The sequence below is a fragment of the Tabrizicola sp. genome, assembly GCF_051645465.1.
In the GTDB taxonomy this organism is placed as follows: Bacteria; Pseudomonadota; Alphaproteobacteria; order Rhodobacterales; family Rhodobacteraceae; genus Tabrizicola.
In genome coordinates this window covers 1-53,020 of sequence record NZ_JBOFBI010000170.1, presented here as the reverse complement: position 1 = coordinate 53,020, position 53,020 = coordinate 1, and the positions used below count along the sequence as shown (strand labels likewise).

At 64.0% G+C, this 53,020-nt stretch carries 62 protein-coding genes (1 of these 62 cut by a window edge); 32 read left to right on the top strand and 30 right to left on the bottom strand.

Annotated elements, in window-relative coordinates:
• On the top strand, positions 1-1,490 hold the 3' portion of the coding sequence (locus ACRCSW_RS10995; RefSeq protein ID WP_438705021.1) for a heavy metal translocating P-type ATPase. It extends 709 nt beyond the left edge of the window; the window shows 1,490 of its 2,199 coding nt (coding positions 710-2,199); the start codon falls outside the window, past its left edge; it ends in the stop codon at positions 1,488-1,490.
• The gene (gene ccoS / locus ACRCSW_RS10990) at positions 1,491-1,649 is read left to right on the top strand and encodes a cbb3-type cytochrome oxidase assembly protein CcoS (RefSeq protein ID WP_438705019.1); all 159 of its coding nucleotides are present in this window, start codon (positions 1,491-1,493) and stop codon (positions 1,647-1,649) included.
• Positions 1,650-1,709: 60 nt separating this feature from the next.
• Here ccoS and ACRCSW_RS10985 read toward each other — a convergent pair whose 3' ends face one another.
• The 3 genes from ACRCSW_RS10985 to ACRCSW_RS10975 all read right to left on the bottom strand — a co-directional run bounded on the left by ACRCSW_RS10985 (position 1,710) and on the right by ACRCSW_RS10975 (position 5,286).
• Positions 1,710-2,387 (bottom strand): fumarylacetoacetate hydrolase family protein, encoded by a 678-nt coding sequence (locus ACRCSW_RS10985; protein ID WP_438705018.1) that lies wholly within the window; start codon positions 2,385-2,387, stop codon positions 1,710-1,712.
• A 3-nt stretch (positions 2,388-2,390) separates the two neighbouring features.
• On the bottom strand, positions 2,391-4,346 hold the full coding sequence (locus ACRCSW_RS10980; protein WP_438705054.1) for a D-alanyl-D-alanine carboxypeptidase family protein: 1,956 nt from the start codon (positions 4,344-4,346) through the stop codon (positions 2,391-2,393).
• 232 nt (positions 4,347-4,578) lie between these two features.
• Positions 4,579-5,286, bottom strand: a complete 708-nt coding sequence (locus tag ACRCSW_RS10975; RefSeq protein WP_438705016.1) for an HAD family hydrolase — start codon at positions 5,284-5,286, stop codon at positions 4,579-4,581.
• Between the two features lie 108 nt (positions 5,287-5,394).
• Between ACRCSW_RS10975 and clpS the strand changes: the two genes are divergently transcribed.
• From clpS to ACRCSW_RS10960, 3 genes are read left to right on the top strand one after another with little or no spacing between them, the layout of a single operon-like run.
• A complete protein-coding gene (clpS, locus tag ACRCSW_RS10970; RefSeq protein ID WP_438705052.1) occupies positions 5,395-5,715 on the top strand; it encodes an ATP-dependent Clp protease adapter ClpS in 321 nt (106 codons plus the stop codon).
• 46 nt (positions 5,716-5,761) lie between these two features.
• On the top strand, positions 5,762-6,742 hold the full coding sequence (locus tag ACRCSW_RS10965; protein WP_438705014.1) for a class I SAM-dependent methyltransferase: 981 nt from the start codon (positions 5,762-5,764) through the stop codon (positions 6,740-6,742).
• A 20-nt stretch (positions 6,743-6,762) separates the two neighbouring features.
• The gene (locus tag ACRCSW_RS10960; protein ID WP_438705012.1) at positions 6,763-7,575 is read left to right on the top strand and encodes an SDR family NAD(P)-dependent oxidoreductase; all 813 of its coding nucleotides are present in this window, start codon (positions 6,763-6,765) and stop codon (positions 7,573-7,575) included.
• Here ACRCSW_RS10960 and ACRCSW_RS10955 read toward each other — a convergent pair whose 3' ends face one another.
• Positions 7,576-7,968, bottom strand: a complete 393-nt coding sequence (locus ACRCSW_RS10955) for a hypothetical protein (RefSeq protein ID WP_438705011.1) — start codon at positions 7,966-7,968, stop codon at positions 7,576-7,578. It lies immediately after the preceding gene.
• Between the two features lie 75 nt (positions 7,969-8,043).
• Between ACRCSW_RS10955 and hemF the strand changes: the two genes are divergently transcribed.
• From hemF to ACRCSW_RS10940, 3 genes are read left to right on the top strand one after another with little or no spacing between them, the layout of a single operon-like run.
• Positions 8,044-8,904, top strand: a complete 861-nt coding sequence (hemF, locus tag ACRCSW_RS10950) for an oxygen-dependent coproporphyrinogen oxidase (protein WP_438705009.1) — start codon at positions 8,044-8,046, stop codon at positions 8,902-8,904.
• A 10-nt stretch (positions 8,905-8,914) separates the two neighbouring features.
• Positions 8,915-9,529: a LysE family translocator gene (locus ACRCSW_RS10945; protein WP_438705008.1), complete on the top strand. Its 615-nt coding sequence runs from the start codon at positions 8,915-8,917 to the stop codon at positions 9,527-9,529.
• Between the two features lie 6 nt (positions 9,530-9,535).
• Positions 9,536-9,889 carry a hypothetical protein gene (locus ACRCSW_RS10940; protein WP_438705006.1) on the top strand — a complete coding sequence of 118 codons (354 nt, stop codon included), beginning with the start codon at positions 9,536-9,538 and terminating at the stop codon, positions 9,887-9,889.
• Between the two features lie 63 nt (positions 9,890-9,952).
• Here ACRCSW_RS10940 and ACRCSW_RS10935 read toward each other — a convergent pair whose 3' ends face one another.
• From ACRCSW_RS10935 to ACRCSW_RS10910, 6 genes are read right to left on the bottom strand one after another with little or no spacing between them, the layout of a single operon-like run.
• Positions 9,953-10,231: a hypothetical protein gene (locus ACRCSW_RS10935; protein ID WP_438705005.1), complete on the bottom strand. Its 279-nt coding sequence runs from the start codon at positions 10,229-10,231 to the stop codon at positions 9,953-9,955.
• Positions 10,228-10,905, bottom strand: coding sequence for a hypothetical protein (locus tag ACRCSW_RS10930; protein WP_438705004.1), 678 nt, complete (start codon positions 10,903-10,905; stop codon positions 10,228-10,230). The genes ACRCSW_RS10935 and ACRCSW_RS10930 overlap by 4 nt, the downstream gene beginning before the upstream one ends.
• Before the next feature lie 37 nt (positions 10,906-10,942).
• Positions 10,943-12,379 (bottom strand): APC family permease, encoded by a 1,437-nt coding sequence (locus tag ACRCSW_RS10925; protein WP_438705003.1) that lies wholly within the window; start codon positions 12,377-12,379, stop codon positions 10,943-10,945.
• Between the two features lie 4 nt (positions 12,380-12,383).
• Positions 12,384-12,551, bottom strand: coding sequence for a hypothetical protein (locus tag ACRCSW_RS10920; RefSeq protein ID WP_438705002.1), 168 nt, complete (start codon positions 12,549-12,551; stop codon positions 12,384-12,386).
• Between the two features lie 9 nt (positions 12,552-12,560).
• Positions 12,561-12,941: a hypothetical protein gene (locus tag ACRCSW_RS10915; RefSeq protein WP_438705001.1), complete on the bottom strand. Its 381-nt coding sequence runs from the start codon at positions 12,939-12,941 to the stop codon at positions 12,561-12,563.
• Positions 12,942-12,943: 2 nt separating this feature from the next.
• Positions 12,944-13,198 carry a hypothetical protein gene (locus ACRCSW_RS10910; RefSeq protein WP_438705000.1) on the bottom strand — a complete coding sequence of 85 codons (255 nt, stop codon included), beginning with the start codon at positions 13,196-13,198 and terminating at the stop codon, positions 12,944-12,946.
• 270 nt (positions 13,199-13,468) lie between these two features.
• On the opposite strand from ACRCSW_RS10910, the gene ACRCSW_RS10905 reads away from it, so the two are divergent.
• From ACRCSW_RS10905 to ACRCSW_RS10880, 6 genes are all read left to right on the top strand, one after another.
• The gene (locus tag ACRCSW_RS10905) at positions 13,469-14,365 is read left to right on the top strand and encodes a class II glutamine amidotransferase (RefSeq protein ID WP_438704999.1); all 897 of its coding nucleotides are present in this window, start codon (positions 13,469-13,471) and stop codon (positions 14,363-14,365) included.
• On the top strand, positions 14,366-15,055 hold the full coding sequence (locus ACRCSW_RS10900; RefSeq protein WP_438704998.1) for a protein GlxC: 690 nt from the start codon (positions 14,366-14,368) through the stop codon (positions 15,053-15,055). It begins immediately after the preceding gene.
• A gap of 100 nt (positions 15,056-15,155) precedes the next feature.
• Entirely contained in the window at positions 15,156-16,484 is a 1,329-nt protein-coding gene (locus tag ACRCSW_RS10895; RefSeq protein ID WP_438704997.1) for an FMN-binding glutamate synthase family protein, read from the top strand.
• Between the two features lie 31 nt (positions 16,485-16,515).
• Complete coding sequence (gene glnT / locus ACRCSW_RS10890; RefSeq protein ID WP_438704996.1) at positions 16,516-17,823, top strand: type III glutamate--ammonia ligase; 1,308 nt, start codon at positions 16,516-16,518, stop codon at positions 17,821-17,823.
• A 577-nt stretch (positions 17,824-18,400) separates the two neighbouring features.
• Complete coding sequence (locus ACRCSW_RS10885; RefSeq protein ID WP_438704994.1) at positions 18,401-19,357, top strand: IS481 family transposase; 957 nt, start codon at positions 18,401-18,403, stop codon at positions 19,355-19,357.
• Positions 19,358-19,619: 262 nt separating this feature from the next.
• On the top strand, positions 19,620-21,353 hold the full coding sequence (locus ACRCSW_RS10880; protein WP_438704992.1) for a mucoidy inhibitor MuiA family protein: 1,734 nt from the start codon (positions 19,620-19,622) through the stop codon (positions 21,351-21,353).
• Between the two features lie 55 nt (positions 21,354-21,408).
• On the opposite strand, the gene ACRCSW_RS10875 is transcribed toward ACRCSW_RS10880, so the two are convergent.
• Both ACRCSW_RS10875 and ACRCSW_RS10870 read right to left on the bottom strand, forming a co-directional pair.
• Entirely contained in the window at positions 21,409-22,734 is a 1,326-nt protein-coding gene (locus ACRCSW_RS10875; RefSeq protein WP_438704990.1) for an alpha/beta hydrolase family protein, read from the bottom strand.
• Positions 22,735-22,918: 184 nt separating this feature from the next.
• Positions 22,919-23,335: a RidA family protein gene (locus ACRCSW_RS10870; RefSeq protein WP_438704989.1), complete on the bottom strand. Its 417-nt coding sequence runs from the start codon at positions 23,333-23,335 to the stop codon at positions 22,919-22,921.
• An 85-nt stretch (positions 23,336-23,420) separates the two neighbouring features.
• On the opposite strand from ACRCSW_RS10870, the gene ACRCSW_RS10865 reads away from it, so the two are divergent.
• A complete protein-coding gene (locus ACRCSW_RS10865) occupies positions 23,421-24,140 on the top strand; it encodes a helix-turn-helix transcriptional regulator (RefSeq protein ID WP_438705050.1) in 720 nt (239 codons plus the stop codon).
• Between the two features lie 2 nt (positions 24,141-24,142).
• Here ACRCSW_RS10865 and ACRCSW_RS10860 read toward each other — a convergent pair whose 3' ends face one another.
• Positions 24,143-24,505: a cupin domain-containing protein gene (locus ACRCSW_RS10860; RefSeq protein ID WP_438704987.1), complete on the bottom strand. Its 363-nt coding sequence runs from the start codon at positions 24,503-24,505 to the stop codon at positions 24,143-24,145.
• 110 nt (positions 24,506-24,615) lie between these two features.
• Here ACRCSW_RS10860 and ACRCSW_RS10855 point away from each other — a divergent pair, with 110 nt between their 5' ends.
• From ACRCSW_RS10855 to ACRCSW_RS10820, 8 genes are all read left to right on the top strand, one after another.
• Positions 24,616-25,029: a universal stress protein gene (locus ACRCSW_RS10855; protein WP_438704985.1), complete on the top strand. Its 414-nt coding sequence runs from the start codon at positions 24,616-24,618 to the stop codon at positions 25,027-25,029.
• A 181-nt stretch (positions 25,030-25,210) separates the two neighbouring features.
• Positions 25,211-26,554 (top strand): NAD(P)-binding domain-containing protein, encoded by a 1,344-nt coding sequence (locus ACRCSW_RS10850; protein ID WP_438704984.1) that lies wholly within the window; start codon positions 25,211-25,213, stop codon positions 26,552-26,554.
• A 339-nt stretch (positions 26,555-26,893) separates the two neighbouring features.
• Complete coding sequence (locus tag ACRCSW_RS10845; protein ID WP_438704982.1) at positions 26,894-28,726, top strand: APC family permease; 1,833 nt, start codon at positions 26,894-26,896, stop codon at positions 28,724-28,726.
• A gap of 156 nt (positions 28,727-28,882) precedes the next feature.
• Positions 28,883-30,022, top strand: coding sequence for an aminomethyltransferase family protein (locus ACRCSW_RS10840; RefSeq protein WP_438704980.1), 1,140 nt, complete (start codon positions 28,883-28,885; stop codon positions 30,020-30,022).
• Positions 30,023-30,052: 30 nt separating this feature from the next.
• Complete coding sequence (locus ACRCSW_RS10835) at positions 30,053-30,700, top strand: dimethylamine monooxygenase subunit DmmA family protein (protein WP_438704979.1); 648 nt, start codon at positions 30,053-30,055, stop codon at positions 30,698-30,700.
• A complete protein-coding gene (locus ACRCSW_RS10830; protein WP_438704978.1) occupies positions 30,697-31,656 on the top strand; it encodes a PDR/VanB family oxidoreductase in 960 nt (319 codons plus the stop codon). Before ACRCSW_RS10835 ends, ACRCSW_RS10830 begins: the two co-directional genes overlap by 4 nt.
• A gap of 10 nt (positions 31,657-31,666) precedes the next feature.
• Positions 31,667-32,737 carry a heme-dependent oxidative N-demethylase family protein gene (locus ACRCSW_RS10825; protein ID WP_438704976.1) on the top strand — a complete coding sequence of 357 codons (1,071 nt, stop codon included), beginning with the start codon at positions 31,667-31,669 and terminating at the stop codon, positions 32,735-32,737.
• Positions 32,738-32,746: 9 nt separating this feature from the next.
• A complete protein-coding gene (locus ACRCSW_RS10820) occupies positions 32,747-33,757 on the top strand; it encodes a GlxA family transcriptional regulator (protein WP_438704974.1) in 1,011 nt (336 codons plus the stop codon).
• A 1-nt stretch (position 33,758) separates the two neighbouring features.
• Here the strand turns inward: ACRCSW_RS10820 and ACRCSW_RS10815 are convergent, their stop codons facing one another.
• The gene (locus ACRCSW_RS10815; RefSeq protein ID WP_438704972.1) at positions 33,759-34,616 is read right to left on the bottom strand and encodes an EamA family transporter; all 858 of its coding nucleotides are present in this window, start codon (positions 34,614-34,616) and stop codon (positions 33,759-33,761) included.
• A 128-nt stretch (positions 34,617-34,744) separates the two neighbouring features.
• Here ACRCSW_RS10815 and ACRCSW_RS10810 point away from each other — a divergent pair, with 128 nt between their 5' ends.
• Both ACRCSW_RS10810 and ACRCSW_RS10805 read left to right on the top strand, forming a co-directional pair.
• Positions 34,745-37,123 (top strand): DUF1989 domain-containing protein, encoded by a 2,379-nt coding sequence (locus ACRCSW_RS10810; protein WP_438704970.1) that lies wholly within the window; start codon positions 34,745-34,747, stop codon positions 37,121-37,123.
• Between the two features lie 4 nt (positions 37,124-37,127).
• Positions 37,128-37,511 (top strand): group II truncated hemoglobin, encoded by a 384-nt coding sequence (locus tag ACRCSW_RS10805; protein WP_438704968.1) that lies wholly within the window; start codon positions 37,128-37,130, stop codon positions 37,509-37,511.
• A 135-nt stretch (positions 37,512-37,646) separates the two neighbouring features.
• On the opposite strand, the gene ACRCSW_RS10800 is transcribed toward ACRCSW_RS10805, so the two are convergent.
• The 3 genes from ACRCSW_RS10800 to cbiB are packed head-to-tail and all read right to left on the bottom strand — an operon-like array spanning position 37,647 to position 40,637.
• Positions 37,647-38,555 (bottom strand): glycosyltransferase family 2 protein, encoded by a 909-nt coding sequence (locus ACRCSW_RS10800; RefSeq protein WP_438704966.1) that lies wholly within the window; start codon positions 38,553-38,555, stop codon positions 37,647-37,649.
• Positions 38,555-39,712 carry a lytic murein transglycosylase gene (locus ACRCSW_RS10795; protein ID WP_438704965.1) on the bottom strand — a complete coding sequence of 386 codons (1,158 nt, stop codon included), beginning with the start codon at positions 39,710-39,712 and terminating at the stop codon, positions 38,555-38,557. Before ACRCSW_RS10795 ends, ACRCSW_RS10800 begins: the two co-directional genes overlap by 1 nt.
• A 25-nt stretch (positions 39,713-39,737) precedes the next feature.
• Positions 39,738-40,637: an adenosylcobinamide-phosphate synthase CbiB gene (cbiB, locus tag ACRCSW_RS10790; RefSeq protein WP_438704963.1), complete on the bottom strand. Its 900-nt coding sequence runs from the start codon at positions 40,635-40,637 to the stop codon at positions 39,738-39,740.
• Between the two features lie 225 nt (positions 40,638-40,862).
• On the opposite strand from cbiB, the gene ACRCSW_RS10785 reads away from it, so the two are divergent.
• Positions 40,863-41,216 (top strand): hypothetical protein, encoded by a 354-nt coding sequence (locus ACRCSW_RS10785; RefSeq protein ID WP_438704961.1) that lies wholly within the window; start codon positions 40,863-40,865, stop codon positions 41,214-41,216.
• A 44-nt stretch (positions 41,217-41,260) separates the two neighbouring features.
• Here the strand turns inward: ACRCSW_RS10785 and ACRCSW_RS10780 are convergent, their stop codons facing one another.
• Positions 41,261-41,800, bottom strand: a complete 540-nt coding sequence (locus ACRCSW_RS10780; RefSeq protein ID WP_438704959.1) for a L,D-transpeptidase family protein — start codon at positions 41,798-41,800, stop codon at positions 41,261-41,263.
• Positions 41,797-42,969 carry a MalY/PatB family protein gene (locus ACRCSW_RS10775; protein ID WP_438704957.1) on the bottom strand — a complete coding sequence of 391 codons (1,173 nt, stop codon included), beginning with the start codon at positions 42,967-42,969 and terminating at the stop codon, positions 41,797-41,799. Before ACRCSW_RS10775 ends, ACRCSW_RS10780 begins: the two co-directional genes overlap by 4 nt.
• A 195-nt stretch (positions 42,970-43,164) precedes the next feature.
• On the opposite strand from ACRCSW_RS10775, the gene def (ACRCSW_RS10770) reads away from it, so the two are divergent.
• Positions 43,165-43,680, top strand: coding sequence for a peptide deformylase (gene def / locus ACRCSW_RS10770; RefSeq protein WP_438704956.1), 516 nt, complete (start codon positions 43,165-43,167; stop codon positions 43,678-43,680).
• On the opposite strand, the gene ACRCSW_RS10765 is transcribed toward def (ACRCSW_RS10770), so the two are convergent.
• Positions 43,681-44,064 (bottom strand): hypothetical protein, encoded by a 384-nt coding sequence (locus ACRCSW_RS10765; protein WP_438704954.1) that lies wholly within the window; start codon positions 44,062-44,064, stop codon positions 43,681-43,683.
• Between the two features lie 69 nt (positions 44,065-44,133).
• Between ACRCSW_RS10765 and def (ACRCSW_RS10760) the strand changes: the two genes are divergently transcribed.
• The gene (gene def, locus ACRCSW_RS10760; protein ID WP_438704952.1) at positions 44,134-44,634 is read left to right on the top strand and encodes a peptide deformylase; all 501 of its coding nucleotides are present in this window, start codon (positions 44,134-44,136) and stop codon (positions 44,632-44,634) included.
• Complete coding sequence (gene fmt / locus ACRCSW_RS10755) at positions 44,631-45,527, top strand: methionyl-tRNA formyltransferase (RefSeq protein WP_438704951.1); 897 nt, start codon at positions 44,631-44,633, stop codon at positions 45,525-45,527. The genes def (ACRCSW_RS10760) and fmt overlap by 4 nt, the downstream gene beginning before the upstream one ends.
• Positions 45,528-45,530: 3 nt before the next feature.
• Here fmt and ACRCSW_RS10750 read toward each other — a convergent pair whose 3' ends face one another.
• The gene (locus tag ACRCSW_RS10750; protein WP_438704949.1) at positions 45,531-46,556 is read right to left on the bottom strand and encodes a phytase; all 1,026 of its coding nucleotides are present in this window, start codon (positions 46,554-46,556) and stop codon (positions 45,531-45,533) included.
• Entirely contained in the window at positions 46,540-47,160 is a 621-nt protein-coding gene (locus tag ACRCSW_RS10745) for a hypothetical protein (protein ID WP_438704947.1), read from the bottom strand. The genes ACRCSW_RS10750 and ACRCSW_RS10745 overlap by 17 nt, the downstream gene beginning before the upstream one ends.
• A gap of 129 nt (positions 47,161-47,289) precedes the next feature.
• Here ACRCSW_RS10745 and ACRCSW_RS10740 point away from each other — a divergent pair, with 129 nt between their 5' ends.
• Positions 47,290-47,523: a GlsB/YeaQ/YmgE family stress response membrane protein gene (locus tag ACRCSW_RS10740; protein WP_438704946.1), complete on the top strand. Its 234-nt coding sequence runs from the start codon at positions 47,290-47,292 to the stop codon at positions 47,521-47,523.
• Here ACRCSW_RS10740 and ACRCSW_RS10735 read toward each other — a convergent pair.
• The 8 genes from ACRCSW_RS10735 to ACRCSW_RS10700 form a co-directional block, all read right to left on the bottom strand.
• Positions 47,516-48,016, bottom strand: a complete 501-nt coding sequence (locus ACRCSW_RS10735) for a transcriptional regulator (protein ID WP_438704944.1) — start codon at positions 48,014-48,016, stop codon at positions 47,516-47,518. The two genes, ACRCSW_RS10740 and ACRCSW_RS10735, sit on opposite strands and share 8 nt — an antisense overlap.
• A 68-nt stretch (positions 48,017-48,084) precedes the next feature.
• Entirely contained in the window at positions 48,085-48,546 is a 462-nt protein-coding gene (rnhA, locus tag ACRCSW_RS10730) for a ribonuclease HI (protein WP_438704943.1), read from the bottom strand.
• A gap of 5 nt (positions 48,547-48,551) precedes the next feature.
• Positions 48,552-49,013: a DUF3429 domain-containing protein gene (locus ACRCSW_RS10725; RefSeq protein WP_438704941.1), complete on the bottom strand. Its 462-nt coding sequence runs from the start codon at positions 49,011-49,013 to the stop codon at positions 48,552-48,554.
• A gap of 44 nt (positions 49,014-49,057) precedes the next feature.
• The gene (locus ACRCSW_RS10720) at positions 49,058-49,543 is read right to left on the bottom strand and encodes a hypothetical protein (RefSeq protein ID WP_438704939.1); all 486 of its coding nucleotides are present in this window, start codon (positions 49,541-49,543) and stop codon (positions 49,058-49,060) included.
• Positions 49,540-49,989 (bottom strand): YdeI/OmpD-associated family protein, encoded by a 450-nt coding sequence (locus ACRCSW_RS10715; protein ID WP_438704938.1) that lies wholly within the window; start codon positions 49,987-49,989, stop codon positions 49,540-49,542. Before ACRCSW_RS10715 ends, ACRCSW_RS10720 begins: the two co-directional genes overlap by 4 nt.
• Entirely contained in the window at positions 49,986-50,939 is a 954-nt protein-coding gene (gene ispH / locus ACRCSW_RS10710) for a 4-hydroxy-3-methylbut-2-enyl diphosphate reductase (protein WP_438704936.1), read from the bottom strand. Before ispH ends, ACRCSW_RS10715 begins: the two co-directional genes overlap by 4 nt.
• A gap of 154 nt (positions 50,940-51,093) precedes the next feature.
• Positions 51,094-51,522 (bottom strand): YqaA family protein, encoded by a 429-nt coding sequence (locus ACRCSW_RS10705; protein WP_438704935.1) that lies wholly within the window; start codon positions 51,520-51,522, stop codon positions 51,094-51,096.
• A gap of 40 nt (positions 51,523-51,562) precedes the next feature.
• Entirely contained in the window at positions 51,563-52,138 is a 576-nt protein-coding gene (locus tag ACRCSW_RS10700) for a LabA-like NYN domain-containing protein (protein ID WP_438704933.1), read from the bottom strand.
• A 141-nt stretch (positions 52,139-52,279) separates the two neighbouring features.
• Between ACRCSW_RS10700 and folK the strand changes: the two genes are divergently transcribed.
• Both folK and rpoZ read left to right on the top strand, forming a co-directional pair.
• On the top strand, positions 52,280-52,852 hold the full coding sequence (gene folK / locus ACRCSW_RS10695; protein WP_438704932.1) for a 2-amino-4-hydroxy-6-hydroxymethyldihydropteridine diphosphokinase: 573 nt from the start codon (positions 52,280-52,282) through the stop codon (positions 52,850-52,852).
• Between the two features lie 84 nt (positions 52,853-52,936).
• Positions 52,937-53,020, top strand: an 84-nt coding sequence (gene rpoZ / locus ACRCSW_RS10690; RefSeq protein WP_438705049.1) for a DNA-directed RNA polymerase subunit omega, incomplete at its 3' end; no start/stop codon positions are given.

Here is a 53,020-nt window from a genome sequence, read left to right as displayed (position 1 = left end):
CCATTGCGCGGTCCGCCGCGGAGGAGCTGGCGGCGCTGGAAGTGCCCCGCGCGGTTGTTCTTGAGGATGGAGTGGAGGTCGAACGTGCGATCTCGACCGTCGCGCCGGGCGATACGGTCCTGGTCCGGCCCGGCGCGCGGATGCCGGTTGATGGGGTGGTGGTCAAGGGCGCGTCGGAGGTGGACCGGAGCCTTTTGACCGGGGAAAGCCTGCCGGTTCAGGCGGCTGAGGGCACTGTGGTCAGCGCGGGCGAGGTGAACCTGACCGGACCGCTGACAGTGCGCGTGACGGCGGCGGGGAAGGACAGCTCGCTGCACCGGATGGCGGACCTGGTGGCGGTGGCCGAGGGGGCGAAGACGCGGTACACGAGCCTCGCCGACCGGGCAGCGAAGCTGTACTCGCCGCTGGTGCACATCCTGTCGTTCAGCGCCTTTGGGTACTGGATGTGGGCGACCGGGGGGGGGGACGTTCGCTATGCCATCAACATATCGGCAGCGGTGCTGATCATCACCTGCCCGTGTGCGCTGGGGCTGGCGGTTCCGGCGGTGATCACTTCGGCCTCTGGGCGGTTGTTCCGGAAGGGACTCCTTATCAAGCACGGCACGGCGCTGGAGCGGCTGGCGGAGGTTGACACGGTTGTGTTCGACAAGACCGGGACGCTGACGCTGGGGGTGCCCGAACCCGTGGCTTTGGCTGAACAACCGCGCGAAGCGGTGGCGGTAGCGGCGGCACTTGCGGCGGGGTCGTCGCATCCGCTGGCGCGGGCTTTGGCCGAAGGTGCGCGGGCGGCGGGGATCGCTCCGGTGGCGGTGGAGGATATCCGCGAGGTTCCGGGGCACGGGGTCGAGGGCCGGTGGCGGGGCGGGCGGGTGCGGTTGGGCCGGGGCGACTGGTGCGGGGCTGACGCGCTGCCAGTCACCGCGACCTACCTGAGCCTGAACGGGGCCACCCATGCCTTCGTCTTTACCGACCGGCCCCGGCCTGGGGCGGCCGAGGCTGTCCGCGCGCTGCAGGCGGCGGGGCTGCGGGTGGAGCTTCTGTCCGGTGACACCGAGGCGCCGGTGCGCGAACTGGCTGAGAGGCTGGGGATCGCCGACTGGCGGGCGGGCGTTCTGCCCGAAGCCAAGGCCGCGCGGGTGGCGGCGCTGTCAGCCGAGGGGCGCAAGGTGCTGATGGTCGGCGACGGGTTGAACGATACGGCGGCGCTGGCGGCGGCGCATGTGTCGATCTCGCCCGCGACGGCGCTGGATGCAGCGCGGGTGGCGTCGGACATCGTGCTTCTCGGGCAGGACATGGCGCCGATTGCCGATGCGGTCCGGATCGGGCGGCAGTCGGCGCGCAGGATGGTGGAGAACTTCCTCATATCGGGGGGCTACAACGTAGTGGCCGTGCCTTTGGCGCTTGTGGGTATGGCGACACCCTTGGCTGCGGCTTTGGCGATGTCGCTGTCGTCGATTACGGTGTCTTTGAACGCGATGCGGTTGAAGTAGATGGAAATCCTGGCGATCCTGATCCCGGTGTCGTTGTTCCTGGGCGGGATCGGCCTCGCGGCCTTCTTCTGGGCGCTGCGCACGCGGCAGTTCGACGACCCGGAGGGCGATGCGAACCGGATCCTCACGAAGGACTGGGACGACCGGCCGAAGCCGTGACCAAATTCCTTAAGTAAGGAATTTGACAAGTTTCTTACTTAAGAAACTTGGGTCCCGGCCTCAAGCGATCATCACGGTTGCTGACTGCAGCCCCTCGATCTCGACCTTGCAGGTGTCGCCCCGGTTCAACGGGCCAACGCCTGCGGGCGTGCCGGTGAAGATCAGGTCGCCGGGTGACAGGCTGACCATCCGTGACAGGGCGGCGATGATCGACGCGGGCGTCCAGATCATGTCCGAGGTCCTGGCCTCTTGACGGGTCGCCCCGTTCACTGAGCAGCGCAAGGTCGCGTCCGGGAGAGGGCCGGGGCGGATTGCGCCGACGACGGCGGATTTGTCGAAACCCTTGGCCATGTCCCACGGACGGCGGGTGGCCTTGGCCTCGGCCTGGAGGTCGCGGCGGGTGAGGTCGTTGCCGGCGGCATGGCCCCAGATCATCGCTTCGGCATCGGACTCGGCAACCATCGCACCGCTTTTCCCGATCGCGACGACCAGTTCGCCTTCATAGTGCAAATTCGCCGTCGCCGTAGGATAGGGAATGCGGGTTCCGGATTCCACCACTGCGTCGGCCGGCTTGGTGAAGAAGAAGGGCGGTTCAGCCTCGTCGCCGCCTCCCATTTCCTTGGCGTGCTCGGCATAGTTCCGGCCGACGCAGAAGATGCGGCGGACCGGGAAGCGTTCGGGGCGGCCGGTGACGGCGAGCGTGACAGTCGGCAGAGCCGGGAAGACGAGCGCGACCATGGCTCAGCCCCCCACGGTTTCGCAGGGGATCGCGCGGGCGCTGAGGCGGCGGCAGGCGAGTTCGGCCTGTTCCTCGGTCAGCCCCATGAAGCTGGCGCGCCAGACGCCGCCCGACTGGGTGGTCCGGCGGTTTCCTTCGTTCAACGTGGCGCTTTCGGCCAGCGCGGTCTTGAGAAGCGCCCGTTCCGCCTCATAGCGCGAAGGGTATTCGCCGACGTTCACCCCGAAGTGCCGTCCGCCCGAGGTGGACATCACGACGACCACTTCTTCCTGGGCTTCCTCGACAGGGACCTCGACGGCCTCGACCGCGTCGAAAATCGGAGCTTGGCGCTTCGGGGTCTCGACCGCAGCTGCGGCCAGCTCGACCTCTGGTGGAGCGACGGTCGCGGCGCCCGCGACAGTTTCAACTTCGGTGACGTCGGCTAGAAGGGCGACGGGCTGATCGGCCTCGGCCACTTCGGTACCGGGGTCCGTGACCACCAGCTCGGGCTCCGGCGCGGCCTCTGCCACCACGACTTCTTCGACCGCCTGTTCCTCTACAGCGGGCGCCGCTGCCGTTTCCACCGGGACTTCGGCCGGGGCTTCGGCTGCGGCAACAACGGTTTCCGGAAGCGCTTCGGGCCGGGCCTTGGGCTTCATGTCGGCCAGGGCAGGGTCAATCTCGGGCGCGGGGGCCTCTTCAGGCGGCAAAGCTGCAATTTCGGTTTCGGCGGGTGCTGCACCGGTTGCGAGAGCCGCGGCCTGCGCGTCGAGTGTTCCGGGCGCCGCTTCGGGGGTCGCGGCAGCCGCGAGGGCTACCTCTTCCTCGACCACCGCTTCGGGCGCTTCGGCGGCGGCGATTTCTTCGTCGACCGTCGCTTCAGGGAGTGGCGTCTCGACCGGAGCTTCGCCTGCAGCCATCGCCTCGGCCTGGAATTCCAGTGTTCCTTCGGGTGCAGGTTCTGCGGTGGCCTCTGCAAGCGCGCCTTCGATGCCTTCGGCCATGGCAATCGCCACTTCGTCGGGAACTGTAGCTTGATCGGGTCGTGCCTTGGGCCTTGGAGACGTTTTCACGGCGCCTGACACCCGGACGATCTTGCCCGCGCCACCCTCGGCATCGATCTCGTCAATTCCGTTTTCGACCGAGGCTATCAGCGCATCGTCCACAGGTGCGGCCTCTGGTGGCTGTTCGGTCACGTTGTTCCGTGCCTTGCCAAAGCCGATGTCCATCAGCTCGGCCATCCGCGCGTTGCGGTTTGCGGTCGACGTGCCGCCAAAGACGGTTGCGATGATGTGCTTCTTGCCGCGATGCGCAGAGGCTGTCAGGTTGAAGCCGGCAGCTCCGGTGTAGCCGGTCTTGATCCCGTCAGCGCCTTCGTAGGCGTCCAGAAACCGCGAGTTGGTGTTCGTCACGGTCGCGATTCCGGCATCGGCCGTGCGGCGCGAGAAGATGTGGTAGTACTGCGGGAAGTCATAGAAGAGGTGGCGGCCGAGGATGTTCATGTCGTGGGCCGTCGAGAGATGCCCATCCGCGGTCAGGCCGTTCGCGTTCTTGAAGGTGGTGTCGTGCATCCCCAGCGAGCGCGCGGTCTTCGTCATCCGCTTGGCAAAGGCCGCGGCGTCGCCGCTGATGGCATCACCGATGGCTGAGGCCGCGTCGTTTGCCGATTTGATGGCCGCTGCACGGATCAGATAGCGGAGCGCGATCTTCTGGCCCGGTTTCAGGCCAAGCCGCGAGGGCGGCTGCGAGGCGGCGTATTTCGACACCGTCACCTTGGTGTCGAGCGTGATGTTCCCCGCCTCGATCTCCTGAAAGGCGATGTAAAGCGTCATCATCTTCGTGAGGGACGCGGGATGAAGCCGGGTATTGGCGTTCTTTTCGTAAAGAACCTCGCCCGTTCGTCCGTCCATCACGATGGCCGCGAAGGGTGCGGCTTGAAGGGGTGACGTCACCACAACAGTGCTGACGACAAATATCATAAGAATTGCGCGAAAAATCCGCTCGAGAAGCGATGCCACGTCGCCCACCTTTTGCCTGCTGGCCCGGATTTTCCGGTGCCGTTTTCTGCCTCGAGGTGAAGGCTAGCACAGAGAATGCGATCCGAAAACCTAAAAATTACAAAGGGTTTCAGGGCGCAGTTGAAGTAGTTGCAACGAAGCTGCACCCCGGTTTTCGGCCAGCAATATCTGGGGTATCCAGGGGCGTCCGCCCCTAGCTGTTGCGGCCGGGCTTCAGCCTGCCCACCAGGTCCGGCAATCCGCCGAGATCGGCGAGCACATGAAAGCGCCGGTGGCCCTCGGGCGGATCGGCGGCCTCAAGCGCCCAGGTCATGCCATGCGGGATGTGGACACCCCATGACCCTGCCTCCAGTGCCGGGATCACATCGGATTTCAATGAGTTACCGACCATCATCGCCTGATCGGCTCCAGTTCCGTGGCGGTCGAAAATGATGCGGTAGGCATCAGCGGTCTTGTGGCTGACGATCTCGACCCCGTGGAACAGGTCGCCCAGTCCGGACTGCGCGAGCTTGCGTTCCTGGTCCAGAAGGTCGCCCTTGGTGATCAGCACCACCCGGTATTCCGCCGCCAGGGACGTCACCGTTCGGCGCGCGTGGGGCAGAAGCTCGATCGGATGTTCCAGCATATCGCGGCCGGCGGCGATCAGTTCGGCGATGACGCTGGCAGAGACGCGGCCCTCCGTCACCTCGATGGCGGTTTCGATCATCGACAGCGTGAAACCCTTCACGCCAAACCCGTAATGACCCAGATTGCGCCGCTCTGCCGCCTCCAGCCGCTCCCTCAGATGGTCGGGTGCTGCATGGTCGGCAAGAAGCCGCACGAACTGGTCCTGGGTCAGGCGGAAGAAGCTCTCGTTCTGCCAGAGTGTGTCGTCCGCATCGAAGCCAATCGTCGTCAGCATGTCCGCCCCTTTTCGCCGGATCAAAAAAGGCTATATTTCGCATGTCAGATGCAACCCCCGAATCTCGTAGCCGGAGCCCGTAGACCCGTGTCCATCCGCCCATTGACCATGTCCGACAAGACGGATGGCCCGGGGAATGACACGTCGCTGCTGACCAAGACAAAGACCAAGACCGAGCGGCCGCCGCTTTACAAGATCCTGTTATTGAACGACGATTACACGCCGATGGAGTTTGTCGTCCATGTGCTGGAACGGTTCTTCGGCCTTAATCACGCGCAGGCGTTCGAGATCATGCTGACGGTCCACAAGAAGGGGCTGGCGGTGGTCGGGGTGTTTTCGTTCGAGGTGGCCGAGACGAAGGTTGCGCAGGTGATGGACTTCGCGCGGCGCCATCAGCACCCGCTGCAATGCACGATGGAAAAGGAATGATCGTGCAATCCTCTGGCAGAAGGGTCTAGGGGCTTCGTCCCCGCCCATGCGATCCGCCCGACTGTCCCTGGCGCTGCAAAGCGGTGCGTTGGAGCTTCCTTCTGGGGGAAAGATGGCGGTCTATCGCCCCCGGATCGGTGATGACCTGTCAGAGCTGCCCCGCGAAAGGGTGGTGGTGCTGACGGGCTTCAAGCCGGATCATGACCATTTCGCCGCAGGTTACTCTGTGACGCCTGAGCCGGACTATGCGGCAGCGATCGTCTGCCTGCCGCGTTCGCGCGAGGCAGCGCGCGCGCTGATCGCGCAGGCTGCGGCAGAGGTTCGTCCGGGCGGGTGGATTGCGGTCGACGGGCAGAAGACCGATGGGATCGATACCGCGCTGAAGGACCTTCGGGGCCGGGTGGAGTTGTCCGAGAGCCTTTCAAAGGCGCACGGCAAGCTGGCTTCGTTTGCGGCAGGGCCTGACCTGTCCGACTGGCGGGCCCAGCCGCATCTGGTGGACGGTTTCCAGACGCTGCCCGGCATATTCTCGGCTGATGGGCCTGACCCCGGTTCGCTGCTGCTGGCGACTGCGCTTCCCGCGAAGCTTTCCGGCAAGGTTGCTGACCTGGGCGCTGGCTGGGGTTACCTCGCCCGGGAAATCCTGACGCGCCCCGGCGTGAAGCAACTCGACCTGGTCGAGGCCGAGGCCGATGCACTGACCTGCGCGAAGGTCAACGTCACCGATCCCCGCACGCGGTTCCATTGGGCCGATGCCACCACCTTCCGGCCGGATACGCTGCTGGATGCTGTGGTGATGAACCCGCCCTTCCATTCCGGACGCGAGGCCGACCCGGCGCTTGGCGGCGCGTTCATCCGGGCCGCCCGGCGCATGCTTGCCCCTGACGGCAGCCTCTGGCTGGTTGCAAACCGGCACCTGCCCTATGACGTCGTGTTGGCGGACTGCTTCCTTGAGATCAAGGATGTGGTCAGCGACAGCGGCTTTCGCGTGATCCATGCCACAAAGCCCAAACGGGCCAAACCCTGACTGACCAAGAGGCCTGAACCATGTCTTTCTCCATCTCCGGCAAGACCGCCATCGTGACGGGCGCTGCATCGGGTATCGGCCTCGCCATCGCGCGGCACCTGGTCGACAAGGGGGCGAACGTGATGTTCGCCGATATGGACGAGGGCAAGCTTGAAGCCGAAGTGGGCGAAGAGGCACGGGCCGAGGGGCCGATCCGGATGTTCGCCGGGGACCTGACCGAGAAGCTTGCGATTGCCAATCTTCTGTCGGCCACCGTCGATTGCTTTGACCGCGTGGACATTCTTGTCAACGCCAACCGCAAGACCTTTGTCTCGGACATCCTGAATCCCGAAGCGGATGGGGTGGAAGAGCTTTGGCGGCATAACGTGCTGTCGGCGCTGCGGATTTCGCAGATGACGGCGAAGCGGATGATCCAGCACGCAGCCCGGGCGGAAGTGGAAGCCGGCACGATGCTCGGCTCGATCGTAAACCTTTCGTCGATCTCGGCCAAGGCGACGCGGCCCGAGCTTCTTGCCTATTCGATGGCGGCGGCGGCGATGGACCAGATGACCAGGTCGCTTGCCGTGGCGCTGGCGCCGAAAGGGATCCGGGTGAATGCGGTGGCGTTTGGCAGCGTGATGAGCGCCAGCCTGCAGGCCGCGTTGAAGGAGAACCCGGGGTATCGCGACCAGATTACCGAGGCGACGCCGCTTTGCCGGATCGCCTCACCCGCCGAGCTGGTAGAGGCGGTGCAGTTTCTGGCCTCGGACGCGGCGGGGTTCGTGACCGGTCAGGTGCTTACGGTCGATGGCGGGCGCGGGCTTCTGGACGTGGTGGCGGCACCCGCGCATTGATCATTCCGGGTATTGGGCCTTGCACTCTTTGATCACCGCCTCGGCCTGGCGGGCCAGTTCGCGGCGCTTTGTCTTCAGGCTGTCAAGCTTCCGCGCCTCTTCGTTCAGGTCGATGGCCTTGGGCCGTTCGACTGTATAGGACCGCTCTTTCAGGCAGAGCCGGGGCTGGACGACAGGTTGACCGTCGACGGTGGTGGTCTCATAGCAGGTGCCCCAGTAGTCCTCGTATTCTGTCACCGTCACAAGCGCGTAGCCGCGCTGCAGATTGCCTTCGGTCTCGACGATCAGCCGCTCTACCACCCGCAGGTCGCGGGTGTTGCGGTTGATGCACTGTTCCTGCGGGGTCCCGCAGGCCGCCAGAAGCAAAAGTGCGGGGAAAATCAGTCGTTTCATCGGGCGCTCCTTGGGCTGTGGAAAGCGGCGCGCGGCAGTGCTAGGTAAGGGAAAGGCGACCCCGGAGGCTTCAGGATGACCGATCCGTTCGATACCCGCAAGGCCGAGGCAGCGGCCTGGTTCCGCACCCTGCGCGACCGGATCGTGGCGGCCTTCGAGGGGCTTGAGGACCGGTTTGGCGGCGGCTCTCCGGGCCGGTTCGAGGTGACGCCCACCACCCGTGCAGACGGCGGCGGCGGGCTGATGAGCGTGCTGCGGGGCGGCGGGGTTTTCGAGAAGGTGGGGGTCAACTGGTCGGAAGTGCATGGTGTGCTTGGCGAAAAAGCCCAGCGTGCCATGGCCGCGCGAGGGGTGCCGGGGATGGACAAGGACCCGCGGTTCTGGGCCTCGGGCATTTCGCTCGTGGCGCATATGGCGAACCCGCATGCGCCTGCGGTGCATATGAACACCCGGATGTTCTGGACACCCGGCGCGTGGTGGTTCGGGGGCGGGTCGGACCTGAACCCCTGCATCGAATATGCCGAGGACACCGCGCATTTTCATGCCGAGATGCAGCGGGCCTGCGATGCGCATTCGCCGGACTACTATCCGCGTTTCAAGGCCTGGGCGGACGAGTACTTCTTCATCCCGCATCGTGGCCGCGCGCGCGGTGTGGGCGGGATATTCTACGACGATCTGAACACCGGCGACTGGGACAAGGATTTCGCCTTTACCCGCGCGGTAGGGTCGGCCTTTCTGCCCGCTTTCCTGCCGGTGACCGAGCGTCGGCTGGGCGCGCCATGGTCCGAGGCCGACCGCGAGGTGCAGCTGATCCACCGGGGTCTTTATGCCGAATACAACCTTGTCTACGACCGGGGCACGAAGTTCGGCCTCGAGACCGGTCACGACGCGAATGCGGTCCTGATGAGCCTGCCGCCAGTCGCGAAATGGCACTAGGACGCTGCGGGTGCCAGAGCTTCCGAACCTTGCGTCATTCCTGCTCACGGCCCTGGTGCTGGAAATCACGCCGGGTCCCAACATGGCGTGGCTGGCGCTTCTGACCGCCACGGCCGGGCGCGTGGCCGGGCTGGCAGCCGTGGCGGGGATCACGCTGGGCCTTGCGGTGCAAGCCTTCCTGGCCGCGCTGGGGGTTGCGTCCGCGATAGCTGCCTGGCCGGAGCTTTACACTGTGTTGCATCTGGCGGGCGTGGGCTTTCTGGTCTGGCTGGCCTGGGAAAGCTGGCGCGATGCGGGCAATCCGGCGCATCACCTTCCTGGCGGCGGCGAGACGGGTTCGGACGGCTTCAACCGGGGGCTTATATCCAACCTCTTGAACCCGAAAGCAGCGGTCTTCTTCGTTACGGTGCTGCCCGGTTTCCTTACAGAGAGCGCCGATGTCAGCGAAGCATTGGTGTTGTCGGCTGTCTATCTGGCCGTAGCAACGGCAGTGCATGGCACGATCGTCGGTTTGGCCGGTGGTCTTAGGGGATCGCTTGCCGATCCGGCGGTTTCGGTAAGAATGCATCGCGTGCAGGCGGCGTCGCTCTTGGCAGTGGCAGTCTGGCTTTTCTGGCGGGGTTAGGTCGCAATGGCGGATATCACAGTCAAGGCGGCATACGGCTCGGTCGTCGAGGACGAAGGGCAGCTCTTCGTGGGCTTTGCCGAGGGAGAGGATGAGGAGGAGGGCTATGTGCTCTTCCGTCAGCCTGTCGGCGGCGGGCCGGTCTGGTTCGAGGTGAATGACGAGAGCTTTGGGGCCGAGGATGCGATTGAGGCGGTGGTCGCGGGGACCAAGGGCTTTGAGGTGACGATCCGGCCAGGGAAGCTTGCGGCGTTCGGCTTTGCGGCGACGGTTGCGGTGCGGGTCGGGCCTGCCTGCGAGGATGGCGAGGCGGCGGTCGAGGCCTTGAAGGGCATGCTCGGGGGGCTTTGGCGGGGGTGAAGCGGAGGCTCGTCGTTCGTCTTCGACTTCTCCTCGCGGGGTCGGCTGCGACGAGTGACGAAGTCATCGAGGAGCGTTTTCCTGGCGCTTCCAGACTTCGTGGCGGATTCGGGCGGTCTTGTAGGCGTCGAAGACTGCCATGGCCCAGACGAAAAGCGCGCCTGACAGTTTGCCCACAAAGGAGACGTCCGGGGCTGCGGTCTTCAGGGTGAAGGCGCCAAGCAGCACGGCAAAGCAGACGAAGATCAGACCCCTGACCGGCTGGCGGTTCAGGACTTGGCCCATGCCGGGCAGGACCAGTGCCACGGCGAGGACGCCATAGGGGTGCGGGGGTTGCTTCATGTCGGGGCTTTCGCAAGGGCGAGGATATTCTCGCGGATCGAACTGAGCCTGCCAAGAAGCGGCGACAGTCGCGCCCGGTCAAGGGGGGTCATGCCAAGCTCGGCGTCACGGAAGATGAGGTAGCGGCCGCGGTCGGCTTCCTCGGCCAGGATCACTATGCGGAGGCCCTTGGGCGACAGGACGAGTTCCTTGACGGCTGGGTCCAGGAAGAGGTCGGCGTGGCGAAGGATGACGGTCTCGGGCAGGACCTGACTGGCGTCATCGGTGCGGATGGCCACATGGACGGGGAGGCTGGGCGGGGTTGGAAGGGACTGGGGAAGGCCGGGAAAGCGGCTGAAGGGTTCGCCACCGGACGGGCGGGCCATGAGATCGACGGTGGCTTTCAGTGGCATGGGTTCGGTGAGGGTGACGAGGACCCAGAGTGCCGGGAGTTTGCGGAAGGCCAGCGTATCGGGAATGGCCTGAAGGTCGAAGGCAAGGCGCCCGCGGTTGCCGGCAAGGCGGGGAAAGCCGGTTGGCTCGATGCGGATTTGGCGATCGGTGAAGAGGGGCTTCACGGCGTCGAAATAGGCTGCCCGGGCAATGGACCGGCCCCGCGCCTCGCGGACAAGGCGGACCGCAAGCCAGAGGCCAAGGGCAGCGACTGCGGCGGCGAGAGGGATCAGAGGCGACATGGGAATGGGCCCGCCCGTTTCGGGGCGGGCCGCGCTTTCAATAGCCCTGCGGCTTTGGCCAGGGCATGGTGAACTGGGCGCCCCGGTTCACGAAGCGGTAACGCCAGAAGTGGAACCAGAGCGAGGCGACGATGTAGAAGCCGATCATCGCGATCAGCTGCGTGCCGTAGCCGAGGAACACCGCGAAGAAGGTCACGCCGCAGAGGGTGAGAAGCGTGATTGCGGGCAGGGGGTGGAACGGGTGTTCGTAGCCCCGCTTGATCGAGTTCAGGGGCCATTTGCGGCGGAACATGATGATGTTCAGCGGCATGAAGGTATAGCCGAGGAGACCAGAGAGGATCGAGAAGGTGATCACCTGGTCCAAAGGTGCGCCGAGAGCGAAGATGAGCGCGATGGGAACCAGGAACACGATCGACCGGTAGGGGGTGCGGTACTTCGGGTGGACCGCGCCGAACCAGCCGGGCAGGTATTTGTCGCGGCCCATGGCGAACCAGGCGCGGGACGCGTCGTTGATGCAGCCGTTGGCGGATGCGAGGGTGGCGAAGAGGGTGCCGAAGCCCAGAAGCCAGACGAGGCCGTTCGACCCGGCGAGCCGCGCGGTGTCGAAGAGGGGTGCCACCGATCCGTTGACGCCGTCGCCGAGGAACTCATACGGCAGTACACCGGTGCAGATGTACCAGGTGAGCGTGGCCGCGATGAGGAGGGTCATGATCCCGGTCAGCGTGCCGAACGGCAGCGCGCGGGCGGGGGAGCGGACTTCCTCGGCCGCTTGCGTCGTGCCTTCGATGCCAAGGTAGAACCAGAGGCCGAAGTGCATCGCGGCAAGGATGCCGATCCAGCCGTAGGGCAGTTCGTGGCCTTCGAAGAGGGCCGCGTGTTCCATGATCCCGCCGCCGACGATGCCGGAGGTGGCAACGAAGAGGACAAGGATCGCGACGAAGGCGATGGCGGTGATGACGAGGTTGAAGACCAGTGTCGCCAGCACTCCGCGGTAGTTCAGCCAGGCCAGGAACATGATGACGAGGATGATGAAGGGCCGCTGGTCCAGCGCCGCCTCGTGCCCCGACATCGTGGCCACGACGGAGAAGAGATAGCCCGCCGTGATCGCATTCCCCGCCTCAAGCATCGTATAGGCGAAGACGAGGTAGAGGCCGACGTTGAAGGCCATGAGCGGGCCGACGATGTGCTTGGCCTGGGTGTATTGGCCCCCGGCCGAGGCGACGGTGGAGGTGACCTCGCTATCGATCATGGCGACGCAGGTGTAGAGGATGCCGGCGAACCAGCAGGCGATGAGCGCGGCATAGGCGCCGCCTTTGCCGACGGCGAAGTTCCAGCCCATGTATTCGCCCACAAGGACGATGCCCACGCCCAATGCCCAGACATGCGCCGGGCCAAGGACGCGGAGGAGGCCGACCTTGGTGCCGTGCGGGCCTATGCCGTCCATGGTTTTCGAGGTGATGTCGGTATCGGTCATGACGTCACCCCTTGTGCTCTTCGGCCATGGCCTCAAGCTCGCCTTCGCGGGATGAGGTCAGCACGTCTTCGGAATAGCTGCTGTCGGTCTTCAGCCAATCCAGCACCATGTGCAGGCCGAAGGCTGCCGAAAGCCCCCAGGCCGCGTATTCGAGATAGTTCCAAAGCTCCATCGCGGCCCCCTATTCCTTGCCGAACTTTTCGGAAATGACCTCGCGGTATTCCACATCGGAAAACCGCAGGATCAGCACGTAGTAGAGGACGATGACCGCAATCATCGCCAGGAGGGCGCCGACAGAGAAGCTGTAGTCGAAGCGTGCGAGGATCAGGTCATGGGCTGTCTCGGGCGTGTAGCCGAGGGCCTCGTACTTGGCCGACTGCGCCTCGGTCTGGCCGAGGGTCTCCCACGTCGGGTTTGCGACGGGGGTAGCGACGGACTTGGCCGCACCGGCAATCTTCAGCCACACAGGCACGAAGAGCGCGCCGACGGTCAGGACGACCAGCACGATCACGTCGATCAGCTGGCCGACCATATTCTGCTTCGGGGGTTCGTAATGTGCCATCGTCATTTCCCTCCGCGCGCTTCGTCGAGGAACTTGATGTCGAGGCCGTACATGAAGTCCCGATCTTCGCGGTAGTGCCGCAGCATCGCGAGGATAGCGGCGGTGTTGAAGATCAGGATCACCGCCCCGCTGATCAGAAGGAGCACTCGCGCGCCTCCGCTCGGGGCCAGGTCCCAAGTGGCTATTGCCACGAAGATCATGGCGCACCAGAGGCCGATCACGAACGCCCATGCCACTTGCACGTCGCGTCGGTGCATCGCCTCAATCCGCTGATTAAGGTCTTCCACGAGTTCCCTCCCACGGGCCTTTGCTTCTATTTGCCGCAAGACGCGGCCCCGGCGTCGTTTCCCCAAGCGGCAAAATTGTTTTCTTAAGGGAAAGGCACCTGCGACATTCTGTCAAGAAAAACCGCATCTGCCTGATCTTTGGGCAGCGTATTTCCCGTGAAGTGAAAAAAGTTTCTCTCCAGTTGATAGCCGTAAAGGTCGGTGCTAGCGTCATCGCAACCAGTCGAAGGAGACGAATCCATGTGTGGCATCGTTGGGCTTTTCCTGAAGGACCCGAAGCTGGAGCCGAAGCTTGGGGCCATGCTGACGGACATGCTGATCACCATGACCGACCGGGGGCCGGACTCGGCCGGGATCGCCATTTATTCGGGGGCGAGGGATGGTCTGGGCAAGATCACGGTACAGTCGGCGCATCCTGAACGTGACTTCAAGGACCTGGACGGCGATCTGCATTCGGCCATCGGCCAGCCGGTCGCCATGCTGGTGAAAAGCACCCATGCCGTACTGGAAGTGCCGCTGGCGCAGCTTGACGCGGCGCGGTCGGCGCTGGCGCATCTTCGGCCTGAGGTGAAGGTGATGAGCGTGGGCGACTCGATCGAGATCTTCAAGGAAGTCGGCCTGCCGAAGGACGTGGCGCGGCGCTTTGACGTGGCGAAGATGAAAGGGACTCACGGGATCGGCCATACAAGGATGGCCACCGAATCCGCAGTTACGACCATGGGCGCACACCCGTTTTCTACGGGGTCGGACCAGTGCCTTGTCCACAACGGCTCGCTTTCCAACCACAACGGCGTGCGGCGCGAACTGAAGCGTCAGGGCATGACCTTCGAGACCGAGAACGACACCGAGGTCGCTGCGGCCTTCATCAGCCACAAGCTGAAGGAAGGCGAGGCGCTGGGGGAGGCGCTGGAGGCGACGCTCACCGATCTTGACGGGTTCTTCACCTTTGTCGTCGGCACCAAGAACGGCTTCGGCGTGGTGCGCGACCCCATCGCCTGCAAGCCAGCGGTGATGGCCGAAACGGATAACTACGTGGCCTTCGGGTCGGAATACCGCGCGCTGGTGAACCTGCCGGGGATCGAGCAGGCCCGCGTCTGGGAGCCCGAGCCCGCCACGGTCTATTTCTGGGAGCGTTGAATGCAAAGTTTCGATCTGGGGGCGCAGGGTCTGCGGGCGCTCAACTCGGCGCTGCATGCGCTGAAGGGGCAGACCAACATGACAGCGTGGGAGGTGATCAATCCCAAGGGCGCGCATGCGATTGCCGCCGGGGTGGATGCGCCGGTGGATATCACGGTGCGGGGGTCCACGGGGTATTACTGCGCGGGGATGAACAAGCAGGCGACGATCCGGATCAAGGGCTCGGCCGGGCCGGGCGTGGCGGAGAACATGATGTCCGGCACGGTGATCGTTGACGGAGATGCGTCGCAGTATGCGGGGGCCACAGGGCGCGGGGGGCTGTTGGTCATCAAGGGCAATGCTTCGTCGCGGTGCGGCATTTCGATGAAGGGGATCGACATCGTGGTGCATGGCAACATCGGCCATATGTCCTGCTTCATGGCGCAGTCGGGGAATGTCGTCGTGCTTGGGAATGCGGGCGAGGCGTTGGGTGACTCGCTCTATGAAGCGCGGTTGTTCGTGCGGGGCAGGGTGAAGTCGCTGGGGGCGGACTGCATCGAAAAGGAGATGCGTCCGGAGCATATCGCCCTTCTGGCTGACCTCTTGAAGCGCGGCGAGGCGGATGGGAAAGCGAAGCCGGAAGAGTTCCGGCGTTATGGTTCGGCCCGGAAGCTGTACAATTTCAACATCGACAACGCGTCGGCCTACTGATGCGCGACCTCTTGTCCCGCGCGCCGCAAATCTTTTCGAAAAGATTTGCAAGAGTTTTCGAAAACTCTTGCCCGACCCCAGCCGTTCGAGAAGGTGACGAATGACCGAATGCCCCAAGACCCCGCCCCGCTTTTCGGCCACCTTCACCCCGGCGGTGAACGCCGAAATCCGCCGCGCGGCTGCATCCGGCATCTACGATATCCGCGGCGGCGGGACGAAGCGGCATCTGCCGCATTTCGATGATCTGCTGTTTCTGGGGGCGTCCATTTCGCGGTATCCTCTGGAGGGCTACCGCGAGAAATGCGCGACGGATGTTTGGCTCGGGACGCGGCATGCGAAGAAGCCGATCCATCTGGATATTCCGGTGACCATCGCGGGGATGTCTTTTGGGGCCTTGTCCGGGCCGGCAAAGGAGGCCTTGGGGCGGGGGGCGTCGGCGGCCGGGACCTCCACCACCACTGGCGACGGGGGTATGACGGAAGAAGAGCGCGGCCATTCGAAGACACTGGTCTATCAGTATCTGCCCAGCCGCTATGGGATGAACCCCGATGACCTCCGTCGTGCGGATGCCATCGAGATTGTCGTCGGCCAGGGCGCGAAGCCCGGTGGCGGGGGGATGCTGCTGGGGCAGAAGATCTCCGACCGTGTGGCCAACATGCGCAACCTGCCGAAAGGGATCGACCAGCGCTCGGCCTGTCGGCATCCGGACTGGACGGGGCCGGACGACCTTGAGATCAAGATCATGGAGTTGCGCGAGATCACGGACTGGGAGAAGCCGATCTATGTGAAGGTCGGCGGCGCGCGGCCTTACTATGATACGGCGCTGGCGGTGAAGGCCGGGGCGGATGTTGTGGTGCTGGACGGGATGCAGGGCGGCACGGCGGCGACGCAGGATGTGTTCATCGAGCATGTGGGGATGCCGATCCTGGCCTGTATCCCGCAGGCGGTGAAGGCGCTGCAGGATCTGGGGATGCATCGGAAGGTTCAGCTCATCGTGTCGGGCGGGATCAGGTCGGGCGCGGATGTGGCCAAGGCGATGGCTTTGGGCGCGGATGCGGTGGCCATCGGGACGGCGGCGCTGATCGCGCTGGGGGACAACGACCCGAAGTGGGAAGAGGAATACCAGAAGCTCGGCACCACGGCGGACGCTTATGACGACTGGCACGAAGGCCGCGATCCGGCGGGGATCACCACTCAGGATCCGGAGCTTTACAAGCGGTTCGATCCGGTTCTGGGCGGGCGGCGGTTGAAGAATTACCTCAAGGTGATGACGCTGGAGGCGCAGACGATTGCCCGTGCCTGCGGCAAGAATCACCTGCACAATCTGGAGCCGGAGGACCTTTGCGCGCTGACGATTGAGGCGGCAGCAATGGCCGGTGTACCGATTGCGGGGACGAACTGGATACCCGGCCGCAACGGCGGGTTCTGAGACAATAAAAGACGAACAGGGAGTGACAGTGATGGCGAAAGACCTTGCCAAATGGGCCAAGGAAAAAGGCGTCAAGTATTTCATGATTTCCTACACTGACCTCTTCGGTGGTCAGCGGGCGAAGCTGGTGCCGACGCAGGCGATCAATGACATGGCGGTGGATGGCGCCGGGTTTGCCGGGTTCGCGACCTGGCTGGACCTGACGCCCGCCCACCCCGACCTGATGGCGGTGCCTGACCCGGAGAGCGTCATTCAACTCCCGTGGAAGAAGGACGTGGCCTGGGTCGCGGCGCGGGCGACGATGGAGGAGAAGCTTGTCGATCAGGCTCCGCGGAACGTGCTGGAGAAGCTGATTGCCGAGGCGGCGAAGGACGGGTTGCGGGTCAAGACGGGGGTGGAGCCGGAGTTCTTCATCCTGAACGCGGATGGGACCGGTGTCTCGGACGTCTACGACACGGCGGAAAAGCCCTGCTACGACCAGCAAGCGGTTATGCGGCGTTATGACGTCATCAGCGAGGTCTGCGACTACATGCTGGAGATGGGTTGGGAGCCCTACCAGAACGACCATGAAGACGCGATCGGCCAGTTCGAGATGAACTGGAAGTATGATGATGCTCTCCAGACGGCGGACAAGCATTCGTTCTTCAAGTTCATGGTCAAGTCGGTGGCCGAGAAGCACGGCTTCCGCGCGACCTTCATGCCGAAGCCGTTCAAGGGGCTGACGGGGTCGGGGTGCCATGCGCATATCTCGGTCTGGTCGATGGATGGGAAGACCAACGCTTTCGCGGACAAGAAGGCGGAGCTGGGGCTTTCGGACCGGGGGCGGAACTTTCTGGGCGGGATCATGAAACATGCCTCCGCTTTGGCGGCGATCACCAATCCGACGGTGAACAGCTACAAGCGGATCAATGCTCCCCGGACGACATCAGGGGCCACATGGGCGCCGAATACGGTGACCTGGACGGGGAACAACCGGACCCACATGGTCCGCGTGCCGGGGCCGGGGCGGTTCGAGCTCAGGCTGCCGGATGGGGCGGCGAACCCGTATCTGCTGCAGGCGGTGATCATCGCGGCGGGGTTGGATGGGGTGCGGACCAAGGCCGATCCGGGGCGGCGGTATGATATCGACATGTACCAGCACGGGCATACGGTGAAGGGGGCGCCGAAGCTGCCGTTGAACCTCCTCGATGCGCTCAGGGAGTATGATCGGGACAAGACGCTGAAGGCGATGATGGGGGAGGAGTTTTCGCAGGCCTACCTGAAGTTGAAGCATCAGGAATGGACGAGCTACTGCTCGCATTTCTCGACCTGGGAGACGGAGACCACGCTGGATATCTGAGAGCGTAACGCTGAGTTACGCTTGGGGGCCGCAAGGGATTCCAATGGGTTGGCTGGGGGGCGTTCAGGAAGCGTTAAGGCTTTCGGTGACGTATGGTAGAGGTTGGTCGTCGTCCTCTCGCCAGAGCACTTCCAACTGGCGCTTGCTGCCCACGAAAGACAAGGCGTTGCGACGCAGGTCCGCATCGCCAAATGGATGATCGCCCAGACGCTGCACATGTCGAACCGCCTGGACGAGGCGCCAGCAATCCAAGAGCGCCTTGAAGCGGAGTGTGCGGCGGCTGGCGAGCCCGACCCCAATGTCTATCACGAGCTTAGAGCGGGATGCGGACTGGCAGAATCGGATTGTCGCACTTCTGTCCGCGCAGGATCGCTCGTCGATGACTTCGTCACTCCTCGCTGTGTTTCTCCGACGAGGAGACGAAGTCGAACGAGGAGGACTTCCAGGCGTGGCGCTGCCGCTGCAGGTTCCGCCAAGACTCATCCCGCTCTAGATGTGAGCTTTCATCAGGTTGTCCATTCGGGGCGGATCAGGGAGGCTGGAGTTACCACACATCCCGCCTTCAGGAGCGCTCCGAATGAACATCCACAAGAATGCCCGTCTTACCCCCTTTCGTCGAGAGGAGATGGCGCGGGGCGTCCTTTCCGGTGGGCTGTCCAAAGCCCAGGCTGCGCGGAATTTCGGGGTTTCGGCCAAGATCGTGAGCCGCTGGACGGCGCGTTATGCAGCCGAGGGACGGGATGGCATGCGGGACCGTTCCTCGCGACCCCAGCTGATCCCGGCCCAGACCGCAGAGGCGGTGGCGCAGCGCATCATCACGCACCGCCGCCAGCGCCTCTGCGGGCGGCACATCGCCGAGCTGACCGGCGTCTCGCCCGCCACCGTCAGTCGGGTGTTGCGCCGCGCCGGGTTGTCGCGGTTGAAGGACCTGGCCCCGCCTGGGCCGGTGGTGCGCTATACCTACAAGGAGCCCGGCGGCCTGATCCATCTCGACATCAAGAAGCTTGGGCGTTTTGAACGGGTTGGCCACCGCATCACAGGTGACCGGACAGGCCAGAGCAACAGCCGGGGCCTGGGCTGGGAATTTGTCCACATCGCCATCGACGACGCATCCCGCATCGCCGTGACCGGCATCCATCCCGACGAGAAGGCGGTCAGCGCCATCGCATGCCTGCGCGCCGCCTTGGCCTATTACGAAAGCCTGGGCATCACCGTGACCCGCGTCATGACCGACAACGGATCGTGCTACAAATCCTTCGCCTTCGCGGCCGCCTGCAAGGACCTGGGCCTGAAGCACATCCGCACCAAACCCTACACACCCAAGACAAACGGAAAGGCCGAAAGGTTCATCCAGACCGCCTTGCGCGAATGGGCCTATGCCCGCGCCCACGACACCTCGGACCAGCGCAAAGCCCACCTGCCGGAATGGACACACATATACAATTGGCACCGCCCGCACGGCAGCATAAACTCAAAGCCGCCGATCAGCCGCCTTGATCTTCCCATGGACAACCTCTGGAGGTTCCACATCTAGAGCGATCCCCACGCAGCTTGGCAATCATGCGGTGGCAGAGGACTATGGCCGTCGCGGGCAAGATATTTCCAAAGCCACGCCACAGAACCGATTGCGTGCCCCTCAGAAACACAAAGGGCAAAACTGAAGCGCGCAGGTCCCAAGCACGCCTCTCGGCTGGCAGGCAATTCCCTACCACCGCCAAACTACAAATCGCCTATCACACCAAGGGTTTCTGTGCAGACTGCGTCCCAGTATTGAACCCGAACCGATGAGGATCAAAATGCTAAGGACGTCCTGCTCTGCCATTGCCCTGCTCATTCTGACCGGCCCGACCTTCGCCGAAGACATCGATGCAACCAGCCAAGTCACGGCGGCGATCGTCTATCCGCAAGGTGCCCTCGTCACACGCAGCGTGCGCTTTTCGGCACCTGCAGGCGACAACCAGATCATCATCGACGACCTGCCGTTTGATTTCGACACGGCCAGCCTGCGCGTCGCCGGAGAGGGCAATGCCGCCTTCTCAATCGTCTCGGTCGATCACCGGATCGACCGCCTTCCGCCGGTTGCGGACGAGGACAACCCCCTGAAGACCCGCATCGAGGGCGAGATCGAGGCTCTGGAGGCCCAGCTGCGCGCCATCGAAACCGAGAACCGCCTGTTCCAGGCCGACATCGAAGCGGCGCAGACTCGTCAGCGTTTTGCCGGGATGCTGATGGCCCGTGAGCCGCAGATGATGGTCGACGATGTCGAATACCAGCGGGCAGGGCCCGAGACCTGGGTGCAAGCGATCGGCCTTCTGACCAGCGAAACGGGCGCTGCGCTGCGGACCATTGTCCTGACCGAAGAGAAGATCGCCACCAACCTGCGGAAGGCCGAAGACCTGCAGGAAGACCTTTACAAGAAACAGGAAGAGCTGAACGCAACCGTGCTGCCGCCGCCCGAACGCTCGATCGCGACTGTCGAGCTGACGTCGTCCGTCCCGATCGAGGGAACGTTGCAGATCACCTACCAGGTTGCGAATGCGGGCTGGGAGCCGGTCTATGACCTGCGCCTCGACCAAGGCGAAGCTGCCGTGCTTCTGGTCGAACGGCACGCCCGCGTCTCGCAGTACACCGGCGAGGATTGGTCTGATGTCGCGCTGATGCTGTCGACCGCCCGGCCATCCGGTCGGATGGATGCGCCTGAGCTGGGCTCGGTCCAGGCGGTTCTCTATGATCCCGGCAATGCCGCGACCTCTATGCTGGGTGATCTCGACAAGTTTCCCAACGCCATGGCGCCAGAGCCAGAAGCGCCGGCGGAGCTGAACGCCGCTCAAGAAGCGATCCTGGGCGGAGCCGACGCCGGGGGCGAAGTTTTCGGTGCCGGTCTGGTGAACGCTGTCGCCCAGCTGCAAGGCCAGACCGTGGTGTTCCAACTCCCCGCCGCCGCCGACGTTGCAGGTGATGGAACTGTCCGGCAGCTGGCCATTGACAGCGGTAAGCTCAAGGCCGGTCTGCTCGCCCGGGCGACCCCCGAATTTGACCCGAGCGCCTATCTTTATGCCGCCGTGACGAATTCCTTCAGCGGACCTTTGCTGCCAGGCCGTGCCTCGGTCTTCCGCGATGGCACCTTTGTCGGCGAAACCAACCTGCCCCTCGTCGTGGCTGGAAAAGAGGTCGTCCTGCCCTTCGGCGTATTGGACGGGCTCTCGGTCACCCGCCACGTTCTTGAAAAAACCGACGGCGATTTCGGTCTGATCGGCACCACCAACCAGCGGGTCGAACGGTTCAAACTTAGCGTCGAAAGCGTTCTGACCTACTCCATTCCGGTAACCCTCTACGACCGCATCCCCTTCAGCGAGCAGGAGGATCTGGAGATCACCACCTACGCCAATCCAGAACCCTCGGTCGTGGACCTTGAAGGCAAGCGCGGCGTGCGGAACTGGACCTTCGTATTGCCCGCAGGCGGCAAGCAGGTGGTCGAGTTCGGCTACGACATCCGCTGGCCGGGCGAGTCGGCGATGGTCGTGCAGTAACTTCCGGAAAGATCAGGGCGGCGGCCAATGGTCGCCGCCCTTGTGCTGCTCCGCCTTATGGTGCCGTGCGATGCTCCAGCCGAAGGCCGATTGCGCTGCGCAAGGGGAAGCCTGCCCAGTAGGTGTCGGCAGGCCCCGGAGTGCCCGCATCGTCGCGGTCGACCACGCCATCTTCGGCCAGCTCGACCAGGTTTAGATAGCGGTCCATGCCCGTGTCGGCTTTCAGCATCTTGCCGAAATAGGCCGTGACGAAGTGCTGGGAGATATTGTTCATCCGGACGTTGTCCCAGACCGCATCGGTGTAGTGCTCGGCGGGGATGAAATCCAGGCCCTCGGCAGGTTCCCATGCTTCGATCGGGGCGGGCATTGGGGCACCGGCGTTGTGGTTGGCTCCGATGAAGGTGAGGAGGTAGCGGTCGGTATTCACCGCCTCTTCAAAGATCGTGCGGGTACCGCCTTCGTAGAGCGACACGTCGTCCTTGTCGCCCGCGATGAACATGATCGGCGTGCGGATGTTGGCCAGCCCGGCCGCATCCCAGAAGTCGGTATTGCGGCCCCAAGGGGCAAAGGCCACCATCGCCTTGATGCGCGGATCGGGCAGCGCGCGTTGGGTTTCGGTGCCGTCCTGATGGACCTTGAGCGTCCCCGCTGGGGCGCCCCAGTCATAGGCGGTGCTCGCCTCGGTCACGCCGCCGCCCGCAAGGATCACCGCGCCATAGCCGCCCATCGAATAGCCGATCAGTCCGGTGTTCCCGGCATCCACCAAGCCGTTTAGGAACGATCCTTCGGTCTTGGACAGAGTGTCGATCTGGTTCAGGACGAAGAGCTGATCCAGCGGGCGGTTCACCAGCGTGCTGCCGAAGGCGAGCTGGTTGTCATAGGTACTGTCGGTATGGTCAATCGACACCGTGACATAGCCTTTGCTGGCCAGGTTCTCGCCCAGGTGAGCCATCAGGAACCGGTTCCCCGGATAGCCATGCGAGATCAGGATCAGGGGATAGGGGCCACCCGCCGCATCCGGCGAGGCATCGCGGACGGCCGCGCCGTATAGCGCGACGGTGCGCTTGCCGTCGCGGATGAGTACGTTTTCGTAGGCCTGCGGAGCCTCGGGCTTTGGCGCCGCCGCGGGATACCAGACCTCCAGCGTCAGCGGACGGTCATAGCGCGGCATCACGTCCGGTCCGGTGACGTTCACGATGTCCAGCTGATCGGGGTTCACCACCTCCAGCGTCTGGACGCCCACGGTGAATGGCCCCGGCTTCGCCAGCTCTGGTGCGTCCGAGCGCATGAGGTCGATGCGGTTGTCGTGGGATGCAAGGTCCTGCGCGAGCCCTGGCGTGGTCGTGGCCAAAAGCGTCGCCACCGCAAGTGATCTGATCATTCCGGGCTCCCTTGTTCTGTGGCATTGCCGTGCGTCCGATGAACGTAGCGCGCAATCAACCGCAGGGCGAACCAAATCGGGGGACCCGTTGCATTGGGTAGCGGAAGTCCCGGCACCTCCGGGGGGTTTTCCTTGTTGGACAGGCCGCCCGCCGCCACTGGCGTGTCGGCGGGCGGCTGGCCGTTCAGTCCAGAAGAACGACGGCCTCGACCTCGAAGAGCATGGGGTCGATGGCGAGCTTGGGGACCGGGACCAGTGTCTGCGCGGGCAGCGTCTTGCCGAACATCTGCATCACGTTCCGGGTCAGGACGCCGAGCTTCGACATGTCGTGGTCGACCACGAAGACCGTCAGTTTCACGACCTGCTCAGGCCGTGCACCAATAGCCTGGATGACGGCGGCGAGGTTGGCGTAGGCCTGCGCGACCTGGGCTCCGAAATCGGGCGAAAGGCCTCCGGTCTGGTCCTGCCCGCCCTGGCCGGAGATGAAGGCGAGCCGCCCGCCTGCCGGGGAGATGACGGCGGTGCTGTAGCCGTTCGGCGTGGGGTCGTGAAGGTGGGTCGGATTTACGATGGTGGGTGTTGCTTTGCCAGGGGACGTCATGTTCGCTCTCCGTGTTGAGTTGACCATGATCGGCCTAGAGTAAAACGGTGCCAGATTTTGGCATCAAATGTGCTACCTTGCGGAAATGAACCCGCGCCTCAGACATGACGCCATCGTGCGTATCCTTCGTCGCAACGGAACCTCGACGGTCAACGATCTGGCCGGGGAGGTGGGTGCTTCGAGACGAACGCTTTTGCGCGACATCGGGGCGCTGCGCGATCAGGGCTTTGTCATCCATTCGGAATGCGGGCGGGGCGGTGGGCTTCAGCTTGACCCGCAATCGCTGCAGACGAGCGCGCGGCTTTCCGTGACGGAGGTCTTTGCGCTGCTGATCAGCGTTGCGGCAATGCGGGCGGCGCGGTCGTTGCCGTTCTCTGACCTTGCCGATGCGGGGCTTGCCAAGATCGAGAAGTCGTTGCCCACCGACAAGGTGAGAGACCTTCGCCGCCTGCTTGACTGCCTGTACGTCGGGCAATTGTCGCCGAAGCAGGATATCTCGGACATGGGTTCGATGGATGAGGCGCTGCTGCCCAGCTTCGAGACGGCGTTTCTGCAGCAATTGTGCCTGCGGTTTCTGTACCGCGACGCGAAGGGCGCCGAAACGCGGCGCGAGGTTGAACCGCAGGCCATGCTGCTTTTGCCGCCGCTTTGGTATCTGGTGGCCTGGGATCCCGCCCGCGCCGGTTTCCGCCATTTCCGCATGGACCGGATCAGCCGGCCGGAGATTGTGGAAGGGGCGCAGTTCCGGCGGCGGCATGTGCCGTTTGAGGATGATGTCTGCCCCTACAGCGAGATGCCGCGCTAGACTTAGTCGACCGGGATTTCCGGTCCGGCGATGTGGACGGCCAGAAGGCAGCCGTTCGGGGAGTACGAATGGTGTTCGGTCCCGTCACGGTAGAACACCATATCCCCGGCCCGCAGCACTGTGCCGTCGCTTTCATGAAGCTCGCCCTCAAGGATCAGGAACTGCTCATGCCCGTTGTGGCGGTGGCCGCGGGTCGTCATGCCGGGGGGCATGCGGTAGACGTGGAAGCCGATGCCAAGCTCTTTCCCATCGTCAAGCTGCAGGATCGTGTCGCCAAGCATCTCGCCGTCGGGGTAGGCGAAGGGCTGGTAGGCGGCGTTGTGGATGTTGGCGATCTTGCGGTCCTTGGGGTCGATCGGCTGCATGGTGCGCTCCAGAGTTTACTGGTGGGTAAAATTTATTGACGCAGGTCAAGGCGTCCTTCCGCATTTGGTGATGTCGTGGCCCGGACGTCAACCAAGCCGAGGAGGATGTGATGACGAAGAAGATACTCTGCCCGACCGATGGATCGGACCATGCGATGGTCGGGGTGGTCAAGGCGGCAGAGCTGGCCAAGCTGACCGGGTCGCACCTCACGATCTGCGCGATCAACCTGGCGCTGGGAGGGGTGCGTGGGCCGCTGATCAACCAGTGGCCGGATGAGGAGGCCGAGGCGATCCTGAAGAAGGCGGAAGCCGAGGCCAAGGCGGCCGGAGCCAACGACGTGGGCACGGTGGCGGTGGTGTCGCGCACGGCGGGTCCGGCGATCATCGCTTATGCCGAGGAGATCGGGGCGGATCACATCGTGATGGGTACGGGTGACAAGCGCGGGGTGAAGCGGTTGGTGCTGGGCTCGGTCGCAGCCGAGGTCGCCGGACAGGCCGGGTGCACGGTGACGGTTGCGAGGTAGCACGCAATCCGCTTAAGTTTCGCGCAGAAGTTGTGCTTGAGGCCCCGGGGGCGCCTGCCTTCGGGGTCAGCTTTGTTTACCGACAGGAAGAAGATTTGACAGAGGCGCAACTATCCCTAAAGCTTGACCCGAAAACCAGCGCGGCAAGCGCGAAGAACACGCCAGCATCCGGAGGTTGAGAATGAACAAGAGAGTCGCGGTGATCGGGGCGGGGCCGTCGGGCCTGGCGCAACTGCGCGCGTTCCAGTCGGCCAAGGCCAAAGGGGCGGATATCCCCGAGATCGTGTGTTTCGAGAAGCAGGCGAACTGGGGCGGCCTTTGGAATTATACCTGGCGCACGGGCCTGGATGAATATGGTGAGCCGGTCCACTGCAGCATGTACCGCTATCTCTGGTCGAACGGGCCGAAGGAAGGGCTGGAGTTCGCCGACTATTCGTTCGAGGAGCATTTCGGCAAGCAGATCGCCAGTTATCCGCCGCGGGCCGTGCTGTTCGATTACATCGAGGGCCGGGTGAAGAAGGCGGGCGTGCGGGACTGGATCCGGTTTTCGACGACCGTCCGGATGGTGACCTACAACGAGGGCAAGGGCAACTTCACGGTCATGGTCCATGACCTGAAGGCCGACCGGATGTACAGCGAGGAGTTCGACAATGTGATTGTCGCCTCGGGCCATTTCTCGGTGCCGAATGTCCCGGAGTACCCCGGTTTCGACAAGTTCAACGGCCGCGTCCTGCATGCGCATGACTTCCGCGATGCGCGGGAGTTTTCGGGCAAGGACATCCTGATCATGGGGACGTCCTATTCGGCCGAGGATGTGGGCAGCCAGTGCTGGAAGTACGGCGCGAAGTCGGTCACCAGCACGTACCGCCGGGCGCCGATGGGGTTTGGCTGGCCCTCGAACTGGGAGGAGAAGCCGGGGCTTGTGCGGGTGGACGAGCATACGGCCTATTTCGGGGACGGGACGTCGAAGAAGATCGACGCGATCATCCTTTGCACCGGGTACAAGCACCACTTCCCGTTCCTGCCCGACGATCTGCGGCTGAAGACGGCGAACCGGCTGGCGACGGCGGACCTCTATAAAGGCGTCGCCTGGGTGCATAACCCGAAGCTCTTTTACCTGGGCATGCAGGACCAGTGGTTCACCTTCAACATGTTCGACGCGCAAGCCTGGTGGGTGCGTGACGCGATCATGGGGCGGATCGCGATCCCGGCGGACAAGGCGGTGCTGCTCAAGGATGTCGAGGACCGGGTGGCGCATGAGGATGCGGGGCAGGACGCGCATGACGCGATCCACTATCAGGGCGATTACGTGAAAGAGCTGATCGCCGAGACGGACTATCCGGACTTCGATGTCGATGGCGCCTGCCAGGCCTTCTACGACTGGAAGGACGACAAGAAGAAGGGGATCATGACTTTCCGCGACAACGCCTACAAGTCGGTGATCACCGGGACGATGGCGCCGGTCCACCACACGCCCTGGAAGGATGCGCTGGAGGATTCGATGGAGAGTTACCTCAAGAACTGACCTTCGTTGAGACGTGAACCGATGCGGCGCCCCGGACGGCGCCGCATTGTTTTTGGGCGGGATCACCCCGGCAAACCGTGATTTCTGGGAAACATACTTTCGTAAGGCTCAATTTTTTCTCGCCATGGATGTGCGCCCGTGCTTTTCTTTGGGACGTCAGGTCGCAGGGGACACCGGGTCTGACACTAAACTGCGGCGGACGAAGGAGAAGGCAGGAAGCCCGAGACAAGGAAGTTCGCACCACGTCCGCTGTGAAGACCAATCAAGGCGCAACGGAGAAAAGGGCAAGCCTCAAGTGCTGCCCAAGCGCCGTCTGCGCCGTCCAACAGGAGTGAGGGAATGACGACTGAAACTGGATCGGGCCAGATGGTCCGAGCGCTCAGCTGGAAGGGGGCCTTCTGGGTCGCCGCCGGCGTGCCGCCGCTGGTGCTTTTCTCGATTGGCGGGATCGCCGGGACGACGGGGAAACTGGCCTTCGCGGTCTGGATCATCTCGATGATCATGGGCTTTCTGCAAAGCTTCACCTATGCCGAAATGGCCGGGATGTTCGGCAATAAGTCGGGCGGGACCTCGGTTTATGGTGCTACGGCCTGGCTGCGCTATTCAAAGCTGATCGCGCCCTTGTCGGTGTGGTGCAACTGGTTCGCCTGGTCGCCGGTGCTGTCGCTGGGCTGCGTCATCGCAGCGGGCTATATCCTGAACGCGCTCTTCCCGATCCCGCTGGCCGACAGCCAGCCGGTGCTGGACTGGGTGACGGCGAACCTTGCCAACTATACGGCGCAGACCGAGTCTGTGGTGGCCTACATGGCCGAAAATGCTGGTACGACCGCCGAGGCTGCCATCCAGGCCGTTGCGACGGCTGATGGCGTGTCGGCGCTGACACCGGCCTTCCGCACATGGGAAGCCGGCACGCTTGTGATCCCAGGCCTCGGGACGTTGTACTTCAACTCGTACTTCGTGGTCGGCGTGGCCCTTATGCTGATTATCCTCTTGATCCAGGAACGCGGCATCGCCTCGACCGCAAGCGCCCAGAAGTGGCTGGCAATCATCGTGCTGGTGCCGCTTTTGCTGGTTGGCCTGGTCCCGATCCTGAACGGGTCGATCAACTGGATGAACGTGACGAACCTCGTGCCGCCAACGGCCGCCTATTCGGGCGTCGATGGCGAGTGGAACATCGGCGGCTGGACGCTGTTCCTCGGCGGCCTTTATATCGCTGCCTGGTCGACCTACGGCTTTGAAACCGCGGTCTGCTATACCCGTGAGCTGAAGGACCCGAAGACCGATACGTTCCGGGCGATCTTCTACTCGGGCCTCCTGTGCTGCCTGTTCTTCTTCCTCATCCCGTTCTCGTTCCAGGGCGTTCTTGGCACCGAGGGCATGCTGGCGGCGGGGATTGTCGACGGAACGGGCGTCGGCGAGGCGATGGGCAACATGATCGGCGGCGGGGCGGTGATCACCCAGATCTTCGTGATCCTGATGATCATGGCGCTGTTCCTGGCGATCATGACCGCGATGGCCGGATCGTCGCGCACGCTTTATCAGGGCTCGCGCGATGGCTGGCTGCCGAAGTACCTGGGCACGGTCAACGAACATGGCGCGCCACGCCGGGCGATGTGGACGGACTTTGCCTTCAACGTGTTCCTGCTGGCGCTCGCGTCGGACATCGGGGGCTACTTCTACGTGCTGGCGATTTCCAACGTCGGCTACATCCTGTTCAACTTCCTGAACCTGAATGCAGGCTGGATCCACCGGATCGACTCGGCGCATATGGAACGTCCGTGGAGGGCGCCATCGTGGCTGATCGGGGTGAACACGCTTCTGGCTTTCGTCAACATCCTGTTCCTTGGGGCGGGCGCGAAGGTCTGGGGCTATTCCGGTGCGCTTCTGTCGGGTCTGGTCTTTGCGGCGCTGATCGTCCCGGTGTTCTGGTTCCGCCACTATGTCCAGGACGGCGGCAAGTTCCCGAAAGAGGCCTACGACGACCTTGGCCTTGCCTACGGCGATCTTGGGCAGAAGAAGGCGGGCATGCTGCCTTACCTGACGCTGATTGCCGGTGCGTTGGTCGTGCTGATCGCGAACTGGTACTTCGTGCTGCCGGATACCGAACGCATGGCGTTTGGCGACTATCTTCTGCAGCCCCTGACCTGGTTCAGCAGCGCCCCTGCCGAGTGAGGCGCCGACAAGCATCCGGAAAGGCCGCCCGTCGAGGCGGCCTTTTCTTTGGGCAATTGTTTTCTGGCAAGAAAGATTGTTGCACTTGATTATTGCTTTCTGGCGGGAATCGCCTGACACTTGGCGCAAAAGAACAACCACTCAGGGAGAGTGCAGATGACCAATTCCTGGCGTTTTTCCGCGTTGATGGACCGCCACCGTGCGCTTGGGTCAAATCTGGAGGACTGGAGCGGGATGGGGACCGCCTGGTCCTACGCGAAGGGCGACCCGGATGCCGAGTACATGGCGATCCGCACCAAGGCGGGGCTGATGGACGTCTCGGGTCTGAAGAAGGTGCACATTACCGGGCCGGCGGCGTCGCATGTGATCGAACGGGCCACGACCCGGAACATGGAAAAGCTCATGCCGGGGCGGGCGATCTACGCCTGCATGCTGAATGACGCGGGCAAGTTCATCGACGACTGCCTGATCTACCGATTTGGGCCCAATTCCTTCACGGTGGTGCATGGCTCGGGTCAGGGGCACGAGCAGCTGACGATGGCGGCGACGGGGCGGGATGTATCGGTCCGCTTCGACGACAACCTGCACGACCTGTCGCTGCAGGGGCCGTTGGCGGTGCAGTATCTGGAAAAGCACATCCCCGGTGTCCGGGGGCTGCCCTACATGAGCCATATGCCGACGTCGCTGTTCGGGAAGCCCATTACCCTGTCGCGGACCGGGTACACGGGTGAGCGGGGGTATGAGATCTTCTGCCGGGGGCAGGATGCGGTGGAGATCTGGGACCGCATTCTGGCCGAGGGCAAGAAGATGGGGATCATCCCCTGCCGCTTCACTACGCTGGATATGCTGCGGACCGAGAGCTATCTATTGTTCTATCCTTTCGACAATTCCGAGATGTATCCGTTTGCGGATGAGGGGCCGGGGGACACGTTGTGGGAGCTCGGCCTCGACTTTACCGTGACGCCCGGCAAGGTGGGCTTCCGGGGGGCCGAGGAGCATTATCGGCTGAAGGGCCGCGAGCGGTTCAAGATCTGGGGGCTGAAGCTTGAGGGCAAGAAGGTGCCGGGCAACGGCGCGCCGGTCTTCAAGAAGGACAAGCAGGTGGGTCTGGTCACGCAAGCGATGTATTCGCCGCTGAACGACTGGACCGTGGCAATTGCGCGCCTGCCGGTCGATCTGGCGGTGAACGGGAAGAAGCTTGTCGTCAACTGCGCCACCCATGGCGAGATCAAGGCCGAGACGCATTCGCTGCCGTTCTACGACGTGGAGAAGAAGCGTCGTTCTGCGAAGGACTGACCGACTGGGGTCCGCTGCGAGGCGGGCCCATTGACCAAGGAACCGGAGCCCGTGAAGACCAACCTGACCCCAGTTGATGCCAAGTCGATCCGCAGTCGACCGGTCTACGCGCCCCTAGAGCCGCGGCCGGGCAAGCTGCATGTGATTGTGGCCGATGGTGAGGGGGCCGATGCGGTGATCGACATGCTGAAGAAAGCGAATGATCGTTCGCTTATCTTGGCGGCCGGGCATGTGATGTATTGTCCTGGGCCGACCGGTGTCGATCATGCTGCGGCGCTGGAGGGTCTGGGAGCGGCGCAGTTCTTCCGCGCCCCGACGATTCCCGCGCTGTTGCCGCGTCTGCAGCGGGTGCTGTCAGACACCCATATGGGGACCCAGTTCTACCTCGCGGGAAGCGAGGGTCTGATCGGCCAGGCCGAGCGCGACATCATGGCGACGGGGTTTCCCTTTGCGGCGATCCAGAAAGAGCATCGCGGGTCGACCCTTCGCCGGGTGCAGTGCGTACATTGCAAGGGGATCACCGAGAACGTGGCGACCGATCCGTTCAAGTGCAGCCATTGCGGGCTTAACCTCTTTGTCCGCGACCATTATTCCCGTCGTCTTGCGGCGTTCCAGGGGGTGAACATCGATGCGGAGGACCCGGGGCAGGTGCCGGAAAGCGTCGTGAGGTTCAAATGAGTGTCGCCAAGCTTTTGGTCCGCGTGGCAGAGGTCGTGCCGGTGAATGATCTGGTGACGCGGTTCCGTTTTGTGGCCCGTGACGGGTCCGAACTGCCGGCGTTTTCGGGCGGGGCACATACTGTGGTCGAGATGGATGACCATGGCACTCGCAGGATGAATCCTTATTCGCTTATGTCGGATCCCGAGGACCGGTCGGGCTACGAGATATCTGTCCGGCGCGACGATCAGGGTCGGGGTGGGTCGTTGTACATGCACCGCCACGTCAAGCCGGGGATGGAGATGGTGATCTCGCATCCGGTGAATCTGTTCCCATTGGACAACCGGGCGCGGAAGCATCTTATGCTCGCCGGGGGGATCGGGATTACTCCGTTCCTGGCGCAGATCGCGCAGCTGACGCATTTCGGGGGGCGGTTCGAGCTGCACTACTCGGCCCGGACCAAGGCCCTAGGGGCCTATATGGACCGCCTGACGGCGGCTCATCCGGACCGGGTGCACTGCTATTTCGACGATCAAGGGCAACAGATCGATCTTTCGCGCGTTCTGGCGATGCAGCCGATCGGCACGCATCTTTATGTCTGCGGTCCGAAGGGGATGATCAACTGGGTGCTCTCGACGGCAGAGACGATGGGCTGGCCGAAGCTCGCGCTGCATCATGAGGAGTTTCTGGCGCCTGGGACCGGCAAGCCCTTCACCGTGGAACTGGCGGTGTCGGGCAAGACGATCACAGTCGGGACGGCCCAATCGCTTCTGGAGGCGATCGAGGCGGCGGGCGTCGACGCGCCCTATCTGTGTCGGGGCGGGGCCTGCGGACAATGCGAAACGAATGTTCATGAATGCGATGGGACGATCCTGCATCGTGACCATTGGCTGAGCGACGAAGACCATGCGTCGGGCAAGAAGATCATGCCCTGCGTGAGCCGTTTCGAGGGCAAGACCCTCGTCCTTGACCGATAGGAGGGGACCCATGAGCCTTGATTTCAAGCCCGGCGCCTTCAGCGAGTTCTTCAAGGACGAGACGTTCCGGGGCGACTTCACCTACCGGAATTCTCCGCATTATATCAAACGCTTCCCGTTCCCTTTCGACCGTGACGACTACATGTACGCGGTCAACCTTGAGCCGCATGTTCCGGGCCGCAAGGGCAGCGTTTTCGAGAAGACCCTCGACGTCGACGAACACTACGTCGCCGAGATGATCGACCGGGCCAAGGTACTGGCCGAGGACCCGCTCCGCTGCCAGTCGCTGCCGCATATGACCCTGGCGGGCTGGGATACCCTGGAACTGATCATGGAGACCAAGGCGCGGGAGTATCCGGAGTGGTTTTCGCTGGAGAAGACCGGAAACCGCTGGCACTGGATCAACCGGCCGCTTGGTATCGACCATTCGTTCACATTCCTGGACGAATCGACGCTGCCCTATGGCCCGTTCGAGTACATCATGCGCCAGACCCAGGGCGACTGGACTTTGCAGGACGAACGTGACGGGACGCTCTGGATGGATGCAGGGATCGCCACCAGCCAGGCGGACTGGTCGGTCGATTTCGATATCGGGATGAATTTCCATGAGTGGCATGCGCCCGTGCCTTTGGCACACCCGAAGGGCATCTTCGACCGGGCGCTGAAGTTCCTTCTGAAGCTGCAGCACGGCGCGCCGGTCAGGCGCTTCAACTGGACGATGACGGTGAACCCGCTTCTGGATACCGCGCCCGAGACCTATCCGAAATGGGGGCCGGACCGCACGACGCTGACCCATGAAAACATGGGCCACAAGATGCACCTGCGGGTGGAGCTTCAGTCGCTGTACCGGCTGCCCCGGTCGAACGCGATTGCCTTCGATATCCGCTGCTATCTGGGCAAGTTCGAGGAGCTGGTCACGGTGCCGAAATGGGGCCGCCGCCTGCACCGGGTGGTGCGCGACATCCATCCCGATCTTGCCGCGTACAAGGGTTTCCTGCGCAATCGCGATGCGATGACCAAGTGGCTGTCGCAGTACGATGACGGCGCGGCCACCTCGCCCGGCTGGTGGCCGGATGACTGATCGGGCGGCATGATGGCTGGCGGCGGGCCGCTTCGGCTTGGGTTTCTGCTGTTCCCCGGCTTTCCGATGGCCTGCCTCACGTCCGCCATCGAGCCGCTGCGGGCGGCGAACGAGATCACCGGACGGCGCGAGTTTGTCTGGACGCTGGTGTCCGAAACTGCGGCGCCGGTGCGGTCGTCGGCCGAGATCGGGTTTGATCCGGACCTGACCTTGCAAGAGCTTGAGGGGGTGGATCAGCTTTACCTCCTCTCGCCGCCGCCGGCGGTCTTCGCCGACCCCCGCCGCAGCCCGGCGCGGCTGAGGTGGCTTGATCGGACGGGGGTGGTGTTGGGGGCGTTTTCAGGGGGGATTTTCCCGCTGGCGCGGGCAGGGCTGATGGAGGGGCGGCCCTGTTCGGTGCATTGGTGCTATGAGGCCGCGTTCAAGGCGGACTTCCCGGAAATCGAAGCGCGGGAAGTCACGATCCTGCGTGAAGGGCGGCGGATAACGGCGAGCGGAGCGGGCGCGGTGTTCGATCTGATGCTGCGGCTGATCGAGGAACGGCTGGGGCGCGACTGCATGACCGAGGTTGCCTGCTGGTTCCAGCATCCGTTCGTGCGGGACGCGGATGCGAGCCAGAAGGTTCCTGTCGCCCGGTCGGGGGGCACGACCGATACGCTGCCCATGGCCATCCGCGAGGCGATCCGGCTGTTCGAGACCCATGTCGAAGACCCGTTGCGCATCCCTGACGTCGCGGCGGCGGTGGGCCTTTCGGGGCGGCATTTCGAGCGGATGTTCAAGCGCGAGACGGGGCAGAGCCCGCTCCGCTACTACCACCATCTGCGGCTGATGAAGGCGCGGCAGCGGGTGCTGTACTCCAACGACCCCCTGCGCGAGATCGCGGCTTCGGTGGGCTACATGACGTCCAGCCCGATGATCCGGCATTATACCGAGTTCTTCGGGGTGAGCCCGAGGGATGAGCGCCGGTTGACGCAATCTGTGCGCGGGGCGGCGCCGGTGCGGGTGGAGGCGGCGGAGTAGGTCAGGCCTGCAGGGACAGCGCAGCGATGCCGGAAAAGACGGCGGCAATCCCCAGCCATTGCACGGGGCGGACCTGTTCCTTCAGGAACCAGGCGGCGAGCAGCACGGTAAGGACGCCGAAAAGCGATGACGTGACCGAGGCATACTCCGAGTGTGGCAGCCCGCCTGCGGCGGTTACCAGGCCAAGGGCCAGGGCGTCGATGACCCCCATCAGGACCAGGAGCCAGAGCAGCCCGCGCTGCGGTGCGATGGGTCCGCCGCGGGCGCTGGCCAGTGCCAGAACGACCGTCAGAGCAACAACGCGTCCGATGAGCATCACGGGCAATTCGGCGCCCTGGCGGGTCGCCTCTTGTCCCAGAGCAAAGGTCGCGGCGAAGCCTAAGCCGCTGAACCCCGCCCAGGCCAGGGCGACTGCGGGGGTGGTGGCGTAGCCCTCCGGGCTGTCGTCGCGCGCGGCGATGGCGACGATGGCGATGCCTGTGACGATGGCCGTGACGGCCAGCCAGTCGGCGGTGGTCACCGTGCGGCCCTGGGCGACGGCGATGGCCAGCGACAGCATCGGGTAGGCCCCGATGACGGGCGAGACGAGCCGCACCGGTGCGACGCTGAAGGCCTTGTAAAGCGCGCCGCCCGCAACGGCGTAGGCTAGGCCGTAGGCGACCGAGATGGCCACGGCCGAGGCGGTCATCACCGCCCAATCGCCGAAGATGAGCGCGATCGGTGCCAGGACCAATGCACCCGCGCCGAGGACCACGATCAGGATCGGCAGAAGGGCCGCGCCCTGGCTGACCTTCCGCGCCAGAAGGTCATGCACCGCCCAGATCAGCGCTGCCATCAGCCCGAAGCTTAGTGCCAGCATCTTGCCGCCTTTTCCCCACCGTGAGCTTGTGTCACCCTTAGCCTGGGGCTATTCTTGCGGATGAACAAGTTTTATCCTCATTAAAACGACTGGGGCCTTGTCCGCGCCGGTCAGGTCTGGGGGAGGCCATGCTCGACACCATCTATCCCGCAGTCATTCCGGGTCCACCCCGTCCAAGCCGCATTCTGACACCGCAGGGACTCTCGCGCCATCTGGGGCAAGAGCGTCATGTGGTGCCGGGCAGCGGGGCGGTGCTTTTGCAGGTGATGACGGGCGACCGTCTGGTGCTGGTCAACGACGAGGGCGGTCAGCCCTGTGAGCTGGTTGCGGCGACGACGGATGGGCGGGTGGATGCGGCGGTCCTGGGGCAGGCGGCCAATTCGCAGGCCGAGGGGCTGAAGGCGATGCTGGCCCTGGGCGATGCCGCTGGCGACGGGCTGTCACGGCTGCGCACGGGCCTTACGCGGCGCGGGATCGATCTTGCGCAAGCTGGAGCGATCCGGCTTTTCGGGGGCGAGACAGCTGCCGGGGCCCGGGCGGAGTTCGCAGCGCTGGATGACGGGTGGCTGGTGGTGGCGGCACCCGGGCTGCCGATGGCGCCGGAAGCGCAGGACACGGCGACACCGCTGACGCTGTTGGTGCAGCGGGCGAAGCCCCGGATGGTGGGGCATTACGATCTGCCCGATCCCCTGGCCGACCCGGTCCTGGACCTGCGGGTGAAGTCGGCGACGGCGGAGAGCTACTTCGTCAAGGCTGGGGACTACATCCAGATTTTGGACGTCGATGGCCGTCAGTGCACCGATTTCCAGTGCTTCGATGCTCGCAAGCTGGACCGTGGCATCCAGCACCCGCTGGACGTGACGACCAGCCGGACGCTGATGGGCCATGCCTATTCGATGCCGGGGCTGCATTCGAAGTACTACGATCAGGACTGGGTGCCCTTGGTCGAGGTGGTGCAGGATACGGTCGGTCGGCATGACGCTTTCGCTATGGCCTGTGCGTCTAAGTACTACGATGACATCGGGTATCCGGGGCATGTGAACTGCTCGGACAACTTTAATCGGGCGCTTGCGGGGCATGGGGTAGACCCGAGGCCCGGTTGGATGGCGGTGAACCTGTTCTTCAATACGAACATTGATTCACATGGGGTTCTGATCAGCGATGAACCGTGGTCGCGGCCCGGTGATTATGTGCTTTTCCGTGCGCTGACGGATATTGTCTGCGTGAACTCGGCCTGTCCCGACGATACCTCGCCCGCGAACGGCTGGTATCTCAGCGATATCCACATTCGCACCTATTCGGGGGCCGAGAAGTTCTCGCGTTCCATCGCCTATCGCCCCACGCCTGCTTCGGAGCCGAAGATGACCAAGGAAACTGCCTTCCATCCGCGCATTGACGAGAAGACAAGGCATCATGTTGAATATAAAGGCTATTGGCTGCCGCAGGTCTATTCGGCGAACGGGGCGCTGGAGGAGTATTGGGCCTGCCGTCAGGCGGCGGTGGTGATGGACCTGTCGCCCCTGCGGAAGTGGGAGGTCACGGGGCCGGACGCCGAGCGGCTGATGCAATGGGTGCTGACGCGGGACGTGACGAAGCTTTCGCAGGGCCAGGTGGTCTATTCCGCGATGTGCTATGACCACGGGGGGATGATCGACGACGGGACGTTGTACCGGCTCGGTCGTGACCAGTTCCGCTGGATCGGAGGGGACGACTACGGCGGGGTATGGATCCGGGAGCAGGCCGAGAAGCTGGGGCTGAAGGCGATGGTGCGGTCATCGACCGATCAGTTGCATAACCTGGCGGTCCAGGGGCCGAACTCGCGCGAGATCATGAAGCGCATGATCTGGACCGCGCCGCATCAGCCGACGGTGGAGGAGCTGGGGTGGTTCCGGTTTACCGTGGGCCGGGTTGGGGGGCCAACGGGCGCTTCGGTAGTCGTTTCGCGGACGGGGTATACGGGGGAGCTTGGGTTCGAGGTGTTCTGCCACCCGAAGGACGGGACGGCGGTTTACGATGCGGTCTGGGCACATGGCGAAGGTCTTGGCTTGCGGCCGATGGGGCTGGCGGCGCTCGACATGGTGCGGATCGAGGCGGGGCTGATCTTCGCGGGCAGCGAGTTCAGCGACCAGACCGATCCGTTTGAGGCGGGGATCGGGTTCACGGTGCCTTTGAAGTCGAAGGCCGATGACTTCGTCGGGCGGGAGGCATTGATCCGGCGGAAGGAACATCCCTCGCGGCGCTTTGTCGGGCTGGAGATTGATGCGGCGGTCGATGTGGGCCACGGCGATTGCCTGCATGTGGGCCGGGCGCAGGTGGGGGAGGTGACGTCTGCGGTCCGCTCGCCGGTTCTGGGCAAGAACATCGCGCTGGCGCGGGTGGATGTGGCCCACGCCGAAATGGGGACGGCGCTGGAGGTTGGCAAGCTGGACGGCCACCAGAAGCGCCTGCCTGCGGTGATCGTGCCCCTGTCGCATTACGACCCGAAGAAGACCCGGCCACAGAGCTGACGCCATGGAGCCGATGATCGACCGGATCGGCGGTGAACCAACGGTGAGCCTCCTGGTCAACCGCTTCTACGACCTGATCGAAAGCCTGCCGCAGGGGCGGGCGATCATGGAGATGCACCAGAAGGGTCACGGGCTGAGCCACGTCCGGCCGGCGCAGTTCGAGTTTCTGTGCGGCTTCCTTGGCGGGCAGCGCTACTATCAGGAACGCCACGGCCACATGAACCTGCGGGAAATACATGCCCATGTCGAAATCCGCCGTCAGGATGCCGAGGACTGGCTGGCGGTGATGGACCGCGCGATGGCAGAAACCGGCGTTGCAGGACGAGAAAAGGCGGAGATCATGGCCACCTTCCGCCGTGCGGCACTGATGCTGGTGAACGTCGGTTAGAGCAGGATCACACCTGACGGAAGCGCTGTTCCCAAACGCCTGTCGCATCCTCCTCGTGCACTTCGTGTACTCGTCGGGGCTGCCCCAGCGAGGAGTGCACGGAGTGCATCGACGAGCGGTCCCATAGATCGTGTTCTAGCCCAGCTCTCCGGCCAGCAGAGCCTCGACCTTCCGGCGCAGGCCGAGGTCGGCGATCAGTACGCGGCCGACTTTCTGCAGCTCTGCCGCCAGTTCCAGGGACAGAATCTGGGTCCGGCGGTAGAATTTGTCGATTTCCTCGGGGCTTGCCTCGGCCAGGAAGGCCTGCAGTTCGGGCCGGAACTGGTAGGCTCCCTTGGTCATCCGGAAGGGAAGCGCTGCAAGCCAGGCCTGCCGGTCCTGGGCGTGAAAGTGGAGAAGCTTCATCTCCGGTTGCCACTCGGGCGTGCGGACGAATTCCTTGTTGACCATCACCGCATGCAGGCGCGGCAGGAGGCCCGGAACCTGCGTGCGGTAGATGACCTTCCCCACGGTATGGCTGAGCATCCCGTCGCGGATGATCTTGCGGTAGACGCCAAGTGCTGCGCGGCGGCGGGGCCAGTGTTCATGGCGGAGCGCGCCGCGGAACTCGCGCGAGGTGTAGATGTCGTCAGGCAGGAGCGGGTCGTGCATCGCCTCGAACGGTTCAAGCTTCATCGCGATGGTGTCGGGCGGGGTGTCGTACAGGATGTCGGCCACCGGGCGCGGGGTCAGGATGAACTCGTCCACGTCGATGTGGACGATCCAGTCGGTGGTGGTGAGGTGCCGGTAGGTGAAGCGAGCGTTCTGGGTCTGGCGGTTCTGGTGCTGCGGCGGGCGTTTCTTGCCGACGGCGGACCAGTGGGCGTCGTCGCAGCGGGTGATGGTGACTTTGGGGTGGTTGGTCAGCGGCGCGGGGATCGGCGCCTCGGGGTCGTCGAAGAACAGCCACAGATGCGAGGCGCCAAGCGACAGGTGGTGGGCGGCGAAGGCCAGAACCTTCTCCTCGGGCGCCTTGATCGTCGAGACCAGGCCCCAGCTGGCCATCAGAGCGCGTCCAATAGCGCCTTGGTCGGCCAGCCATCGGCGGGAAGGCCAAGGCGGACCTGTTCCTTCTGAACGGCGGCCCGGGTGCCCGCGCCGAGGATGCCGTCGATCTTGCCCACGTCATGGCCAAGGGAGGCCAGCTTTTCCTGCAGCGCGGTCATTGCTTCGAGGCTGAGCGCCGGGTCGGGGTTGCCTGCGTTGTAGGGGTCGGCGCCTTCGATCCTCGTCCCGAAGTAGGCGGCGGTGGTGACGTAGACGAAGCTCTTGTTCCATTCAAAGAGCACACGGTAGTTTGGGTAGATCAGAAAGGCCGGGCCTTTGCGGCCCTGGGGCAGCAGGATCGACGCTTGAAGGCCCGGTGTCAGCGCGCCGTTGCGGGGGGTGACGCCGAGGGCGATCCAGTCTTCGGTTTGTTTTTCGGTGTCGAGGCCGGTGAGGGACCAGTCGAAACCGTCGGGCAGGGTGACTTCGGCCAGCCAGGGCTCACCGGCCCGCCAGCCATGGTGCTGCAGCATCCGCGCGCCAGAGAGGATCGCGTCAGCCTCCGAGGTCTTGAGCAGGATCAGCCCGTCGCCATCGCCATCGATCCCGCGTTCGAGGATGTCTTTGGGCAGCATCTGCACCATGCCGATCTCGCCCGCCCATGCGCCCTTGGTGTCGAGGTCGAACTCGTCCAGTGCATAAAGCTGGGTGGCGGCGAGGACTTGGGGCTGGAAGAGCTCGGGCCGGCGGCAGTCGTGGGCGAGGGTGAGGAGGGCGTTACGGGTGTTGAAGTCGCCCTGGACCTGGCCGAAGTCGGTCTCGAAGGCCCAGAAGGCGAGGAGGATACCGCGCGAGACGCCGTATTCGGTCTCGGCGCGGGCGAAGATGGCGTCGAGGCTTTCGGACTTGGAGCGGGCGGTCGAGAGGCGGCCTTTGGAGATAAGGCTTTGCGAGAAGTCGAGGAAAGTCTTGCGGAAGACGCCTTGGCTGCGGTCGGCTTTCAGGACCTTCTTGTCCTGCCGGGCCCCTGCGAAGAATTCGGCGGCCTTGTCGGCGGGGGTGCCTTGGGCGATGGCCTCGGCCTCCATCGCCTTGAGGAAGTCGCCGAAGTCGCCGCCACATGGGGCAGCGGCGGCGGGGGCGGCAAGGGCGAGGCAAAGAAGGGCGGCGCGCATGGGGTCTCCGGCGATTTTCGCGACCCTAGAAGACCGCGATGAGGACGGCAACCGCAAGGAGGGCGGCCCAGACCCGCCATAGCGCATCGGCGGCGGCGTCGATGTCGTCGGGACCGGGGTCGCGGCGGCCTTCGGGCCAGACATGAGGATAGTCCTTGCGGATGCCGTTGTAGCTGCGGGGGCCGGAGAGGGCGACGTTTAACACCGGCGCAAGTGCGCTTTCTGGCCAGCCTGCGTTGGGGCTGCGGTGTTTGGGCGCATCGCGGAGGATCGGGGAGGGGTCGACCCAGCCGTGGGTGAGGGCGATCAGAAGCGCGGTCAGGCGGGCCGGTATCAGGTTCAGGACATCGTCGAGGCGGGCGGCGGCCCAGCCGAACTCGATGTACCGGGGGGTCATGTGGCCGATCATGCTGTCGGCGGTGTTGATGAGCTTGTAGGCGACGATGCCGGGGAGGCCGAGGACGAGATACCAGAAGACCGGGGCGACGACGCCGTCCGACAGGTTCTCGGCAGCGCTTTCGATGGCGGCGCGCGAGATGTCGGGGCCGGTCATGTCAGTGGTGTCGCGGCCGACGATCATGGCGACGGCCTGACGGCCTTCGGCGACCGAACGGCGCAGCGCGGTGGCCACGGCGCGGACATGGTCGACGAGGCTTTTCTGGGCGATGAGGATAGCGACGGCCAGGGCTTCCAGGACCCCATAGTCCGGCAGGCTCTGGATCAGCCAACCCAGGGCAAGGCCGGTGGCAAGAAGGCCCGCCGTCACGAGCGTGCCCTTCAGGCGCAGGCTTTGGCCGTGGTTGAAGCGCCGGTCGCAGTAGCCGACGAGGCGGCCCATCAGGACGGCGGGGTGAGGCAGACGATCCCAGATCAGGCGCGGCTCGCCAAAGGCGGCATCAAGGATAAGGGCGGCGATCAGGATCATGGCCGAGGGCTATTCCGCCCTAGCGGGTGATTCGCAAGCGATGCCGTGCCGAAAGCCCGGTTTCGCGCGTTGGTTCGTGTGTTTCGGGGTGTCGATCAACCGGGGGTTGCCGGCGGTTGTGGCTTCGGCGACATGCGGCCTTTACATTTGGGCAATAGCTTTGCGCCACCTTGATTTTTTCGGGGCCAGTCCCAAAATCCAATCCACGGTACGTACGAGGCTGCCATGCTTGAGTTTCTGCCGAAGGAAGTGCGCGAGGGGTTGGAAGCCGCCCGCAAGAAAGACCAGAAGCGCAAGTCGCGGCTTCGGGTGCAAGTGGGCGATACCGTCTATCCGGTCCTTCGGTTCTGGCAGGACGGGTTTGCACTGGATGCGGATTTTTCGCCCAGCAAGCTCCGTGGACTGGTGGACATCTATGAGGGCTCGCGCCACGTGTTCCAGTGCCTCATCGTCGCCTCGTTCATCGAGAATGGCGAGCTGGTCTGCGATTTCAAGCGTGTGACGGCGGTGTCTGAACGGGCGCCGCTTGACTTCTGGCGCGACGAGAATGCGCCGGTTGGGTACCTGACCAAGGCCTGAAGCAAGGGGCGATTTTTCGACGAAAAATCGTGGTCCCGGCCCTGTCAGGGCCGGATTTCCACTTTCGTCCCGATGGGTGTGACTGCCCATATCTCGCGCATCTCGGCGTTGGTCACGGCGATGCAGCCTGCCGTCCAGTCGCCCTGCAGCTTCAACCCGTCCGGCAGCGCGTTCGGCTGGCCATGGATGAAGATGTCGCCGCCTGGGTCGTAGCCCCCGGCGGCGGCGCGGGTTCGGTCTTCGGGTTTGGGATAGTCGAGGCCCAGCGACAGGTGATAGGCGCTTCCACCGTTTCTCCGGTCGATGGTGAACTCGCCTTCCGGTGTCTTGCCGTCACCCTGGCGTTCCTTGTCGCCCTCGGGCGTGAAGCCAAGCGCGATCTCATAGGTGCGTACGGGCTTGCCATCCTGGAAAAGCTGCATCCGCCTTGCCGCTTTCTCGATCACGATCCGCTCGACTTCTCCGGTCAGGGGCGGCGGGGGTGGAGTTGGGATCGCAACCGGGGGGCTGTAAAGCGACGCCGCGATGAAGCCGAGGCCGATCAGCAGGAAGAGATAGACCAGAAGGCGAAGGAAGCGGTTCATTGCAGGTCGGCAAAGGCCCGTTCCAGCCGGGAAACCGCCTCGGCCACCTGGGCACGCGGGCAGGCGATGTTGAAGCGCAGGAAGTTCTCGCCGCCCATGCCAAAGCTTGCGCCGTGGTTGGTGGCGATCTTGGCAACCTTCTGGACCCGCTCGATGAATTCGTCCGGGGCCATTCCGGTACCCGAGAAATCGACCCAGGCGAGGTAGGTCGCCTCCAGTTCAGTAGAGCGGAGGCCCGGGATGCGATTGATGCCTTCGTCAAAGAGCTTCCGGTTGCCGTCGAGGTAGCTCATCAGCGCATCGACCCAGGCAGCACCTTCGGGGCTGTAGGCGGCCGTGGCCATATGCATGCCGAAGGAATTGGGCGAGATGCCCATTGCGTTCATCTTTTTGGCGAATGTCTTGCGCAATTCGGGGTCGGCGATGATGACATTGCCGACATGGGCGCCCGCGATGTTGAAGGTCTTGGTCGTGGCCGTCATCATCACCAGCCGATCCGCGATCTCTGGCGCGGCATTGGCCATGGCGGTGTGCTTCTGGCCCGGAAAGACCAGATCGTGGTGGATTTCGTCCGAGACGAGGATCAGGTCGTGCTTCACGCAGAAGTCGGCCAGGGCCCGAAGCTCAGGGACCGTCCAGACCCGGCCACCGGGGTTGTGGGGCGAGCAGAGGATCAGCATCCGTTCGCGGCCGGTCAGCTTGGCCTCCCAGGCGGCAAGGTCAAGCCCGGCCCTGCCGTCGACCACCGCCAGCGGGCATTCCACCACCTCGCGGTCGGCGGCTTTGATGATGCGCGAGAAGGCGTGGTAGACCGGGGTCATCAGGATCACGCCGTCGCCGGGCCTGGTGAACGCGTCGATGCAAAGCGCGGTGCCGTTGACCAGGCCGTGGGTGGTGAAGATCCACTCGGGTGCGACCTCCCAGCTGTGGCGGGTTTTCATCCACCAGCGGATCGCATCCAGGTACTTGCTGTCGTCACCGAAATAGCCGTAGACGCCGTGGTCCACCATCTTTTCCAGCGCCTGTTGCACCACCTGAGGTGGGCGGAATTCCATATCGGCGACCCACATCGCCAGCCCCTCGTCAGGGGCGAGGCCGTAAAGCGGCTTCAGCATGTCCCATTTGACGCAATGGGTTCCTAGGCGAGAGATCGGGGTGTCAAAGGTCATGGCGGGCTTTCGTAGCGGGACATCGTTCTGGATAGGCAATAATTGCCGGAACTTCATACCAATATGATAGATAGAACTGGAACATCGGTCCGATCAAGGGGTAATGCACAGTACATCGTTCCGCTCATCCCATCGTTTCTCCAGGCCAGGACCGCCCTCTTGCCTAAATGCACGGGCTTCCATAAATCCCGAGGCATGATCCGCCCTATCCTGATCCATCCTGATCCGCGCCTCAAGAAGCTCTGCGAGCCGGTGGCCGAAATCACCCCCGAGATCGAACGTCTTGCGGCAGATATGCTCGAGACGATGTACGACGCGCCGGGCATCGGTCTTGCGGCGCCGCAGGTGGGTGTGACGAAGCGGCTTCTGGTGATGGACTGCATCAAGGAAGGCACGCCCGAGCCGATGGCGCTGGTGAACCCCGAGGTCATCTGGGCGTCGGAGGACCTTTCGGTCTATGAGGAAGGCTGCCTTTCGATCCCCGACCAATACGCCGATGTGAAGCGCCCGGCCGAAGTGCAGGTGCGGTGGATGGACCTGAAGGGGCAGATGCAAGAGCGGCAGTTCGCAGGCATCTGGGCGACCTGCGTCCAGCACGAGATCGACCATCTGGATGGCAAGCTCTTCATCGATTATCTCGGACCGCTGAAACGCCAGATGATCACCCGCAAGATGGAAAAGCTGAAACGGGAACGCGCGCGGGAGGTCTGATCAGCCGATCGGCTTGGTATCGCCACCCATCGCCTTCAGCCGCTCGATCAGCGGGTCGATCTTCGGGCCTTCCTTGGCGCAGCTTTCGGGCTTGTCCAGCATCGCGAAAGCCGGGCCGTAGAACTTGTCGTCATATTCGCCGGCGTCCATGACACCGATGGCCTCGGCCACCTTGTCGGCAGTTCCGGTGATCAGCGTCCATTCCCCCTGATCGATCTCGAACCCCGGGCAGTTCATGCCGATGACATTGGCGTTGACCAGTTCGGTCAGGAACTCGGGCGTCGCGGCCTCGGCGATCTTCGCGTCGTCGGGCAACTGCACGGTAATGCCGCCGTCGGCGAGGGAAGGCGTGGCGAGAAGAGCGATCAGGACTGCAAGTCTCATAGGACCTCCGGGGGTGACTTTCCGCCCTGATACCGCTATTCGCCGGGGCCGACACGTGAGGTTTTCCAGATGCTTCGACCGATCCTGCCCTGGCCGGACCCAACCTTGCGCAAACCCGCAGGGGATGTGGTCGCCATCACCGACGAAGTTCGCGCGATCTGGGCCGATATGGTCGCGGTGATGGAGGCGATGCCGGGCTACGGGCTGGCGGCGGTGCAGATCGGGGTGCCCTTGCAGCTGGCGGTGGTGGATTGCTCCGAGACGCGGGGGCAGGCGGTGCGGATGGCGAACCCCGAGGTGCTGCATGCAAGCGTCCAGTTCCGCGAGCATGAGGAAGCCTCGCCCAACCTGCCCGGCGTGTCGGCGGTGATCCGGCGGCCAAGGGCGGTGACGGTGCGGTTCCTGAATGCTGAAGGATTGGTGGAGGAGCGGGATTTCGTCGGGCTTTGGGCGACCAGCGTGCAGCATCAGATCGATCATCTGGCGGGGAAGATGTACTTTGACCACCTCTCGCCCCTGAAGCGGAGGATGCTTGTCGCAAAGGCTGACAAGCTGAGGCGCAAGAAATGAAAATAGTTTTCATGGGGACGCCTGAATTCTCGGTTCCGGTGCTGGACGCTCTGCGTCAAGCGCATGAGATTGTTGCTGTTTATTGTCAGCCACCCCGACCTGCCGGGCGTGGGAAAGCTGAGCGGCCTAGTCCGGTTCAGGCACGGGCTGAGGCGCTAGGTTTGCCAGTGCGGCATCCTGTTTCGCTGCGCAGCGAAGGTGCAGCGAAAGACTTTGCTGCACTGGGTGCCGATATCGCTGTCGTGGTCGCCTACGGGCTGATCCTGCCGCAAGCTGTGCTGGATGCGCCGCGCTTCGGGTGCCTCAACATCCACGCCTCGCTTCTGCCGCGTTGGCGGGGGGCGGCACCGATTCATCGGGCGATCATGGCGGGGGATGCCGAGACCGGGGTCTGCATCATGCAGATGGAGGTGGGGCTGGATACCGGGCCGGTCCTGCTGCGCGAGGCGGTGGCGATCGAGGCCGAGGAGACGACGGCCGAGCTGCATGACCGGCTGAGCGCTTTGGGCGCTCGGCTGATCGTCGAGGCGCTGGCGCGGTTGCCCGACCTCAAGCCAGAGCCGCAACCGGCGCAGGGCGTGACCTATGCGGCGAAGATCGACAAAGCCGAAGCGCGGGTGGATTTCGTGAGGCCTGCGGTTGAGGTGGACCGGCTGATCCGGGGCTTGTCGCCCTTCCCCGGCGCCTGGACCGAGGTGAATGGCGAGCGGGTGAAGCTTCTAAGATCACGCCTTGTCGCGGGGGGCGGCCAGCCGGGGCAGGTGCTTCGCGGCTTCACCATTGCCTGTGGCGAAGGGGCGGTCGAAATCCTTGAAGCGCAGCGGGAAGGCAAGCGGCCGATGCCCGCGGGTGAGGTTCTTAAGGGGCTGACCCTGCCGGAGCGGCTTGCCTGACCCCTACGGCAGGTTGGCCGAGATTGCAGCCCAGTCGATCACCTTGAAGTTCGTCGTATAGCCCGCGTTCTGGTCGTCCATCATCACCAGCACGCCCTCGGGATGCCCCGGCAGGGCGGCGGAGGTCACGTCGAGCCCGTCGGTCTCGGTTACCCCATCCACGGCTCCCGCCGCGATCTCGACCAGCGCGGTGCAGGCCGGAATCGCCTCGCCGTCGAGAAGGAAAATCGCGGCGCGGTGGATGCCTTGGGCGGACGCCACCAGGTAGCGGCCCTTGGGGCTTTCATGGACCGCAAGCCCCTCGACATCATCGCGCGGCAGGCACGCGGACGGGATGGTCGCTACCGACAGCGGCTCGGCGGGAAGGGCTGGGTCAAGCGGGTAGCGCCAGATGCCGATGTCTTCCTCACCCACGTAGATATGCCCGGCGCGGTCATCGGCGACCATGCCTTCGGGCTGGCTTCCGACCTTCCACTGCCGCGCGAGGGTAAGCCTCAGCTGCCCCGCCTGATCCTCGATCCGGTACTGCAGGATATCGCCGGACTTGAAGTTCACCAGCGCATAGGTGGCGGACGCATCCTGGGCCATCGCAAAGCCATAGATGTGTTTGACGCCCGGCATGTCCGCCGGGATCGCCGGGTGCGCGAAGGGTTCGGCATGGCGGACGCCTTCGGAATCAATGATATAGAAGACGAGTGTATCGTCATCCCGCTTGCTGGCCCCGGCCAGCGCCACAGGCTTGCCACCGAGCATGAAGGGCCGGACGTCGACGTTGTTCAGCCGACCATCGGGCAGGAAAGCACGCTCGGTCCCGTCGAGGCCATAGACGAAAAGCCCGCCCTGCTTGTCGGTGCCAAGGATCAGGCTTTGCGCCGGATCGGTCGGGTTGACCCAGATCGCCGGGTCATCGGCATCGCCGCCGACGCCCACGGTCTCCGTGCTGGCCGGGACGGCTATGGCCAGAGGGTCCGCCGCAAGTGGCGAGGCCAGGGCCAGAAGGACAAGAAGCGCCTCAATCGTCGATTTCATATTCGGCGACCGGAACGGTGAACGAGACAACCACGATCTCGCCTTCCTTTTCCGCCATGACGAGCCCGCCGATCATGCCATCCGGGCGCAGGCCCTTGTCGTCCGGAGCGCCCTCGTCAAGCTGCAGCGACAGGGTGCCGTTGAACCCGCCGATCTCGTCATTGACGCTGCCCGAGGCATCTTCCCATTCGGACGAAAACTCCAGGAACGAGGCGAAACCTTTCGGAAAATTCTCGGGCACAAGGGCAAAATCCGAGGGCAGCGCAGCCTTCCCGAAGTCGTCGTTCTCGAATTCCAGTTCAAGGCTGCGTTCGACCCCGCCGATCTCGGCCTTGAGCGCGACCTCGAAATCGCCGTAGCGGAAGGCGCCAGCCTCGCCCGGCAGGTATTCACGCTTGCCGGCAAATTCCGCGACAAACGGGGCAGAGGCCATATCGGTCAGCTGGATGTTAAGCTCTCGCCCGTTGACTTTGCCCATGATGACAAGGTGCGGCTCTGGCCCAAGCCATTCGGTCGGCGGCGCGGTAAGGGTGGGGGTATCGGTGGCGATCGTGTCTGCGAAGGACGGGCTGGCGATCAGCAACAGCAGTGCGGCGCGGCGCATCGAGACCTCCGAAATGACCATGAATCGCTGGTAGCAGCGCCATGTGACAGTTCTGTAGAGGCTGGATGTCACCATACTGGCGATCAGGCGGCGGGGTCCCCATATGAATTGCGGAAAGAGGGGGGTGCCATGCCGCTTATCTGGCTCTTGATCGTGGGGGTTGCCGTCGGGTTCCTGGCCACGCGGATCCTGAAGGTTGACCTCGACACACCGTCGACGATTGCGCTGGGCGTTCTTGGCGCGCTGATCGGCGGTCTTCTGCTGCGGGGACTGGTCATGATGGCCGGGATGGGCGCGGGCTTTGTCGGCGCGCTTCTGGGTGCGCTCGTGCTGATCTGGGCCTGGAAGAGCTGGGCTAAGTAAGCCGCTTCACAGCGTCCTTCAGCCGGAAGCCCGATTCCCCGGCCCGTGCCCACAGCGACTGGCCTTGCCACGCCGCGAACAGGAGGGCCGCTGCCTCTTTTGCCTTGGCACCGGTTCCGAGGCGCTGAGCCAGAGCCGATTCCACCGTAGCCCGCCAGCCTGCCGCCCGAAGCGCGAGGTCGGGGTCGCGGAGGTCTGCCGCCAAAGCGGCGGCGTCGACCGGGCCGATGGCCTTCAGCAGGCCCTGCGGCCCCTTGTCGGCGGTGGCCGCGATAGCCTGGGCCGTTCGGGCATCGAGCGCGTCCCAGGCCGCGGAACGCGCGGCGCGGACCATGCCGTCACGGCTGCCGTAGCGCTGGACCAGCGTGGGGGGTGCAAGACCGGTGGCAGCGGAGACGCTGCCGAAGGACACGGCCTTGTCGCCGCCCTGGTCCATCAGGGCGCGGATGGCAGCGAAGATTCGGTCGTCCGGTATCGTGCGGGTGCGTGGCATGAGGAAAGAGTAAACGAATGTTCGTTTACCGGGCAAGCGGCTTGATGCGCTTCAGCGCTGTGAACCGTTCAGGCGGGGGCTGATTTGTAGGGCGCCATGCCGGCGCGCGCCAAAGCGTCGGCGCGCTCGTTCTCCTCATGGCCCGCGTGGCCCTTGATCCAGCGCCAGGTCACCTGGTGGCGGGCAGCGGCAGCCTCAAGCCTTTGCCAAAGCTCGACATTCTTGACGGGCGAGCCCCCGGCTGTACGCCAGTTCTTGCGCTTCCAGGAGTGAATCCATTCCGTCACGCCATTCTTCACATAGGCGCTGTCGGTCACGATGGTCAGCACGGAAGGCCGTGTCAGCGCCTCCAGCGCCGAGATTGCCGCCAGAAGCTCCATCCTGTTGTTCGTGGTCAGGGGTTCACCGCCCTTAAGCTCGCGCTCCTTGACCACGGCTCCGTTGTCGCGGGCGATCATCAGGACGCCCCAGCCCCCAGGGCCGGGATTCCCGGAACAGGCGCCGTCGGTGTAGGCGAAAAGCTCGGGCATCGTCTTCAGGTCTGCAACGGGACGGCGAGGCATGCGAGGACGACGACGGTCAGCATGACCCGAAGCCGCATCCACCAACGGGGCGCAAGGCCGAGGGCCGAGAACGTGCCGTCCAAGAGCAGAAGCCCGACGAAACCAGCCGCAAGGTAGATGGTCGAGTTTGCCGAGGCATCCGTCACCATGAAGAAGACCCAGAGCGCCGGGATGACCGACAGGGCGTAGGCCAAGGCGGCCTCGCGGCCTTCGGCCTTGGTGGCAAAACCCCAGAGGGTGCCGGACATGAAGGCAAGGATCACCGTGCCATAGGTCAGCCCGACATAGGCGCCCAGGAACATGGGCGGCAGCCATTGGCCAGCCCATCCGGCCAAAGCAGGCGACAGATGGGTGGCAGCGGACCAGAGGAACGGGATCAGCCCGGCAAGGCCAAGCATCAGGGCGGCAGGGGGAATGCGGGTTTCGTCAGTCATCCCGAAGCTCTAGCCCGGCGTTCTGACCGAGGCCAGCGGGGACTTCATTCACCCGTCAAAAGCCGTGCGTCCGTTGATGGGACGGCTGCCTCGATCGCCCGAAGGACCAGGGCGACCCGTTCGACGTCAGCATCGATGACGAAGGGGGGAAGCAGGATCATCTGTCCGTCAATGAGGACATCACCGCCAATGGAGCTGCTGCCGGGCGGGGGAGTGTCCAGCTCTCGAGCGGGTCGCGCGGCTAGGTCGGAGGCCTTCGCGGCAGCCAGGATTGCCTCAACCGCTTCGGGTGTCGTCTTGGTATTGGTCAGTTTGCAGGCCGGGCCTTCGATTTCATACCCGCGGCAGTGCTTTATCAATACCTGCCCGTCCAGGTAGATGGTGACAAAGGTGTCCCACCGGTACTCCGGCGGCAGGCTGCCGGGGTTGCTTGAGTACCTTGCCAGTTCGGGCGGCGATTCGGCGTTGGCGGCGAGGGGTGTGACGGCAAGGGTCACAGCAATGGCGATCCGGCGGAGAGCGGTGATCATCTCAGGTCCTCGACAAGTTTCGCGATGCGTTTGCGGCGGGTCGGTTCTGTCTTCGCTGTGGCGATCTGGTAAAGCAGCCCGCGCCGCTTGCCCGGCGTCAGCCCCTCCCAAGCCGCGCTGACCCCTGCGGTGTGCAAGGCGGCCTCGAAATCTGGATCAAGGTCGACGCGGTCATCCGGAGCGGGGCGTAGGCGGACCTCGACTAGATCGCCGGGCGCGATACCGATCCGCTCTAGCAGACTGGAACCCGTCCAAAGGAAGACGCCCTCGATGACCGCTGCCCGGGACAGGGCAAGGTTCACCGGGTGCTCGGCGATCTCACCCTCGACCCGGCGTGTGCCGCCGAGCGCCGCTACCGCCGCTTCAGGCAGGCTGATGATCGTGTAGGTGGAGCGGCCCCACGTGATCGGCTGGATCCGACCCTGGAACGTGACCCACTCTGTCATGCCGGTTCGCGCAGGATCCGGGGGACCTTGAACTCGATGTCCTCGACCGCGGTCTCCACCAGCTCGACCGTCATGGCGAAGCGGGCGCGGAAGGCGTCGATGACTTCGTTGACCAGGACTTCGGGGGCCGAGGCGCCTGCGGTCAGGCCGATGGAGCGCACGCCTTCCAGGGCGCGCCAGTCGATGTCGGCGGCCCGCTGGATCAGCATGGAATAGGGGCAGCCCGCTGCGGTGCCTACCTCGACCAGACGCTTGGAGTTCGAGGAGTTGGGCGCGCCGATCACCAGAAGGGCGTCGATCTTCGGGGCGACAGCCTTGACGGCGGCCTGGCGGTTCGTGGTGGCGTAGCAGATGTCGTCGTGCGCCGGGGCGTGGATCAGGGGGAAGCGGGCCTTGAGGGCGGCGGCGATTTCGGCGGTGTCGTCGACGGAAAGGGTGGTCTGGGTGATGAAGGCGAGCTTTGCGGGGTCGCGGACCTGCAGGGTTGCCACATCGGCGACGGTTTCGACGAGGAGGACCTCGCCCGGAGGGAGCTGGCCCATCGTGCCCACGGTTTCGGGGTGGCCCGCGTGGCCGATGTAGATCATCTGGACGCCGTTCTCGTTGTGCCGGGCGGCCTCGTTGTGGACCTTGGTCACGAGGGGGCAGGTCGCGTCGACGGCGATCATGTTGCGGCCTGCGGCCTCCAAGGGCACCGACTTGGGCACGCCGTGGGCCGAGAAGACCACCGGGCGGTCGGTCGGGCACTCGGACAGTTCTTCGACGAAGACGGCGCCTTTCGCCCGCAGGCCGTCGACCACGAACTTGTTGTGGACGATCTCGTGCCGGACGTAGACCGGGGCGCCCCATTTCTCGATGGCCATCTCGACGATCTTGATCGCGCGGTCGACGCCCGCACAGAAGCCGCGGGGGGCGGCGAGGTAGAGGGTCAGGGGGGGCAGGTCGGGCATCGGGGGTTCCGGAGGCTGTCGGGTTAGACTTAAGCCCTGTAGGCCGTGGCGTCCAGCGTGGCGAATGGGCACGGTGCGCAGGGTTTCGCGGTTATATATTTCAATGCGTTAGCGGGGGGTGATTCAAGGTCTGTTAACGCTTTCACGTCGGGCGCTAAACTCCAAAGGCCGCAGCACCCAGCCAGCCAAGGGCGACATAACGGCCGGTCTTGGCCAGCGCGACGATACCCACGAACAGCGGAAAGGGCACCCTCAGGACGCCTGAAAGTGCCACGATCGTGTCGCCGAACGGTGCCCAGGAGAGCAGCAGCGTCCAGACGCCCCAGCGGCCGAACCAGCCCTCGGCCCGCGCCATCTGGTCGGGGCGCAGGGGAAACCAGCGGTGGTCGCGCCGGTCGCCAAGCCACCGGCCAAGCGCGTAAGTGACGCAAGAGCCAAGCGTGTTGCCGATGGAGGCGAGGATCACCAGAAGGCCGGTTTCCCAGCCCGCAGCCTGCATCCCAAGGAACACGACTTCGGACTGGAATGGCACCGGTGTTGCGGCCAGGAAGGCTGCGAGAAACAGACCAGACAATGCGATCATGGCCGGGGAAATCCCTCCCCGGCGCAGACCAATGCGAGGCTCACTTCGCCTCGATAGCGACCTCTTCACCCACGGCGGGGCGCGGCTCGCGCGGGGGGCGGCCGATGACTTCGCGCAGTTCGTCAAGCTCGATGAAGTTGTCGGCCTGGCGACGAAGTTCGTCGGCAATCATCGGCGGCTGGCTGCGGATGGTTGACACCACCGACACCCGAACCCCTTGACGCTGCAGGCTTTCCACCAGCGGGCGGAAATCCCCGTCGCCCGAGAAAAGCACCACGTGGTCGATCCGCTGCGCCAGTTCCATGGCATCGACGCAAAGCTCGATGTCCATGTTGCCCTTCACCTTCCGCCGTCCCTGGCTGTCGGTGTATTCCTTCGCGGGCTTGGTGCGCATAGTGAAGCCGTTGTAGTGGAGCCAGTCCACCAGCGGCCGGATCGGCGAGTAGTCGTCGTTCTCAAGAAGCGCCGTATAGTAGAACGCGCGCAAGAGCTTGCCCCGTCGCATGAACTCCATCCGGAGAAGCTTGTAGTCGATGTCGAACCCGAGCGCCTTTGCGGCTGCGTATAGGTTTGAACCATCGATGAACAGCGCGAGCCGTTCGTCTTTGTAAAACATTCTGTGTCCCCTCAAAGTCGCCGGCAGACCAATCTTTCGCGTCTCAACCACGTGAAGTAGAGAAATCCGACGGCTAACAACGAGTAACTATCAGCCGGAACACCTTTCCGACAAGTGAACTATAGGAAATTATGCGTCCAGATGGTGAAATCAACACTCGCTCTGATTGCGCTAGGCGCAAATCTGCCATTTGAGGGCGAACCGCCCGCAGAGACGCTTCGACGGGCGGTCAAAGCGCTTTCCGAAGAAGGCTTTTCGGTTCTGGCAGTTAGCCGGTTCTTCGCGACGCCCTGCTTTCCGGTGGGGGCCGGGCCGGACTATGTGAACGCGGCGGCTGCCCTGGAGTTCAGCAACGAGGATGACCCCGCGTCAATCCTGGCTAAGCTTCATTTTGTTGAATCATACTTTGGTCGTAAAAGACTGCAGCGCTGGGGGATGCGGACGCTCGACATCGATCTTTTGGCCTTGGGCGATTCGGTCGTGCCTGACGCCGAGACCCAGGATATCTGGCGAAAGCTCCCGCCCGACGGCCAGATTCGCGACGCCCCTGACCAGCTGATCCTGCCCCATCCGCGGCTGCAGGATCGGGCGTTCGTGCTGGTCCCCCTGGCCGATGTTGCCCCTGACTGGGTGCATCCGCTTACGGGCCGCTCGGTGCGCGAGATGCTGGACGCGCTGCCCCAGGCGGATCGCGACGCAGTGAAACCACTTTGATTTTGGCCGATTTGCCGCTTGTCAAGCCTGCCCGGCCAGCATAAATAGGCCACTTCCAGCGAAACTTCCCGATTGGAGTACCCTATGGCCCGCGTGACGGTCGAAGATTGCGTTGACAAGGTTCCGAACCGGTTCGAGCTGGTGATGCTTGCCGCCCATCGGGCGCGT

Excerpts from the sequence above, each read along its gene's own strand:
- ccoS (WP_438705019.1), top strand. The coding sequence starts at position 1,491 with ATGGAAATCCTGGCGATCCTGATCCCGGTGTCGTTGTTCCTGGGCGGG.
- ACRCSW_RS10985 (WP_438705018.1), bottom strand. The coding sequence starts at position 2,387 with ATGGTCGCGCTCGTCTTCCCGGCTCTGCCGACTGTCACGCTCGCCGTC.
- ACRCSW_RS10980 (WP_438705054.1), bottom strand. The coding sequence starts at position 4,346 with ATGATATTTGTCGTCAGCACTGTTGTGGTGACGTCACCCCTTCAAGCC.
- ACRCSW_RS10975 (WP_438705016.1), bottom strand. The coding sequence starts at position 5,286 with ATGCTGACGACGATTGGCTTCGATGCGGACGACACACTCTGGCAGAAC.
- clpS (WP_438705052.1), top strand. The coding sequence starts at position 5,395 with ATGTCCGACAAGACGGATGGCCCGGGGAATGACACGTCGCTGCTGACC.
- ACRCSW_RS10965 (WP_438705014.1), top strand. The coding sequence starts at position 5,762 with ATGCGATCCGCCCGACTGTCCCTGGCGCTGCAAAGCGGTGCGTTGGAG.
- ACRCSW_RS10960 (WP_438705012.1), top strand. The coding sequence starts at position 6,763 with ATGTCTTTCTCCATCTCCGGCAAGACCGCCATCGTGACGGGCGCTGCA.
- ACRCSW_RS10955 (WP_438705011.1), bottom strand. The coding sequence starts at position 7,968 with ATGAAACGACTGATTTTCCCCGCACTTTTGCTTCTGGCGGCCTGCGGG.
- hemF (WP_438705009.1), top strand. The coding sequence starts at position 8,044 with ATGACCGATCCGTTCGATACCCGCAAGGCCGAGGCAGCGGCCTGGTTC.
- ACRCSW_RS10940 (WP_438705006.1), top strand. The coding sequence starts at position 9,536 with ATGGCGGATATCACAGTCAAGGCGGCATACGGCTCGGTCGTCGAGGAC.
- ACRCSW_RS10935 (WP_438705005.1), bottom strand. The coding sequence starts at position 10,231 with ATGAAGCAACCCCCGCACCCCTATGGCGTCCTCGCCGTGGCACTGGTC.
- ACRCSW_RS10930 (WP_438705004.1), bottom strand. The coding sequence starts at position 10,905 with ATGTCGCCTCTGATCCCTCTCGCCGCCGCAGTCGCTGCCCTTGGCCTC.
- ACRCSW_RS10925 (WP_438705003.1), bottom strand. The coding sequence starts at position 12,379 with ATGACCGATACCGACATCACCTCGAAAACCATGGACGGCATAGGCCCG.
- ACRCSW_RS10920 (WP_438705002.1), bottom strand. The coding sequence starts at position 12,551 with ATGGAGCTTTGGAACTATCTCGAATACGCGGCCTGGGGGCTTTCGGCA.
- ACRCSW_RS10915 (WP_438705001.1), bottom strand. The coding sequence starts at position 12,941 with ATGGCACATTACGAACCCCCGAAGCAGAATATGGTCGGCCAGCTGATC.
- ACRCSW_RS10910 (WP_438705000.1), bottom strand. The coding sequence starts at position 13,198 with ATGCACCGACGCGACGTGCAAGTGGCATGGGCGTTCGTGATCGGCCTC.
- ACRCSW_RS10905 (WP_438704999.1), top strand. The coding sequence starts at position 13,469 with ATGTGTGGCATCGTTGGGCTTTTCCTGAAGGACCCGAAGCTGGAGCCG.
- ACRCSW_RS10900 (WP_438704998.1), top strand. The coding sequence starts at position 14,366 with ATGCAAAGTTTCGATCTGGGGGCGCAGGGTCTGCGGGCGCTCAACTCG.
- ACRCSW_RS10895 (WP_438704997.1), top strand. The coding sequence starts at position 15,156 with ATGACCGAATGCCCCAAGACCCCGCCCCGCTTTTCGGCCACCTTCACC.
- glnT (WP_438704996.1), top strand. The coding sequence starts at position 16,516 with ATGGCGAAAGACCTTGCCAAATGGGCCAAGGAAAAAGGCGTCAAGTAT.
- ACRCSW_RS10885 (WP_438704994.1), top strand. The coding sequence starts at position 18,401 with ATGAACATCCACAAGAATGCCCGTCTTACCCCCTTTCGTCGAGAGGAG.
- ACRCSW_RS10880 (WP_438704992.1), top strand. The coding sequence starts at position 19,620 with ATGCTAAGGACGTCCTGCTCTGCCATTGCCCTGCTCATTCTGACCGGC.
- ACRCSW_RS10875 (WP_438704990.1), bottom strand. The coding sequence starts at position 22,734 with ATGATCAGATCACTTGCGGTGGCGACGCTTTTGGCCACGACCACGCCA.
- ACRCSW_RS10870 (WP_438704989.1), bottom strand. The coding sequence starts at position 23,335 with ATGACGTCCCCTGGCAAAGCAACACCCACCATCGTAAATCCGACCCAC.
- ACRCSW_RS10865 (WP_438705050.1), top strand. The coding sequence starts at position 23,421 with ATGAACCCGCGCCTCAGACATGACGCCATCGTGCGTATCCTTCGTCGC.
- ACRCSW_RS10860 (WP_438704987.1), bottom strand. The coding sequence starts at position 24,505 with ATGCAGCCGATCGACCCCAAGGACCGCAAGATCGCCAACATCCACAAC.
- ACRCSW_RS10855 (WP_438704985.1), top strand. The coding sequence starts at position 24,616 with ATGACGAAGAAGATACTCTGCCCGACCGATGGATCGGACCATGCGATG.
- ACRCSW_RS10850 (WP_438704984.1), top strand. The coding sequence starts at position 25,211 with ATGAACAAGAGAGTCGCGGTGATCGGGGCGGGGCCGTCGGGCCTGGCG.
- ACRCSW_RS10845 (WP_438704982.1), top strand. The coding sequence starts at position 26,894 with ATGACGACTGAAACTGGATCGGGCCAGATGGTCCGAGCGCTCAGCTGG.
- ACRCSW_RS10840 (WP_438704980.1), top strand. The coding sequence starts at position 28,883 with ATGACCAATTCCTGGCGTTTTTCCGCGTTGATGGACCGCCACCGTGCG.
- ACRCSW_RS10830 (WP_438704978.1), top strand. The coding sequence starts at position 30,697 with ATGAGTGTCGCCAAGCTTTTGGTCCGCGTGGCAGAGGTCGTGCCGGTG.
- ACRCSW_RS10825 (WP_438704976.1), top strand. The coding sequence starts at position 31,667 with ATGAGCCTTGATTTCAAGCCCGGCGCCTTCAGCGAGTTCTTCAAGGAC.
- ACRCSW_RS10820 (WP_438704974.1), top strand. The coding sequence starts at position 32,747 with ATGATGGCTGGCGGCGGGCCGCTTCGGCTTGGGTTTCTGCTGTTCCCC.
- ACRCSW_RS10815 (WP_438704972.1), bottom strand. The coding sequence starts at position 34,616 with ATGCTGGCACTAAGCTTCGGGCTGATGGCAGCGCTGATCTGGGCGGTG.
- ACRCSW_RS10810 (WP_438704970.1), top strand. The coding sequence starts at position 34,745 with ATGCTCGACACCATCTATCCCGCAGTCATTCCGGGTCCACCCCGTCCA.
- ACRCSW_RS10805 (WP_438704968.1), top strand. The coding sequence starts at position 37,128 with ATGGAGCCGATGATCGACCGGATCGGCGGTGAACCAACGGTGAGCCTC.
- ACRCSW_RS10800 (WP_438704966.1), bottom strand. The coding sequence starts at position 38,555 with ATGGCCAGCTGGGGCCTGGTCTCGACGATCAAGGCGCCCGAGGAGAAG.
- ACRCSW_RS10795 (WP_438704965.1), bottom strand. The coding sequence starts at position 39,712 with ATGCGCGCCGCCCTTCTTTGCCTCGCCCTTGCCGCCCCCGCCGCCGCT.
- cbiB (WP_438704963.1), bottom strand. The coding sequence starts at position 40,637 with ATGATCCTGATCGCCGCCCTTATCCTTGATGCCGCCTTTGGCGAGCCG.
- ACRCSW_RS10785 (WP_438704961.1), top strand. The coding sequence starts at position 40,863 with ATGCTTGAGTTTCTGCCGAAGGAAGTGCGCGAGGGGTTGGAAGCCGCC.
- ACRCSW_RS10780 (WP_438704959.1), bottom strand. The coding sequence starts at position 41,800 with ATGAACCGCTTCCTTCGCCTTCTGGTCTATCTCTTCCTGCTGATCGGC.
- ACRCSW_RS10775 (WP_438704957.1), bottom strand. The coding sequence starts at position 42,969 with ATGACCTTTGACACCCCGATCTCTCGCCTAGGAACCCATTGCGTCAAA.
- def (WP_438704956.1), top strand. The coding sequence starts at position 43,165 with ATGATCCGCCCTATCCTGATCCATCCTGATCCGCGCCTCAAGAAGCTC.
- ACRCSW_RS10765 (WP_438704954.1), bottom strand. The coding sequence starts at position 44,064 with ATGAGACTTGCAGTCCTGATCGCTCTTCTCGCCACGCCTTCCCTCGCC.
- def (WP_438704952.1), top strand. The coding sequence starts at position 44,134 with ATGCTTCGACCGATCCTGCCCTGGCCGGACCCAACCTTGCGCAAACCC.
- fmt (WP_438704951.1), top strand. The coding sequence starts at position 44,631 with ATGAAAATAGTTTTCATGGGGACGCCTGAATTCTCGGTTCCGGTGCTG.
- ACRCSW_RS10750 (WP_438704949.1), bottom strand. The coding sequence starts at position 46,556 with ATGAAATCGACGATTGAGGCGCTTCTTGTCCTTCTGGCCCTGGCCTCG.
- ACRCSW_RS10745 (WP_438704947.1), bottom strand. The coding sequence starts at position 47,160 with ATGCGCCGCGCCGCACTGCTGTTGCTGATCGCCAGCCCGTCCTTCGCA.
- ACRCSW_RS10740 (WP_438704946.1), top strand. The coding sequence starts at position 47,290 with ATGCCGCTTATCTGGCTCTTGATCGTGGGGGTTGCCGTCGGGTTCCTG.
- ACRCSW_RS10735 (WP_438704944.1), bottom strand. The coding sequence starts at position 48,016 with ATGCCACGCACCCGCACGATACCGGACGACCGAATCTTCGCTGCCATC.
- rnhA (WP_438704943.1), bottom strand. The coding sequence starts at position 48,546 with ATGCCCGAGCTTTTCGCCTACACCGACGGCGCCTGTTCCGGGAATCCC.
- ACRCSW_RS10725 (WP_438704941.1), bottom strand. The coding sequence starts at position 49,013 with ATGACTGACGAAACCCGCATTCCCCCTGCCGCCCTGATGCTTGGCCTT.
- ACRCSW_RS10720 (WP_438704939.1), bottom strand. The coding sequence starts at position 49,543 with ATGATCACCGCTCTCCGCCGGATCGCCATTGCTGTGACCCTTGCCGTC.
- ACRCSW_RS10715 (WP_438704938.1), bottom strand. The coding sequence starts at position 49,989 with ATGACAGAGTGGGTCACGTTCCAGGGTCGGATCCAGCCGATCACGTGG.
- ispH (WP_438704936.1), bottom strand. The coding sequence starts at position 50,939 with ATGCCCGACCTGCCCCCCCTGACCCTCTACCTCGCCGCCCCCCGCGGC.
- ACRCSW_RS10705 (WP_438704935.1), bottom strand. The coding sequence starts at position 51,522 with ATGATCGCATTGTCTGGTCTGTTTCTCGCAGCCTTCCTGGCCGCAACA.
- ACRCSW_RS10700 (WP_438704933.1), bottom strand. The coding sequence starts at position 52,138 with ATGTTTTACAAAGACGAACGGCTCGCGCTGTTCATCGATGGTTCAAAC.
- folK (WP_438704932.1), top strand. The coding sequence starts at position 52,280 with ATGGTGAAATCAACACTCGCTCTGATTGCGCTAGGCGCAAATCTGCCA.